The 54,985-nt window shown below is 66.3% G+C and carries 52 protein-coding genes, 2 tRNA genes and 1 riboswitch (2 of these 55 cut by a window edge); of the genes, 36 read left to right on the top strand and 18 right to left on the bottom strand.

Annotated elements, in window-relative coordinates:
- On the top strand, positions 1–873 hold the 3' portion of the coding sequence (locus QHG62_RS12505; protein ID WP_281151138.1) for a helix-turn-helix domain-containing protein. 96 nt of this gene lie to the left of the window's left edge; the window shows 873 of its 969 coding nt (coding positions 97–969); the start codon falls outside the window, past its left edge; it ends in the stop codon at positions 871–873.
- Positions 874–894: 21 nt separating this feature from the next.
- Here the strand turns inward: QHG62_RS12505 and QHG62_RS12500 are convergent, their stop codons facing one another.
- The 4 genes from QHG62_RS12500 to QHG62_RS12485 all read right to left on the bottom strand — a co-directional run bounded on the left by QHG62_RS12500 (position 895) and on the right by QHG62_RS12485 (position 3,094).
- Entirely contained in the window at positions 895–1,320 is a 426-nt protein-coding gene (locus QHG62_RS12500; protein WP_281151137.1) for a universal stress protein, read from the bottom strand.
- A gap of 104 nt (positions 1,321–1,424) precedes the next feature.
- Complete coding sequence (locus QHG62_RS12495; protein ID WP_281151136.1) at positions 1,425–2,246, bottom strand: sulfite exporter TauE/SafE family protein; 822 nt, start codon at positions 2,244–2,246, stop codon at positions 1,425–1,427.
- A 282-nt stretch (positions 2,247–2,528) separates the two neighbouring features.
- Complete coding sequence (locus QHG62_RS12490; protein ID WP_281151135.1) at positions 2,529–2,873, bottom strand: cell division protein ZapA; 345 nt, start codon at positions 2,871–2,873, stop codon at positions 2,529–2,531.
- On the bottom strand, positions 2,870–3,094 hold the full coding sequence (locus tag QHG62_RS12485) for a DUF904 domain-containing protein (RefSeq protein WP_093023459.1): 225 nt from the start codon (positions 3,092–3,094) through the stop codon (positions 2,870–2,872). Before QHG62_RS12485 ends, QHG62_RS12490 begins: the two co-directional genes overlap by 4 nt.
- Before the next feature lie 162 nt (positions 3,095–3,256).
- A riboswitch (cobalamin riboswitch) is annotated at positions 3,257–3,505 on the top strand.
- Positions 3,506–3,598: 93 nt separating this feature from the next.
- On the opposite strand from QHG62_RS12485, the gene QHG62_RS12480 reads away from it, so the two are divergent.
- Genes QHG62_RS12480 through QHG62_RS12430 form a run of 11 tightly spaced genes read left to right on the top strand, consistent with a single transcriptional unit; the run spans position 3,599 to position 13,046 of the window.
- Entirely contained in the window at positions 3,599–5,539 is a 1,941-nt protein-coding gene (locus tag QHG62_RS12480; protein ID WP_281151133.1) for a TonB-dependent receptor domain-containing protein, read from the top strand.
- A gap of 52 nt (positions 5,540–5,591) precedes the next feature.
- Positions 5,592–6,176: a bifunctional adenosylcobinamide kinase/adenosylcobinamide-phosphate guanylyltransferase gene (gene cobU, locus QHG62_RS12475; protein ID WP_281151132.1), complete on the top strand. Its 585-nt coding sequence runs from the start codon at positions 5,592–5,594 to the stop codon at positions 6,174–6,176.
- Positions 6,177–6,178: 2 nt separating this feature from the next.
- Entirely contained in the window at positions 6,179–7,045 is an 867-nt protein-coding gene (locus QHG62_RS12470; protein WP_281151605.1) for an ABC transporter substrate-binding protein, read from the top strand.
- A 16-nt stretch (positions 7,046–7,061) separates the two neighbouring features.
- On the top strand, positions 7,062–8,072 hold the full coding sequence (locus QHG62_RS12465; RefSeq protein ID WP_281151131.1) for a FecCD family ABC transporter permease: 1,011 nt from the start codon (positions 7,062–7,064) through the stop codon (positions 8,070–8,072).
- Positions 8,069–8,851: an ABC transporter ATP-binding protein gene (locus QHG62_RS12460; protein ID WP_281151130.1), complete on the top strand. Its 783-nt coding sequence runs from the start codon at positions 8,069–8,071 to the stop codon at positions 8,849–8,851. The genes QHG62_RS12465 and QHG62_RS12460 overlap by 4 nt, the downstream gene beginning before the upstream one ends.
- Before the next feature lie 20 nt (positions 8,852–8,871).
- Positions 8,872–9,441, top strand: a complete 570-nt coding sequence (gene cobO, locus QHG62_RS12455; protein WP_281151129.1) for a cob(I)yrinic acid a,c-diamide adenosyltransferase — start codon at positions 8,872–8,874, stop codon at positions 9,439–9,441.
- Between the two features lies 1 nt (position 9,442).
- Positions 9,443–10,387 carry an adenosylcobinamide-phosphate synthase CbiB gene (gene cbiB, locus QHG62_RS12450; RefSeq protein WP_281151603.1) on the top strand — a complete coding sequence of 315 codons (945 nt, stop codon included), beginning with the start codon at positions 9,443–9,445 and terminating at the stop codon, positions 10,385–10,387.
- A complete protein-coding gene (locus tag QHG62_RS12445; RefSeq protein WP_281151128.1) occupies positions 10,384–11,406 on the top strand; it encodes an aminotransferase class I/II-fold pyridoxal phosphate-dependent enzyme in 1,023 nt (340 codons plus the stop codon). The genes cbiB and QHG62_RS12445 overlap by 4 nt, the downstream gene beginning before the upstream one ends.
- Before the next feature lie 29 nt (positions 11,407–11,435).
- On the top strand, positions 11,436–11,789 hold the full coding sequence (locus QHG62_RS12440; protein ID WP_281151127.1) for a CidA/LrgA family protein: 354 nt from the start codon (positions 11,436–11,438) through the stop codon (positions 11,787–11,789).
- Positions 11,786–12,517, top strand: coding sequence for an LrgB family protein (locus QHG62_RS12435; RefSeq protein WP_281151126.1), 732 nt, complete (start codon positions 11,786–11,788; stop codon positions 12,515–12,517). Before QHG62_RS12440 ends, QHG62_RS12435 begins: the two co-directional genes overlap by 4 nt.
- 52 nt (positions 12,518–12,569) lie before the next feature.
- Positions 12,570–13,046, top strand: a complete 477-nt coding sequence (locus QHG62_RS12430; RefSeq protein ID WP_281151125.1) for an OsmC family protein — start codon at positions 12,570–12,572, stop codon at positions 13,044–13,046.
- A 24-nt stretch (positions 13,047–13,070) separates the two neighbouring features.
- Here QHG62_RS12430 and QHG62_RS12425 read toward each other — a convergent pair whose 3' ends face one another.
- A complete protein-coding gene (locus QHG62_RS12425; protein WP_281151123.1) occupies positions 13,071–13,985 on the bottom strand; it encodes a LysR family transcriptional regulator in 915 nt (304 codons plus the stop codon).
- A 183-nt stretch (positions 13,986–14,168) separates the two neighbouring features.
- Between QHG62_RS12425 and QHG62_RS12420 the strand changes: the two genes are divergently transcribed.
- The 10 genes from QHG62_RS12420 to QHG62_RS12375 all read left to right on the top strand — a co-directional run bounded on the left by QHG62_RS12420 (position 14,169) and on the right by QHG62_RS12375 (position 27,094).
- On the top strand, positions 14,169–15,050 hold the full coding sequence (locus QHG62_RS12420; protein ID WP_281151122.1) for an alpha/beta hydrolase: 882 nt from the start codon (positions 14,169–14,171) through the stop codon (positions 15,048–15,050).
- 152 nt (positions 15,051–15,202) lie between these two features.
- Complete coding sequence (locus QHG62_RS12415) at positions 15,203–16,453, top strand: efflux RND transporter periplasmic adaptor subunit (RefSeq protein ID WP_281151121.1); 1,251 nt, start codon at positions 15,203–15,205, stop codon at positions 16,451–16,453.
- A 40-nt stretch (positions 16,454–16,493) separates the two neighbouring features.
- Entirely contained in the window at positions 16,494–19,769 is a 3,276-nt protein-coding gene (locus QHG62_RS12410; protein WP_281151120.1) for an efflux RND transporter permease subunit, read from the top strand.
- A gap of 18 nt (positions 19,770–19,787) precedes the next feature.
- Entirely contained in the window at positions 19,788–21,287 is a 1,500-nt protein-coding gene (locus tag QHG62_RS12405) for an efflux transporter outer membrane subunit (protein WP_281151119.1), read from the top strand.
- A gap of 84 nt (positions 21,288–21,371) precedes the next feature.
- Positions 21,372–22,811 carry a cobyric acid synthase gene (locus QHG62_RS12400; protein ID WP_281151118.1) on the top strand — a complete coding sequence of 480 codons (1,440 nt, stop codon included), beginning with the start codon at positions 21,372–21,374 and terminating at the stop codon, positions 22,809–22,811.
- Complete coding sequence (gene cobT, locus QHG62_RS12395; RefSeq protein ID WP_281151117.1) at positions 22,808–23,854, top strand: nicotinate-nucleotide--dimethylbenzimidazole phosphoribosyltransferase; 1,047 nt, start codon at positions 22,808–22,810, stop codon at positions 23,852–23,854. The genes QHG62_RS12400 and cobT overlap by 4 nt, the downstream gene beginning before the upstream one ends.
- Before the next feature lie 6 nt (positions 23,855–23,860).
- Complete coding sequence (locus tag QHG62_RS12390) at positions 23,861–24,655, top strand: adenosylcobinamide-GDP ribazoletransferase (protein ID WP_281151116.1); 795 nt, start codon at positions 23,861–23,863, stop codon at positions 24,653–24,655.
- Entirely contained in the window at positions 24,652–25,203 is a 552-nt protein-coding gene (locus tag QHG62_RS12385; protein WP_281151115.1) for a histidine phosphatase family protein, read from the top strand. The genes QHG62_RS12390 and QHG62_RS12385 overlap by 4 nt, the downstream gene beginning before the upstream one ends.
- Before the next feature lie 42 nt (positions 25,204–25,245).
- Positions 25,246–26,148 (top strand): helix-turn-helix domain-containing protein, encoded by a 903-nt coding sequence (locus QHG62_RS12380; protein ID WP_281151114.1) that lies wholly within the window; start codon positions 25,246–25,248, stop codon positions 26,146–26,148.
- A gap of 49 nt (positions 26,149–26,197) precedes the next feature.
- Positions 26,198–27,094, top strand: coding sequence for an SDR family NAD(P)-dependent oxidoreductase (locus tag QHG62_RS12375; RefSeq protein WP_281151113.1), 897 nt, complete (start codon positions 26,198–26,200; stop codon positions 27,092–27,094).
- An 18-nt stretch (positions 27,095–27,112) separates the two neighbouring features.
- Here QHG62_RS12375 and nth read toward each other — a convergent pair whose 3' ends face one another.
- Positions 27,113–27,760 carry an endonuclease III gene (gene nth, locus QHG62_RS12370; protein ID WP_281151112.1) on the bottom strand — a complete coding sequence of 216 codons (648 nt, stop codon included), beginning with the start codon at positions 27,758–27,760 and terminating at the stop codon, positions 27,113–27,115.
- Between the two features lie 152 nt (positions 27,761–27,912).
- On the opposite strand from nth, the gene QHG62_RS12365 reads away from it, so the two are divergent.
- Positions 27,913–29,100, top strand: coding sequence for a PLP-dependent aminotransferase family protein (locus tag QHG62_RS12365; protein ID WP_281151111.1), 1,188 nt, complete (start codon positions 27,913–27,915; stop codon positions 29,098–29,100).
- Positions 29,101–29,104: 4 nt separating this feature from the next.
- On the opposite strand, the gene QHG62_RS12360 is transcribed toward QHG62_RS12365, so the two are convergent.
- Positions 29,105–29,332: a hypothetical protein gene (locus tag QHG62_RS12360; RefSeq protein ID WP_157614223.1), complete on the bottom strand. Its 228-nt coding sequence runs from the start codon at positions 29,330–29,332 to the stop codon at positions 29,105–29,107.
- A 61-nt stretch (positions 29,333–29,393) separates the two neighbouring features.
- On the opposite strand from QHG62_RS12360, the gene QHG62_RS12355 reads away from it, so the two are divergent.
- Entirely contained in the window at positions 29,394–29,717 is a 324-nt protein-coding gene (locus tag QHG62_RS12355) for a DUF6172 family protein (RefSeq protein ID WP_281151110.1), read from the top strand.
- Between the two features lie 215 nt (positions 29,718–29,932).
- Here the strand turns inward: QHG62_RS12355 and QHG62_RS12350 are convergent, their stop codons facing one another.
- From QHG62_RS12350 to mfd, 3 genes are read right to left on the bottom strand one after another with little or no spacing between them, the layout of a single operon-like run.
- Entirely contained in the window at positions 29,933–31,000 is a 1,068-nt protein-coding gene (locus QHG62_RS12350) for an Ldh family oxidoreductase (RefSeq protein ID WP_281151109.1), read from the bottom strand.
- Positions 30,997–31,707 (bottom strand): phosphoserine phosphatase SerB, encoded by a 711-nt coding sequence (gene serB, locus QHG62_RS12345; protein ID WP_281151108.1) that lies wholly within the window; start codon positions 31,705–31,707, stop codon positions 30,997–30,999. Before serB ends, QHG62_RS12350 begins: the two co-directional genes overlap by 4 nt.
- A complete protein-coding gene (gene mfd / locus QHG62_RS12340; RefSeq protein ID WP_281151107.1) occupies positions 31,704–35,186 on the bottom strand; it encodes a transcription-repair coupling factor in 3,483 nt (1,160 codons plus the stop codon). The genes serB and mfd overlap by 4 nt, the downstream gene beginning before the upstream one ends.
- 117 nt (positions 35,187–35,303) lie before the next feature.
- Here mfd and ispD point away from each other — a divergent pair, with 117 nt between their 5' ends.
- Positions 35,304–36,017 carry a 2-C-methyl-D-erythritol 4-phosphate cytidylyltransferase gene (gene ispD / locus QHG62_RS12335; protein WP_281151106.1) on the top strand — a complete coding sequence of 238 codons (714 nt, stop codon included), beginning with the start codon at positions 35,304–35,306 and terminating at the stop codon, positions 36,015–36,017.
- Positions 36,014–36,502, top strand: a complete 489-nt coding sequence (ispF, locus tag QHG62_RS12330; RefSeq protein WP_281151105.1) for a 2-C-methyl-D-erythritol 2,4-cyclodiphosphate synthase — start codon at positions 36,014–36,016, stop codon at positions 36,500–36,502. Before ispD ends, ispF begins: the two co-directional genes overlap by 4 nt.
- Before the next feature lie 16 nt (positions 36,503–36,518).
- Here the strand turns inward: ispF and QHG62_RS12325 are convergent, their stop codons facing one another.
- Both QHG62_RS12325 and ompR read right to left on the bottom strand, forming a co-directional pair.
- On the bottom strand, positions 36,519–37,928 hold the full coding sequence (locus QHG62_RS12325; protein ID WP_258506717.1) for a sensor histidine kinase: 1,410 nt from the start codon (positions 37,926–37,928) through the stop codon (positions 36,519–36,521).
- 76 nt (positions 37,929–38,004) lie between these two features.
- Complete coding sequence (gene ompR, locus QHG62_RS12320; protein WP_126749638.1) at positions 38,005–38,736, bottom strand: osmolarity response regulator transcription factor OmpR; 732 nt, start codon at positions 38,734–38,736, stop codon at positions 38,005–38,007.
- Positions 38,737–38,908: 172 nt separating this feature from the next.
- Here ompR and QHG62_RS12315 point away from each other — a divergent pair, with 172 nt between their 5' ends.
- On the top strand, positions 38,909–39,265 hold the full coding sequence (locus QHG62_RS12315; RefSeq protein ID WP_281151104.1) for a hypothetical protein: 357 nt from the start codon (positions 38,909–38,911) through the stop codon (positions 39,263–39,265).
- Between the two features lie 52 nt (positions 39,266–39,317).
- A complete protein-coding gene (locus QHG62_RS12310; protein ID WP_281151103.1) occupies positions 39,318–40,025 on the top strand; it encodes an SIMPL domain-containing protein in 708 nt (235 codons plus the stop codon).
- Between the two features lie 30 nt (positions 40,026–40,055).
- Here the strand turns inward: QHG62_RS12310 and QHG62_RS12305 are convergent, their stop codons facing one another.
- A complete protein-coding gene (locus QHG62_RS12305) occupies positions 40,056–40,826 on the bottom strand; it encodes a 3-hydroxybutyrate dehydrogenase (protein ID WP_281151102.1) in 771 nt (256 codons plus the stop codon).
- Positions 40,827–40,852: 26 nt separating this feature from the next.
- On the opposite strand from QHG62_RS12305, the gene QHG62_RS12300 reads away from it, so the two are divergent.
- The 6 genes from QHG62_RS12300 to rimO all read left to right on the top strand — a co-directional run bounded on the left by QHG62_RS12300 (position 40,853) and on the right by rimO (position 46,839).
- Positions 40,853–41,848, top strand: a complete 996-nt coding sequence (locus QHG62_RS12300) for an alpha/beta fold hydrolase (protein ID WP_281151101.1) — start codon at positions 40,853–40,855, stop codon at positions 41,846–41,848.
- A 58-nt stretch (positions 41,849–41,906) separates the two neighbouring features.
- Positions 41,907–44,096 (top strand): RelA/SpoT family protein, encoded by a 2,190-nt coding sequence (locus tag QHG62_RS12295; protein ID WP_281151602.1) that lies wholly within the window; start codon positions 41,907–41,909, stop codon positions 44,094–44,096.
- Between the two features lie 48 nt (positions 44,097–44,144).
- Positions 44,145–44,221: transfer RNA gene (locus QHG62_RS12290), tRNA-Val, on the top strand.
- Positions 44,222–44,390: 169 nt separating this feature from the next.
- On the top strand, positions 44,391–44,759 hold the full coding sequence (locus QHG62_RS12285; RefSeq protein ID WP_281151100.1) for a hypothetical protein: 369 nt from the start codon (positions 44,391–44,393) through the stop codon (positions 44,757–44,759).
- 71 nt (positions 44,760–44,830) lie between these two features.
- The gene (gene phaR / locus QHG62_RS12280; protein WP_281151099.1) at positions 44,831–45,391 is read left to right on the top strand and encodes a polyhydroxyalkanoate synthesis repressor PhaR; all 561 of its coding nucleotides are present in this window, start codon (positions 44,831–44,833) and stop codon (positions 45,389–45,391) included.
- Between the two features lie 41 nt (positions 45,392–45,432).
- Positions 45,433–46,839, top strand: a complete 1,407-nt coding sequence (gene rimO, locus QHG62_RS12275) for a 30S ribosomal protein S12 methylthiotransferase RimO (protein ID WP_281151098.1) — start codon at positions 45,433–45,435, stop codon at positions 46,837–46,839.
- A 325-nt stretch (positions 46,840–47,164) separates the two neighbouring features.
- Here the strand turns inward: rimO and QHG62_RS12270 are convergent, their stop codons facing one another.
- Together QHG62_RS12270 and QHG62_RS12265 are read right to left on the bottom strand one after the other, a co-directional pair.
- On the bottom strand, positions 47,165–47,557 hold the full coding sequence (locus tag QHG62_RS12270) for a YkvA family protein (RefSeq protein ID WP_281151097.1): 393 nt from the start codon (positions 47,555–47,557) through the stop codon (positions 47,165–47,167).
- Positions 47,558–48,102: 545 nt separating this feature from the next.
- Positions 48,103–48,187 (bottom strand) — tRNA-Leu (locus tag QHG62_RS12265).
- Positions 48,188–48,267: 80 nt separating this feature from the next.
- Here QHG62_RS12265 and rnr point away from each other — a divergent pair.
- Together rnr and QHG62_RS12255 are read left to right on the top strand one after the other, a co-directional pair.
- Positions 48,268–50,535 carry a ribonuclease R gene (gene rnr / locus QHG62_RS12260; protein WP_281151600.1) on the top strand — a complete coding sequence of 756 codons (2,268 nt, stop codon included), beginning with the start codon at positions 48,268–48,270 and terminating at the stop codon, positions 50,533–50,535.
- 54 nt (positions 50,536–50,589) lie between these two features.
- Positions 50,590–51,354: an SDR family oxidoreductase gene (locus QHG62_RS12255; RefSeq protein WP_281151096.1), complete on the top strand. Its 765-nt coding sequence runs from the start codon at positions 50,590–50,592 to the stop codon at positions 51,352–51,354.
- A gap of 16 nt (positions 51,355–51,370) precedes the next feature.
- On the opposite strand, the gene QHG62_RS12250 is transcribed toward QHG62_RS12255, so the two are convergent.
- The 3 genes in view from QHG62_RS12250 to QHG62_RS12240 are tightly spaced (at most 51 nt apart) and all read right to left on the bottom strand, a layout consistent with a single transcriptional unit that may run on beyond the window.
- A complete protein-coding gene (locus QHG62_RS12250; RefSeq protein WP_281151095.1) occupies positions 51,371–52,834 on the bottom strand; it encodes an NAD(P)H-hydrate dehydratase in 1,464 nt (487 codons plus the stop codon).
- Positions 52,835–52,885: 51 nt separating this feature from the next.
- On the bottom strand, positions 52,886–54,142 hold the full coding sequence (locus QHG62_RS12245; protein ID WP_281151094.1) for a D-amino acid dehydrogenase: 1,257 nt from the start codon (positions 54,140–54,142) through the stop codon (positions 52,886–52,888).
- A gap of 50 nt (positions 54,143–54,192) precedes the next feature.
- Positions 54,193–54,985, bottom strand: the 3' portion of a protein-coding gene (locus QHG62_RS12240; RefSeq protein WP_281151093.1) for an amidase. It continues 533 nt past the right edge of the window; the window shows 793 of its 1,326 coding nt (coding positions 534–1,326); the start codon falls outside the window, past its right edge; its stop codon occupies positions 54,193–54,195.

The following is a 54,985-nucleotide window of genomic DNA, read 5'->3' as shown; positions in this document are numbered from 1 at the left end:
GATGCGGTGCAAGACGGTGCCGCGGGCGCTTTCGAGGGCAGCATCCGCCAGCACACGCTGCCGAGCCTCGATGTGTCGGTGGTCAAGTCGGGCCCGCAGAGGGTCATGCGCACGCCGGGGCACATTTCGCGGTCGGGCGACGACTATTTCCTGGTCAGCATCCAGGCGCGTGGCCAGGGCGTGGTGCGCCAGGACGGGCGAGACGCCGTGCTGGCGGCGGGCGACTTTGCGCTGTACGACAGCACCCGGCCCTATGAATTGCTGTTCGACAACGCTTTCGAGCAGATCGTGCTCAAGCTGCCCGGCGAGCGCCTGCGCAGCGAACTGCACGACACCCAAGCATTGACGGCCACCACCGTGTCGGGGCGCGAGGGCGCAGGGCACCTGCTTCTGGGAATGATCCGCACACTGCGCGAGGACATCGACACCTTGCAGCCCGCCTCGGCACTTGCGGTGGCCAACGGGGTGCAGAGCATTCTGGTTGCGGGCTTGCAAACGCTGCCCGCGGCGCGCGCGCCGGGCCTCAGCAACCTCACGGCCTACCACTTGGCCCGCGTAAAGCGCCGCATCGACGAACAGTTGGCGGACCCGTCGCTTTCGATGGGGACCCTCGCGGCAGAACTGGGCGTTTCAGCAAGCCACATTCACCGCATTTTCAAGAGCGAGCCGCTCACGCCTTCGCAGTACATCTGGGAGCGCCGGCTCGAAGCGTGCAGCCGCGACCTGCTCGAGCCGCGCCTTGCCGGCCGGCCGGTGGCCGACATTGCCTATGGCCGCGGCTTCAACGATGCGGCGCACTTCAGCCGCGCATTCCGCGAACGCTTCGGCTGCTCGCCGCGCGAGTGGCGGCAGCAACGTATTCAACAGCAATAAAAGAAGGCGGCCTTCGCCGGCTTACTGCACCAGCAGCACCGAGGTGTCGGTTTCGGAAATGACCTTCGTGGCTACCGAGCCCATCAGCGCGCGGCCGAAAATGCCGTGGCCATGGGTGCCGAGCACGATCAGCTGGGCATGCGTGGCCGCTGCCGACTTGAGGATTTCCTCGGCCGCGTGGCCGTGGCGCTTGTCGATGGTGAAGTTGCCCACGTTGTTCTGCGCGAGCAATGCCTTCACCGGGTCGAGCACCTTGGCGCTTTCTTCGGCGTAGTAGTCATCGACCACCTGTTTGCTGAGGTGGCGTGCCACGTGGCCGTGTACGCCGGTGCACACATGCACGATGACCAGCTCATGTCCGTCCACGAACATGGCGCGGTTGGCGAGCAGGTAGTTGAGCGCCTTCTGCGTGTAGGCGCTGCCGTCGACTGCGATGAGGATTTTCATGAGACCGGTTATACGGCCCGCACCATGCGGCCGCAACGAGTCTCACCCGGTGCCCAAGGGGCTTTCGCTCGAATGCCGCGCAGTGTGCGAAGCTGCGCGATGGCTCAGCCCTGCAGGCCCTTCCAGAGCATGTAGGCGGCAAGCAGGTACAGGATGCTCGCGAACACGCGCTTGAGCTTTTTCACCGGCAGGTTGTGCGCTGCCTTGGCACCCAGCGGCGCGGTGAGCACGCTGCACACCGCAATGACCGCGAGAGCGGGCAGCCAGATGTAGCCGAACGAACCGGCCGGAAGCCCTTGCACCGATTGGCCGCTCACCACATAACCCAGCACGTTGGCCACCGCAATCGGAAAGCCGAGTGCGGCGCTGGTGGCCACGGCGTTGTGGATCGAGATATTGCACCAGGTCATGAACGGCACGCTGACGAAGCCGCCGCCCGCACCCACCAGGCCCGAGATGAAGCCGATGGCGCCGCCCGCCGAAAGCTGGCCCGCCGTGCCCGGCATCTGGCGCGTGGGCTTGGGCTTGCGGTCAAGAAACATCTGCGTTGCCGAGAAGCCCACGAACAGCGCGAACACGATGGCCAGCACCGTGCCCTTGAGCAGCGAGAACACGCCCAGGCTGCCAAGCAGGCTGCCGATGACGATGCCGGGCGCCAGGCGCCGCACGATGTCCCAGCGAACCGCGCCGCGCTTGTGATGCGCGCGCACGCTGGACACCGAGGTGAAGATGATCGTTGCCATCGAGGTGGCAATGGCCATCTTCACTGCAAGATCGGAAGCAACCCCGCGGTGCCCCATGATGATCGTGATGAACGGCACCATGAGCATTCCGCCCCCGATGCCGAGCAAGCCCGCCAGAAAACCGGTGCCCAGGCCGAGTGCGGCCAATTCGGCGATCAGGAGGGGGTCGAGCAGGGAGTTCACGCAGCGGAGCCTTGAAAAAAAGCAACGGCCCCGTGCAGCGCATGCCGGGGCCGTATGAAGGGAAAAAGGTGTCTGCAAGTGGGCGCCGAACCCGCATCCTGAACCAGGGTTCAGGTGGGCGAGGGCAGCAAGGCTTCGGGTTCATCTGACGCGAGATGATCACGCCCGCCAAGCGATGTACCAAGCCCGGCTCCGGAGAGCATTGGAACAAGGAAATATTAAGCCCGACGCGCACCGCAGACAGTTCGGATTTTACGCCTCGGACGGGCCGGGCGCTTCTCCTCAGAGTAAATGGTCATCGCCCGCAAGGGCTTGATCGAGTTTCTGAATGAGCTGGGCGGCCTTGGCGTCGTCCTCGCCGGCGCTTGCCTCCGATGCCGTGGCAACGGAAGTGGCTGCAGGCGCCGGCGCTGCCGCGGCGGCAGCCTGCTGCGCCGCCAGGTCGAAGGCCAGGTTGAGCGACGCGAGCACCGCAATGCGGTCGCGCGCCTTTACCTTGCCCGCATCGCGGATCTTGCACATGGCGGCGTCCACGCGGTCGACGGCGTCGCGCAACTGCGCCTCGCCGCCCTCGGGGCAGCCGAGCAGGTAGCTCTGGCCCATGATCTGAACTTCAATCTGCTTCATGCGGGGGAATCTTCGGAAGGTGGTTCGGCCGGCAGCCGCTCGAGCAGTGCGTCGAGGCGGGTGCGCGCCGCGGCAAGCCGCGACTTCAGCGCATCGCGCTCGCGCGTGAGCGCTTCGACCTGCTCCTGCAGCAGCGCATTGGTGCGCTGCACCTCTTCATGACGCACGAGCAGGCGTTCCACACGCTCGGCGATCTGGTCGATGGGGCTGGAAGCGGGCATGGTTGGCGATTGTAGTTTCCCAGGGAGGCGGTCCTCGCGGCGCTGGGCGCAGCGTAGGACCGGAACGGATTCTGCGGCCTGCACCTTGCTCTTTCCAAACTTTCGGGTGCGAGGCGAACAACAGTCTGCGCAACTTTTGGCTTACTGCCCCGGCCAGAGGCCCTAGAATCCCGCCCGTTGGTGCCAGCGTCGTGGTTCACACGCCGCGGTTCAACGGGAAGCAGGAGTGAACGCCCCCCGGGAAACGGGACAAGGCCGAAGCCGCCTGCGCTGCCCCCGCAACGGTCAAGCAGTCGACGCCACGCGCGTCAACCTCATCCATCAAGCCACTGGGCGCCCTGAAACAGGCGCCTGGGAAGGCGGTGAGGCCGCACTGCCAGCCCGGATACCGGCCAACAAGGCGGCTGCCGCATGCGCGATCGATTCGCGCGCATGAAGCAGCCATTGCGCCCAAACGCTGGCGGGGAGGCCGGCGACGGGCATAGACGTTCGTTCGGTCCATTCATGATTTCCTGCGTTTCCGTTTCCCTCGGCCGTGTTTCCACGCGCCGCCGCCTTGCCTGCCTGCCGCTCGCGCTGGCCTCCGCTTTCGGCGGCCTGGCGCTGATCCAGCTGCCTTCGGCGGCGCATGCCCAGCAAGAGGCGCCCACCCTCGGCGAAACCGTGGTCACGGCCAACCGCACGCCGCAGCCGCTTTCAGACCTGGTGGGCGACGTGTCCATCGTCGACCGCCAGACCATCGAGCGCAGCGGCGCTGTGGGCGTGGCCGACGTGCTGGCGCGCCTGCCCGGCATCGAGATCACGCGCAATGGCGGCCTGGGCAGCACCACCAGCCTGTTCATCCGCGGCGCAGACACGCGTTTCACCGCCGTGTACATCGACGGCGTGCGTGTCGATTCGCAATCGACCGGCGGCGCCGGCTGGGAGGGGATTCCGCTTGCGCAGATCGACCGCATCGAAGTGCTGCGCGGCCCCGCCGCGGCGGTGTACGGCTCCGACGCAGTGGGTGGCGTGATCCAGCTCTTCACCCGCCGCGGCGAAGAAGGCGTGGCGCCGTATGCAGGTGTCGGCTTTGGCAGCCATGGCCTTCGCAAGGCAGAAGCGGGCGTGAGCGGAAAATCGGGCGCACTCGACTATTCGCTGGGCGTTGCACATGAAGAGAGCAAGGGCTTCAATGCGCTGCCCATCGAAAAGCGCACGCCTTCCAGGGACGGCCTGACGAACCCCGATCGCGACGGGTACCGCAACGACTCCGGCAACCTGCGGCTCGGCTATCAGTTCACCCCCGGCCAGCGGCTGGAGGCCACGCTGCTCTTCAGCGACACCGAAGCGGGCTACGACTCCCCGGTCAGCACCCGGACCCGGCCGCCGATCCTGTTTTCGAATGACGTTTCGCAAAACACGCTGCGCACGGCCGGGCTTTCGTGGTCCGCCAAGTGGAACGACATCTACAGCACGCGCGTGCAGATTACCGATTCGCAGGCGGCCTACAAGACGCAGCCTTCGTTCTACCGCACCGAAACGCATCTTCGCGGCTACCTGTTCCAGAACGAGTTCCGCTTCGGCTCGCACCTTGTGACCGCGACGCTCGAACGGCGCGAAGATGCGCTCGAGAATGCGCCGACCACCTTCACAGACCTCCTTTCGCGCAAGCGCTCGCAAGATGCGGTTTCGCTGGGCTACGGATTCGTGCAGGGCGCGCACTCGCTGCAGCTGCATGTGCGCCACGACGACGACAGCGAGTTCGGCGGCAAGACCACCGGCAGCGCCGCCTACGGCTACGCCATCACGCCCAAGCTGCGTGCCACCGTCTCGGCCGGCACGGCATTTCGCGCGCCCACGCTGTACCAGCGCTTCAGCGAATACGGCGCTCCCGATCTCAAGCCCGAGTCGAGCCGCAACGTCGAACTGGGCCTGCGGTATGCCGACGGCGACACGCATGCGGGCATCGTCGTGTACCGCAACCGAGTCAACGACCTGATCGTGTTTGACGGCGCCGCCACGGGCTGCGGCTCTGGCTTTGGCTGCTATGCCAGCACTGCGCGTGCGCGTTACCAGGGCATTACCTTGTCGGGCGGCCACCGCATCGGCGACGTGACGCTGCGCGCATCGGTGGACTTCCAGGATCCGCGCGACCTGGAAACCGACAACCTGCTTGCACGCCGTGCGCGCCGCCATGGCACCCTGGGCGCCGACTGGCGCATCGCCGGCTGGACGCTGGGTGCCGAAGTGCAATCGTCGAGCAAGCGCTACGACGATGCGGCCAACACCCGCACGCTGAGCGGCTACACCGTGTTGAACCTGGTCGCCAGCACGCAGATCACGCGCGACATCGGGCTGGTGGCTCGCGTCGACAATGTGGGCGACAAGGACTACACGCTGGCGCGCGGCTATGCCACCGGCGGCCGCAACGCCTATATTGGCCTTAAGTGGACGCCGCGATAGTCGCCGCAGCAATCAGTAGACTTTGCCGCCCGGCAACCTGATGGAAGAAGAAATGCCCACGACCATTGCGCATGAATTCATCCTTGGGGGCCAGAAGAGCGGCAAGTCGCGCCACGCCGAGCAGTGCGCCATCGACTGGATAGCCGAAGCCCCCGCTGCGCGGCGCGCCGTGCTGATAGCCACCGCGCAGCCATTCGATGACGAGATGCGCGAGCGCATCACGCGCCACCAGGCCGACCGCGCCAGGCGCGTCCCGGCCATGCGAACGGTGGAAGAGCCGGTAGAGCTGGCGCGCGCGATTGTTTCGCAGAGCGCGCCCGAAACGCTGGTGGTGGTCGATTGCCTCACGCTCTGGCTCACCAACCTGCTGATGCCGCTGCGCGCCGAGGGCGCAAAGCCGGCCACGCGCACGCCCTCGGCGCACCTCGCCATGCTGCTCATTGCGCTGCGCGAGGCGCGCGGGCCAGTGGTGCTGGTGGGCAACGAAATTGGCTTGGGCGTAATTCCGCTAGGGCGGGAAACGCGTGCGTTTGTCGATACGCTTGGCCGCATGAACCAGGAGGTGGCGGCCGCATGCCACCGTGTCACCCTGATGGCGGCCGGACTGCCGTTGACTTTGAAGGCGCCTGCCGCATGACGATGACGCACCGAATTCGGTTTTTTCTCGCGGCACTCAGCCTTGGCATTCTTTCGCTGGCTGCGCATGCCCTCGAGGTAAAGGACGAGCGCGGCGTCACCGTGAGCCTGCCTCGGCCGCCGCAGCGCATCGTCTCGTTGCTGCCCTCATTGACCGAAGGTGTCTGTGCGCTTGGCGCCTGCTCGCGGCTGGTGGGTGTCGACAACTATTCCAACTCGCCGAGCGCGGTGCGCACCTTGCCGCAACTGGGCGGAGGGATCGATCCCAACGTCGAGGCCATCGTGGCACTGCGGCCTGACGCTGTGCTGCTTGCCAAGTCATCCCGCGTCACCCAGCGGCTCGAAGCGCTGGGCCTCAAGGTGATCGTGCTCGAACCCAAGAGCCATGCCGATGTGCGGCGCGTGCTCGACACGCTCGACCAGGTGCTTGGTACCCGCGAGGCGCCGAATGTGTGGCGCTTGATCGACGCCAGCGTGTCGGCCGCGGCGCAATCGCTGCCGCCTCGCGCGAAGGGCTTGCGTGTGTACTTCGAAGTCAACAGCGCGCCGTTCGCGGCCGGCGAGTCTTCGTTCATCGGCGAAACGCTCACCCGCCTCGGCGCAAAGAACATCGTGCCGGCTTCGCTCGGGCCGTTTCCCAAGCTCAACCCCGAATACGTGGTGCGCGCCAATCCCGATCTCATCATGGTCAGCGTGCGCAGCGCGCAGGGTATGGAGCAGCGGCCGGGCTGGGGCGGTATTCGCGCGGTGCGCGAAGGCCGCATCTGCCGCTTCAGTCCCGACGAGTCCGACGTGCTCGTGCGCCCCGGTCCGCGCATGGACGAGGCCGCAAGGTTGATGGCGCGCTGCCTTGCGGACAAGGCCGGCTGAGCCGCAAGAACGCTTCATGCATACGCACCATCAACGCAGGGTCTGGCTCTTCGGCATTGCCTTGCTTGGCCTGGGCGTTGCGTTCGCGCTGCTCGGCCTGGGTATCGGCAGCACCGGTTTCGAAAGCCTGCTGGCTGCATCGCGCGATCCGGTTGCGCTGCAGATCGTTTGGGACATCCGCCTGCCGCGCACGCTGGGCGCCTGGCTCGCGGGCGCGTTGCTCGGGCTTGCCGGCGCGGTGGCGCAGGGCCTCTTTCGCAATCCGTTGGCCGATCCCTATCTGCTTGGCAGTGCATCGGGCGCTTCGCTTGGCGTGGCGGTGGCTCTCATGCTGTTCGGCGGCTCGGTTGCCAGCATGCAGTGGGTCATGCGCCTGGGGCTTACCGGCGCGGCTTTCGTGGGGGCGGTGCTTGCGGTGATGCTCACGCTGTTGCTCGCGCGCGGCGTGCAGCAGACGCTGCGGCTGTTGCTGGCGGGCGTGATCGTCGGCGTGGTGCTGGGCGCCGCCAAAGACCTGATCACCATCGCTTCGGCGGACGTTCTGCAGGCGATCCAGGGCTTCATTCTCGGCAGCACCGGCTTGGTGGGCTGGAGCGCTTGTGCCGTGATGGCGGCTGTGGGCGCGGTGTGCCTTCTCTTGGGCTGGGCGCTTGCACCGGTGCTGGACGGCCTCTCGCTCGGAGAAGCGACTGCAAGGAGCCTGGGCTTGCCGCTGGGCGGCATGCGCGCCGCGCTGGTGGTGGTGCTCGCGCTGGCCACGGGCGCTGCCGTGGCGCAGACCGGCCTCATCGCATTCGTTGGCCTGGCCTCGCCGCACCTTGTGCGCTCCGTGGTCAAGACCACGCATGCGGGGCTGATTGTGCTGTCTGCGGCCATGGGCGGCTTGCTGCTGATGTCGGCCGACTTGGCGGCACGCTGGCTCATTGCCCCGCAGGAACTGCCGGTGGGCGTGCTCACGGCCGTGCTCGGCGGCAGCTACCTGCTGTGGCTGATGCATAGGCGCAGCGCGCGGGGCGGTGTGGCATGAGCGGCCGCATTCCGGCACTCGAAGCACGCGGCGTGAGCGCCACGCTCGGTGGCACCGAGGTGCTGCACGGCATCGACCTGAAGCTCGGCGCCGCGCGATGGACCAGCATCGTCGGGCCCAATGGCGCGGGCAAGTCGACCTTGCTCAAGGCACTGGCGGGCTTGCTTCCGCACCGCGGCGAGGTTTTCCTGTTCGGCGAGGCGGCTGCAAAAGTGCCGGGCCGCACTCGCGCGCAGCGCCTGTCGTGGCTGGGCCAGAGCGGCGCGGCGGGCGAGGGCAGCGCCGACGACCTGATGGTGTACGACATTGCGATGCTCGGCCGCCTGCCGCACCAACGCTGGCTTGCAACACCGAGCGCCGCCGACCGGGACGCCGTGGAGCGCGCATTGCGCAGCACGCAGGCCTGGGATTGGCGCGAACGTCCGCTGGGGCAGCTCTCCGGCGGCGAACGCCAGCGCGTGCTGATGGCGCGCGCACTCGCGGTCGAGGCCGAACTGCTCTTGATGGACGAGCCGCTCGCCAACCTCGACCCGCCCCATCAGGCCGACTGGATGCAGACCGCGCGCGCTCTGGTGGCAGAAGGACGCACGGTTGTCAGCGTGCTGCACGAACTGCCGATGGCGCTCGCGGCCGATGAGCTGGTCGTGATGAATCATGGCCGCGTGGTGCACCACGGCGGCAGCAGCGACCCGGCCACCCATGCAGCGCTCGAGCAGGTGTTCCACCACCGCATTCGCGTGCACCGCGTGGCGGACCAGTGGATTGCCTTGCCGAATTGAACGACTTTTCCGAACACCACATGCAGATTGAAACTCCCCCCAGCGACAAGCCCTACGACAAACCCGAGGGCGAACGCCGCGGCATCGTCATCGTCAACACCGGTGACGGCAAGGGCAAGAGCACCGCGGCCTTCGGCCTGGCGCTGCGCGCGCACGGACGCGGCAAGGCCGTGAAGATCTACCAGTTCATGAAAGTGCCCTCGGCGCGCTTTGGCGAGCACCGCATGTTCGAGCAGATCGGCATTCCCATCGAGGGGCTGGGCGACGGCTTCAGCTGGAAGAGCCAGGACCTGGAGCGCTCGGGCCAGTTGGCGCGCGACGGCTGGGAAAAGGCCAGGGCGGCCATTCTTTCGGGCGAGTTCTTCCTGGTGGTGCTCGACGAGATCACCTATCCGCTGATCTACGGCTGGCTGCCGCTCGAAGGCGTGCTCGAAACGCTGCGCGAGCGGCCAAAGCACGTGCATGTGGTGCTTACCGGCCGCCGGTGCCCGCCCGAGATCGTCGAGTTGGCCGACACCGTGACCGACATGACCATGGTCAAGCACGCCTTCAAGGCCGGCATTCCCGCACAGCGGGGCATCGAGGACTGATCTGTTGGCAGCCGCGGCCGCCTTGTGGCTCGCGCTGGCCGTCGACCGCTGGCTGGGCGAGCCAGCGGCGCGGTGGCATCCGGTGGTGTGGATGGGGCACTACCTCGGCTGGATCGGTCACCGCCTTGCACCGGCGGCGGCCGATGCAAGGCCGCGCGATCTGCCGCTGTTCCTGAAGGGCGCGCTGGCGTGGTGCGTTGGTGCGCTTGTGGTTGGTGCCGTGGCGCTGGCGGTTCAGGCGGCCGCGGTTCAAAGGCTGCCGGGCTGGGCCACCGCCGTGGTGCTCGCTCTCGCGCTGAAGCCGCTCTTTGCGTGGCGCATGCTGCGCAGTGAAGTGCTTGCCGTCGAGGCGGCGCTCGCCATGTCGCTGGACGCGGGGCGTGCGCAACTCGCCAGGTTGGTGAGCCGCGACGTCTCCATGCTCAGCGAGAGCGAAGTGCGCGAAAGTGCCATTGAATCACTGGCCGAGAACCTCAACGATTCGCTGGTCGCGCCGCTGTTCTGGTTTGTGCTGCTGGGCTTGCCGGGCGCGGCGGTCTACCGCTTCGCGAACACGGCAGATGCCATGTGGGGCTATCGCGGCGAGCGCAATGGCCGCGACTGGACATGGTTCGGCAAATGGGCGGCGCGGGCGGACGACGTGCTCTCGTGGCTGCCGGCCCGGCTCACCGTGCTGCTGCTGGCGATCGCGGCGCGGCGATGGCCCCGTGGGCTGGCGCCGGAGGCGCGCCGCACGCCTTCACCCAACAGCGGATGGCCGATGGCAGCAATGGCATTGCTGCTTGGCGTGCGGCTGGCCAAGCCCGGCGTGTACGCGTTGAATGCGGAAGGGCGGCGCGCCGAAGCGGCCCAGACGCAGCGCGCAGCGCAGCTGGGCGGCAGGGCCGCACTGGCGATGGCAGTGTGTGCATCATTGGCCATCTTTGCCATAGCGGGATGGGCATGACACAGGAACGACGAACGACATCGAGCTATTCGCATCATGGCGGTCCCGACGGGGCCGGCGCGGCGCGGCACGATTTCTCGACCAACGGCAACGCCGTGGGTCCGTGCCCTGCCGTTCTGGCAGCGCTGCGCGCAGCCGATCCGGCGCACTACCCGGACCCGGCCTACACGTCGCTGCGCCGCGCATTGGCAGCCTTGCATGGCGTGGCCGCCGAACGCGTGGTCATTGCCGCAAGCGCGAGCGAATTCATTCATCGGATTACCGCCGCCTGGGCGCAAGGCGGCGGCCTGGAGGTCTGCCTGCCGGTGCACAGCTACGGCGACTACGAGCGCGCGGCATTGGCCTGGGGCCTGCAGGTGTTGCGCACCGCCGAACCCCGGGGAAAGCCGGCGCTGCGCTGGTGCTGCGAGCCGTCGAGCCCATTGGGCCAAGCCGATCTCGTGCCACACGTGGACGCAGACGGTGCCTGCGTGCTCGACATGGCCTACGAGCCGCTGCGCCTGGAAGGCCGCCCGTCGTTCGACGCCGCGCAACGCAATCGCGTCTGGCAGCTGTGGACGCCGAACAAGGCGATGGGCTTGACCGGCATTCGCGCCGCCTATGCCGTTGCACCCGAAAACGATGGGGCCGCGGCGCTGAGTCAACGCATCGAGCAACTGTCACCTTCATGGCCCATCGGCGCGCACGGCGTGGCAATGCTCGAAACCTGGTCCGGCGATGAAGCCCAGGCGTGGCTCACGCAAAGCCTGAGCACCTTGCGAGCTTGGAAGGCGCAGCAACGGGCCCTCTGCGAATCGCTGGGTTGGCAGTGCCTGCCCAGCGACGCCAATTTTTTCTGCGCGCGCACCGATGTGCCGTATCCGAAGCTCGCCGCAGAATTGCGTATTGAAGGCATCAAGCTGCGCGACTGCGCATCCTTTGGCCTGCCGGGCTACGTGCGGCTGGGTGTGTTGCCCCCGCAAAGCCAGCAGGCGCTGGAGGAGGCCTGGACACGGGTGGCAAAAGCCACCGAACATTGAACGGATGCAAGCAGGAATCCAACGCCACCATGCTCTACGCCATCACCACGCTCTTTCTTTGCCAACTGGCCGGCGAGCTGCTCGTGCAGTGGCTGGGCCTGCCGATTCCCGGTCCGCTGATCGGCATGCTGCTGCTCTTCGTCGCGCTGCTGGTGCGTGGCGGCGTGCCCGAGGCGTTGAGCGAGACCTCCGGCCATCTGCTGCGCAACCTCATGCTGCTGTTCATTCCCGCCGTGACCGGCGTCATGCTGCATTTCGAACGGGTGGGGCGCGAGTGGCTGCCGTTTCTTGCGGCCGGCATTTTGGGCGCGGCCTTCACCATGGCGGTGACTGCGCTCACCCTGCGCTGGATGATCCGCATCACCGGCAAGGAGGCGGAATGACCGCTCCTGCGAAGCTCTCGGAGATCTGGGTATTTCTGGCGCAATCGCCGCTGCTCTGGCTGTCGCTCACGCTGCTGGCCTACCTGGGCGCCTTGTGGCTGCACAAGCGCAGCGGCAGCAGGCCGCTGGTCAATCCGGTGCTGGTGTCGGTTGTCGTCATCGTCACGGTGCTGCTCGTCACGCGTACACCGTACGACACCTATTTCGAAGGCGCGAAGTTCGTGCACTTTCTCATCGGCCCGGCCACCGTGGCGCTGGCCGTGCCGCTCTACGGCCAGCTCGCACGGCTGCGCCGCCTGTGGCTGCCGATCGGCGTCGCGCTGCTGGTGGGCTCGGCGGCGGCCATTGTCTCGGCCATCGGCATTGCCTGGGTGCTGGGCGGCTCGCATGAACTGATGATGTCGCTCGCACCCAAGTCGGCCACCATGCCCATCGCGATGGGCGTGGCCGAAAAGATCGGCGGGCTGCCGTCGCTCGCTGCCGTGGCCGCCGCCGTCGCGGGCATTTCGGGCGCCATCATGGCAACCGGCCTGCTGAACCTGCTGCGCATCAAGGAGCCCGCGGTGCGCGGCTTCGCCGTGGGCATGGCGGCGCACGGCATCGGCACCGCGCGCGCCATCCAGGTGAATGAAACGGCTGGCGCCTTTTCTGCATTGGCCCTGGGGCTGAACGGCATTGCCACGGCGCTGCTGGTGCCGTTGCTGGTCAAGCTGCTGGGTGTTTTCTGACCCGGGTTTTCTGACGCAGAATGGCGCTCCCATCGACCTTGGAGCGCACGGCATGGCCCAGTACACGGCAGAGATCCTCTGGCAGCGAGGCGAGCAGGACTTTCTCGGCAACAGCTACAGCAGAAGGCATTCGATGCGCTTCGACGGCGGCGCGGAAGTGCCGGGCTCCTCGTCGCCGCACGTGGTGCCGCTGCCGTTTTCGGATGCGGCGGCGGTCGACCCCGAAGAAGCCTTCGTCGCTTCGCTCTCGAGCTGCCACATGCTGTGGTTCCTCACCATGGCGGTGAAGCGCAAATTCACCGTCGACCGCTATTTCGACGCGGCGAGCGGCATCATGGAAAAGAACGCCGAAGGCAGGCTCGCGATGACGGTGGTCACGCTCCGTCCGGAGGTCACCTTCTCCGGCGCCAACCTGCCTACGCGCGAGCAGATCGAGCACATGCACCACCGGGCGCATGAAGAATGCTTCATTGCCAACTCGGTCAAGACCGAGGTGCGCTGCGAACCGGTGTTCGGCCCGGCCGAGTGAAGCCGGCTAGGCCGCTAAGACGGCTCAGCGCCGCTGCAGCCGCGGGTTCTTCGCAAACAGCTCGGCCGCCCAATCCACGAACGCCCGCACCTTCGCGCTCAGGTGGCGATTGGGCGGGTAGACCACATGAATCGGCAGCGGGTCGCGGTGCCAGTCCGACAGCACCTCGATCAGTTCGCCGCTCTCCAGGAGCGGCTCGGCCATGAAGGTGATGCACTGCGAAATGCCAAAGCCGCCGAGCACCGCCGCCATGTGGGCGTTGCTCTCGTTCACCGACACGCGGTACGGCCCGTTGAGCTCGATGGTCTCGTCGCCTTTCTTGAACTCGTGCGGGTAGATGCGCCGCGTGCTGCCTGAAAAGTAGCTCACTACGTGATGCCGCTTCTCGATGTCGTTGGGGTGCTGCGGAATGCCGTAGCGCTTGATGTAGGCGGGCGATGCCACCGTGACGAAGTGCAGGGTGCCGATGCGCCGCGCCACCAGCGACTGGTCGCTCAGCTCGCCGGCCCGGATCACGCAGTCGACGTTGTCGGTGATGAGGTCGACCGTGCGGTCGCTCACGCCCAGGTCGACCTGGATTTCGGGGTAGCGGTCGCAGAAGGTGGCCAGCGCGGGCAGGATGACCAGCCGCGCCACCGAGGTGCCAACGTCGATGCGCAGCCGCCCCGTGGGGTTGGCCTGCGCATTGGTCATGCTGGCTTCGATGTCGTCGAAGTCGTTCAGGAGGCGCGCCGCGCGTTCGTAATAGGCCGCGCCGTCGGGCGTTACCGTGACGCGCCGCGTGGTGCGGTTGAGCAGCTTCACCCGCAGGCGCGATTCCAGCGCCTGGATCTGCTTGGTGACCGTCCCCTTTGGCAGGGCGAGCGAATCCGCGGCCCGAGTGAAGGTGCCTGCTTCCACCACGCGGACAAAGATCCGCATTGCCTGGATTTGATCCATTGATGACTGTTCCTGGGGACCCGGCCGCTGCCGAGGGGGAGCGGATTCTCACACAAGGTGACAATCCCTATCGTTTCCCGGATTGTTCGCCGTTTGGAAACAGAGTAGGGGCAGGTTGCCTGTTTAACGCCACACTGGCCGCCTTATATTTCGACTATCGCCAATCCTCCTGAGGTTGCCCCCATGTCACCCCGTCCGTCGTCCCGCTCTGCCGAAGCCGCTGCCCTCGCCGCGGCGCAAGGCGTGGAAGCCGATCTTTCGATCGAGCTGCCCGGCCGTGCGCCGGTGGATGCCCGGGTCTACGGGCAACGCCCGCGCGGTGAAACGGTGCCGCTGGTGCTGCATTTCCACGGCGGTACCTTCGTTTGCGGCAACCTGGACAACGGGCGCAACGTGGCCCGGCTGCTGGCAGGGGCCGGTGCGGTGGTGGTATCGGTGGCGTATCCGCTGGCACCCGAATCGCCGTTCCCCGAGCCCATCGAGGTGGGCTATGCGGCGCTCGAGTGGCTCTACAAGCAGCGCGTCAAGCTCGGCGGCAAGGGCGCCCAGGTGTACCTGGCCGGCGAAGAAGCCGGCGGCAACCTGGCCGCCGGGGTGGCGCTGATCGCCCGCGACCGGGCCCATCCGCCGCTGGCCGGGCAGATCCTTCTCTCGCCCATGCTCGACCCGTGCGCCGGCACCGCGTCGCTGCGCAAGGCGACCAACGACGAAGCCGAATGCCGCTGGGCCAAGGGCTGGGAAAAGTACCTGAGCTGCCCCTCGAACGCGACCCATCCCTACGCCGTGCCTAGCGGGTCGCTCCGGCTCGGAGCCCTGGCACCCGCGCTGGTGCTGGTGGGCGCCGACGATGCCATGCGCGACGAGGCGCTGACTTTTGCCGGCCGCCTGCGCGCAGCCGGCATCGACGTGACGAGCAGCGTGCTGCCCGGCGCCGCCAACTGGCCCAAGGCGCTGTACGACCCCGAGCCATCGGGCTGCAAGGCCTGCGAAGCCAGCGTGCAGCAGCACTTCCGCGAATTTTTCAGTGCCACCACGCCGCCCCCGGTAGCACCCAAGCCCAGCTAGGTGGGCCGGTCGCGGCAGCCCAGCCAGACGTCGCGACGACTTTCCCCGGCCCACCGGTAACCCCGGTCAATCTTAGAAATCCGCCTCCTGGCGCCAAAAGCGCCGGGGTGGCCTGTTGCATCCCAAAAAGTCATCGAGAAGGACGAACCATCATGTCGAACAATAAGCAAAAACTGTCTTCCGTCGCCCGCAAGGGCCTGTGGCCCACAGTGACCGGGCTCACCGCACTGCTGGCCGTGGCCGCCGCAGTGCTGGGCATGCACAGCTTCAAGGCGGAGGCCACGGCACCCGCTGCGGCGCAACAGGGCACGCCGGTATCCGTGGCCACCGTGGCCCAGAGCGAAATCAACGCCTGGGACGAGTTCTCGGGCCGGCTCGAAGCCGTGCAGCGCGTCGATGTGCGCTCCCGCGTGGCGGGCGCCGTGCAGGCGGTGCACTTCCGCGAAGGCGCATTGGTGAAGCAGGGCGACCTGCTGATCACCATCGACCCCGCGCCGTACGCCGCCGAGGTGGAGCGTGCCGAAGCCCAGGTGGCGTCGGCGCAGGCCCGCCAGGCCTTCAGCCGCAGCGAGCAGGAGCGCGCCAAGCGCCTGTGGGACCAGCAGGCCATTGCCCAGCGCGAATATGACGAACGTGTGAATGCCAGCCGCGAAGCCGATGCCAACCTGCGTGCCGCGCAAGCGACGCTGCAGTCGGCACGCCTCAACCTGGGCTACACGCAAGTGCGTGCACCCGTGTCGGGCCGCATCGGCAAGCTCGAAGTGACCCAGGGCAACCTGGTGGCCGCCGGCCCCGGCGCGCCGGTGCTGACCACGCTGGTGTCGGTGAGCCCGATCTACGCGAGCTTCGATGCCGATGAGCAGGTGATCACGCGCGCACTCAAAGACCTGCCGAGCGGCGCCAGCGCACGCGGCCAGATCGAGAGCATCCCGGTGCAGATGGGTACCTCGGGCTTCGACGGCACGCCTTTCATCGGCAAGCTGCAGCTGATCGACAACCAGGTCGATGCCCGCAGCGGCACGGTGCGCGTTCGCGCCTCGTTCGACAACAAGGACGGCGCGCTCATTCCGGGCCAGTTTGCCCGCATCCGCATGGGCCAGGCACGCAACGACGCCGCATTGCTGGTGAGCGAACGCGCCATCGGCACCGACCAGAACAAGAAGTTCGTGATGGTCGTGGGCGAAGACAACAAGGCCATGTACCGCGAAGTGACGCTCGGCGCATCCGTCAACGGGCTGCGCGTGGTGAGCAAGGGCCTGAAGGCCGGCGAGCGCGTGGTGGTGAACGGCCTGCAGCACATCCGCCCCGGCGCGCTGGTGGTGCCGCAGAACGTGACGATGGACGCCAAGGCCGACACCAAGCAACAACAACCGGAACGCGTCGCGGAAGCCGCGAAGTCCTGAACTCGGAGGGGAGCGCATTTGCGCTCGCCGGAGAAACAACATGAATCTCTCTAAATTCTTCATCGACCGGCCGATCTTTGCCGGCGTGCTGTCGCTATTGATATTGATAGCCGGCCTGATCGCGCTGCGCGGGTTGCCGATTTCGGAATACCCCGAAGTCGCGCCGCCTTCGGTGGTGGTGCGCGCCCAGTACCCGGGCGCCAATCCCAAGGTGATTGCCGAAACCGTGGCCACGCCGCTCGAAGAGCAGATCAACGGCGTCGAAGGCATGCTCTACATGGGCAGCCAGGCCACCACCGACGGCGTGATGACGCTGACGGTGACCTTCCGCCTCGGCACCGATCCCGACAAGGCCCAGCAGCTGGTGCAGAACCGCGTCTCGCAAGCCGAGCCGCGCCTGCCCGAAGAAGTGCGGCGCCTGGGCATCACGACCGTCAAGAGCGCGCCCGACCTGACGATGGTGGTTCACCTCGTCTCGCCGAACAACCGCTACGACATCAACTACCTGCGCAACTACGCGGTGCTGAACGTGAAGGACCCGCTCGCGCGCATCGAAGGCGTGGGCCAGGTGCAGATCTTCGGCGGCGGCGACTACTCGATGCGCGTGTGGCTCGACCCGCAAAAGGTTGCGCAACGCGGCCTCTCGGCCAGCGACGTGGTGGCTGCCATCCGCGGCCAGAACGTGCAGGCCGCGGCCGGTGTGGTCGGCGCTTCGCCGGGCCTCTCGGGCGTGGACATGCAGCTGTCGATCAATGCGCAAGGGCGCCTTCAGAGCGAGGAAGAGTTCGGCGACATCATCGTGAAGAGCGGCACCGACGGCGCCGTGACCCGGCTGCGCGACATCGGCCGCCTTGAAATGGGTGCTGCCGACTACTCGCTGCGTTCGCTGCTGAACAACGACCCGGCCGTTGGCATGGGCGTGTTCCAGGCGCCTGGTTCCAACGCGCTCGACATCTCGTCCAACGTGCGCAAGACGATGGCCGAGCTCAACAAGAACATGCCCGAGGGCCTGGAATATCGCATTGCGTATGACCCGACGCAGTTCGTGCGCGCATCGATCGAATCGGTGATCCACACGCTGCTCGAAGCCATCCTGCTGGTGGTGCTGGTCGTGATCCTGTTCCTGCAGACCTGGCGCGCCTCCATCATTCCGCTGCTGGCCGTGCCGGTGTCGGTGATCGGTACCTTCGCGGTGCTGCACGTGCTGGGCTTTTCCATCAACGCGCTGAGCTTGTTCGGGCTGGTGCTGGCCATCGGTATCGTTGTGGACGACGCCATCGTGGTGGTGGAAAACGTCGAGCGGAACATCGAGGCCGGGCTGACGCCGCGAGAAGCAACCTACCGCGCGATGCGCGAAGTGTCGGGGCCCATCATCGCGATTGCGCTGGTGCTGGTGGCCGTGTTCGTTCCGCTGGCTTTCATCAGCGGCCTCACGGGCCAGTTCTATCGCCAGTTCGCGGTGACCATCGCGATCTCGACGGTGATCTCTGCCATCAACTCGCTCACGCTGTCGCCCGCACTCGCCGCGTTGCTGCTGCGCGGCCACGACCAGCCCAAGGACGCGCTCACCCGCGGCATGGACAAGGCCTTCGGCTGGCTGTTCCGCGGCTTCAACAAGCTCTTCAGCCGCGGCTCGGAAGCCTATAGCGGCGGCGTCAAGAGCGTGATCTCGCGCAAGACGCTGATGCTGGTGATCTACCTTGCGCTGATCGGCGTGACCTTCGGCCTCTTCAAGGCGGTGCCCAGCGGCTTTGTGCCGGCGCAGGACAAGCAATACCTGATCGGTTTTGCCCAACTTCCCGACGGCGCCACGCTCGACCGCACCGACGAAGTGATCCAGCGCATGGGCGAGATCATGAAGAAGAACCCGAACGTGGAAGACGCCATTGCGTTCCCGGGCCTGTCGATCAACGGCTTCACCAACAGCTCGAACTCGGGCATCGTGTTTGCCACGCTCAAGCCCTTCGACCAGCGCAAGCGCGCCGACCAGAGCGGCGGTGCCGTGGCCGGCCAACTCAACGGTGCCTTTGCCAGCATCCAGGACGCGTTCATCGTGATGTTCCCGCCGCCGCCGGTGGCGGGCCTGGGCACCACGGGCGGCTTCAAGCTGCAGCTGGAAGACCGCGCATCGGTGGGCTACGACCAGATGGACGCCGCGGTGAAGGCCTTCATGGCCAAGGCCTATGCCGCGCCCGAGCTCACGGGCATGTTCACGAGCTGGCAGGTCAACGTGCCGCAGCTGTATGCGGACATCGACCGCACCAAGGCCCGCCAGCTCGGCGTGCCGGTGACGGACATCTTCGACACCATGCAGATCTATCTCGGTAGCCTCTACGCGAACGACTTCAACAAGTTCGGCCGCACGTACAGCGTGCGTGTGCAGGCCGATGCGCCTTACCGCGCCCGTGCCGAAGACGTGGGCATGCTGAAGGTGCGCTCGACCTCGGGCGAGATGGTGCCGCTGTCGGCGCTCATGAAGGTGAATTCGACCTTCGGCCCGGAACGCGCCATGCGCTACAACGGCTACCTTGCCGCCGACATCAACGGCGGCCCGGCCCCCGGCTATTCGTCGGGCCAGGCGCAGGACGCGATCACCAAGATTGCGGCCGAGACGCTGCCCAAGGGCGTGAGCTTCGAGTGGACCGAACTGACCTACCAGGAAATCCTGGCCGGCAACTCGGCCTTCCTGGTGTTCCCGCTGGCCATCCTGCTGGTGTTCCTTGTGCTGGCCGCGCAGTATGAAAGCCTGACGCTGCCCATCGCCATCATCCTGATCGTGCCCATGGGCATCCTGGCCGCGATGACGGGTGTGTGGATATCGGGGGGTGACAACAACGTCTTCACGCAGATCGGGTTGATCGTGCTGGTGGGGCTGAGTGCGAAGAACGCGATCCTGATCGTGGAGTTTGCGCGGGAGCTCGAGTTTGCCGGCCGCACGCCCATCCAGGCTGCGATCGAAGCCAGCCGCCTGCGCCTGCGCCCGATTCTCATGACCTCGCTGGCCTTCGTGATGGGCGTGTTGCCCCTCGTGCTGTCGACCGGCGCTGGTTCTGAAATGCGCAAGGCCATGGGTGTGGCGGTGTTCGCCGGGATGATCGGCGTGACGGCTTTCGGCCTGTTCCTGACGCCGGTGTTCTACGTGCTGATGCGCCGCCTTGCGGGCAACCGCGCACTCAAGCTGCATGGCGACGTGCCGCACGGGGAAGACTTTGCCCATCCGGCTGCACCGGCACCGTCGTCCCACGGTGGTTCGGGCGGTGGCGGGCTGCACCCGCTGCCTGCTGCGCCGCGCCCTTCGCACGGCTCGCACGACTGATCGAGAAGAAAGCTCATCATGAAATTCTCAGTACAACCTTGGGTCAAGCCGCTTCGCACCGCCTTGCTGCCGCTGGTGGCAGCCCTGGCGCTGGCCGGCTGCGCGACCGTGCCCTCCGGCGTGCCGGAAATCCAGACCACCGCCCAGTTCAAGGAGCAGGGCGCCGCCCCGCCCGCGGGCTGGACGCGTGCGGTGCCTTCCGAAGCGCAGGCGCGCGGCGCCTGGTGGCTGGCCTTCAACGACCCGGTGCTCAATGCGCTGGTCGAAAAGGCGGACGTCAACAACAACAACATCCAGGCCGCGGCGGCCCGGCTTGCGGAAGCTCGCGCCCTGGCGCGCAGTGCCCAGGCCGACCGCCTGCCGCAGATCGGCCTGGGTGCCGGTGCCAACCGCGGTGCGGGCCTCGACAAGGCCACGGCCAGCACCCGGCCGGCCACGATGACCAACATCGGCGCCACCTTCTCGTACGAGGTCGACCTGTTCGGCCGGCTCTCGGGTGCGAGCAATGCGGCCAAGCTCGATGCGGCCAGCCGAGAAGCGCTGCTGCAAAGCACGCGCCTTGCAGTGCAGGCCGAGGTGGCGCAGACCTACCTGCAGCTGCGTGCGCTCGACGCCGAGCGTGCCCTGGTGCGCGAGCAGGTCGAGGCCTACCGCGACACGCTGCGCCTGACGCAGCGCCGCCAACAGGCCGGCGACATCGCCGAGCTGGATGTGGCACGCGTGCAGACCGAGGTGTCGTCCACCGAATCGGACGCACTCGCGCTCGACCGGCAGCGTGCACAGGTCGAACATGCGCTCGCGGTGCTGGTGGGCGATTCGGCCTCGAGCTTCGGCCTGCGTACCGATGAGTGGGCCACCGCGCTGCCGTCGGTGCCGCCGGGCGTGCCGGCCACGGTGCTCACGCGCCGCCCGGATGTCTCGGCCGCGCAGAACGCCGTGCTCGCGGCGCAGGCCCGTGTGGGCGTCGCGCAGGCTGCCTGGTTCCCGGACATCTCGCTGACAGGTGCGGCCGGTTATGCATCGCCCGAGATCGGCGACCTGTTCAAGTGGTCGGCCCGCTCGTGGGGCGTGGGTGCGCTGCTCTCGCTGCCGATTTTCGACGGCGGCCGCCGCGAAGCCGGCGTGCAGGGCGCCAACGCGCAGCTCGACGGTGCGCTGGCCAACTACCGCAGCCAGGTGCTGGTGGCGTTCCAGGAGGTGGAAGACCAGCTCTCCGCCATCCGCATCCTGCAGGAACAATCGGCCGTGCAGGCGCAGGCCGTCACTTCGGCCCAGCGCGCGACCAGCCTGTCGGACACGCGCTACCGCAACGGCTACATCAGCCAGCTCGACCTGCTCGACGCCCGCCGCAGCGAACTGCGCAACCGTCGCCAGGCACTGCAGGTGAAGTCGGCGCAGTACCAGGCGGCCGTGGGGCTGATCCGCGCCATCGGCGGCGGGTGGGAAGTGCCTGCGGCCACTGCGCAGGCGCAGCCTGAGCCCGGTGCGCCGGGCGCGGTGCAGGCCGCGGCACGCTGAAACACCAAAGGGGCGCAAGCCCCTTTTTCTTTGGGCAGCCGGGTTTCGAGGAAGCGGCATGCGGCGACAACGGACAATAGCCGCATGACAACCCGATGCGTGATGGTTCTGGGCACGACCAGTGGCGCCGGCAAGAGCTGGCTGGTCACTGCGCTGTGCCGCTGGTATGCGCGGCAGGGCCTGAAGGTGGCGCCTTTCAAGGCGCAGAACATGAGCAACAACGCCCGCGTGGTCGATGGCGGCGAGATCGGCAGCGCGCAATACTTTCAGGCGCTGGCGGCGCGCGCCGTACCGCACGTGCGCATGAACCCGCTGCTGCTCAAGCCCGAGCGCGACACCCACAGCCAGGTGGTGCTGATGGGGCAGGTGAATGAAGAGCTCACGGCCATGCCCTGGCGCGGGCGCAGCGAGCGCGTGTGGCCGCAGATTGCTTCGGCGTTCGACGAATTGCGCGCCGACAACGACGTGGTGGTGATCGAAGGCGCCGGCTCGCCGGCCGAAATCAACCTGATGGCCAGCGACATCGTCAACTTGCGCGTCGCCCGCCATGCGGATGCGCGCTGCCTGCTGGTGACCGACATCGACCGCGGCGGCGCTTTCGCGCATCTCTACGGCACATGGGCATTGATGCCCGAGAGCGACCGCACATTGTTGCGCGGCTTTGTGCTCAACAAGTTTCGTGGCGATGCCTCGCTGCTGGCCCCGGCGCCGCAGCAACTGCAGGCGCTGACCGGCGTACCCACCGTGGCCACGCTGCCCATGTGGTGGCAGCACGGCCTGCCGGAGGAAGACGGCGTGTTCGACGACCGGAGCCGCTCGAGCGGCGTCGTTACGCGCACGGTGGCGGTGGTGGCGTATCCACGCATCAGCAATCTCGACGAGTTCCAGCCGCTCAAGAATGTGCCCGGCGTTCGGCTGGTGTGGGCGCGCACGCCGGCCGACGTGGCCGGTGCCGACTGGATCGTGCTGCCCGGCTCCAAGCACACCAGCGGCGACCTCGCGTGGCTGCGCACGCAGGGGCTGGACCGTGCCATTGCCGCTCATGCGGCCGGCGGCGGCGCCGTGCTCGGCGTTTGCGGCGGCTTGCAGATGCTGGGCGAGGCGCTGGTCGATCCGCATGGCATCGACGGCAATGCGCCCGGCCTCGGGCTGCTGCCTTTGGTGACCGTGTTCGAGCGCGAGAAAACCGTGCGCCATCGAGCTGCCATCTTCGGTGAACTCGGCGGCCAATGGGCTGTGCTTTCGAACGTGCCGGTGGCAGGCTATGAAATACACCATGGCCAGACCGCGATACATCCGCAAATGGCGCAGGACGGCCATGCCGTGATGCCCGAAGGCCTGGCCTGGCAGAACGCGCGCGGCAATGTGCTGGGCCTGTACCTGCACGGTCTGTTCGAAGATGCGGCCGTGTTGCACGCGCTCTTCGGCGCCGCGGCACCCACGCTCGATTCCACTTTCGACGGCCTGGCCGATTTCATCGACACCCACTTCGAGGCCGGCGTACTGCACGGCCTGATCGCATGACCGACAAGAACACCATTCCTTCCGTCTTCGATATTCGCGACGACGCGCTTGCGGCACGGCTGCAGGGCGCGCTCGACAACAAGACCAAGCCGCTCGGCGCGCTTGGCCGCCTCGAGAGCCTGGCCCTGCGCATCGGCCTGATCCTGGGCAGCGAAACGCCCGTGCTCGAAGCGCCGCAGATGCTGGTGTGCGCGGGTGACCATGGCCTGGCGGCGCGCGGCGTCTCCGCGTTTCCGAGCGACGTGACCTGGCAGATGGTCGAGAACTTTCTTGCAGGCGGTGCGGCGGTGAGCGTGCTGGCGCGCCAGCATGGACTCGCGCTGACGGTGGTCGACTGCGGCGTGCGGCGCGACTTTCAGGCGCGCCCGGGGCTGGTGTCGCGCCGCATCGCCGCCGGCACTGCCGATGCGTCGGCTGGGCCTGCGATGACGCCGGAGCAATGCGCGCAGGCCATTGCCAACGGCCGCGAGGTGGTGCGCGCGCTCCCCGGCAATGCCTTGCTGCTCGGCGAGATGGGCATCGGCAACAGCTCGGCGGCGGCCATGCTGCTTTCGCGCCTGGCGGGCCTCGGCATCGATGCCTGCACCGGCGCAGGCACGGGGCTCGACGCCGCCGGGCTGGCGCGCAAGCGCACGGTGCTGCGCGAGGTGCTGGCCTTGCATGCATCAGCCGCCGCGCCGCTGGATGCATTGGCTGCGTTTGGTGGCTTCGAAATCGCGACCCTGGTCGGCGCGGTGCTGCAGGCGGCGGAAGAGCGGCGCGTGATCGTGGTCGATGGATTCATCGCGAGCGCGGCAGTGCTGGTGGCGCAGGCGCTGCAGCCGCACGTGGCCCAGCGTTGCGTGGCCGCGCACAGCTCGGCGGAACCGGGGCATGCGCTGTTGTTGAAGCACCTCGGGTTGGAGCCTTTGCTGAATCTCGATTTGCGCCTTGGCGAAGGTTCGGGCGGCGCGCTGGCTTGGCCGCTGCTCGAATCGGCCTGCCGCATCCTGCGCGAAATGGCGAGCTTCGAGGCAGCGGGCGTGTCGCGCAAGGACAGCTGAAGCGCGATGAACGGCGTTCGCCACTACCTGCTGGCCCTTCAGTTCTTCACGCGCGTGCCGGTGACTGGGCGGCTCGCCGAATGGGTCGGATTCAGCCCGCAGATGCTGCGCGCGAGCGCGGCGCATTTTCCGGGTGTGGGCTGGCTCGTGGGTGTCGTAGGTGCGGCTGCTTTCGTCTTGGCGCTGCAGGGCCTGCCGGGCCCCTCCGGTGCACTGGCTGCGGCGCTGCTGAGCATGGTGGCGACCGTGCTGCTCACCGGTGCCTTTCATGAGGACGGCTTGGCCGACGTGGCCGACGGACTGGGCGGATCGGCGGACCGCAACCGCGCGCTCGAGATCATGAAGGACTCGCGCATCGGTGCCTTCGGGACCATTGCGCTGGTGCTTGCGTTAGGCCTCAAGGCCGCGTTGCTTGCTTCGCTGGCGGGGCAGGGGGTGCAGGCGGTGGCCGGTGCCATCGTCGGCGCGCATGTGCTGTCGCGGCTGGCGCCGCTGTTTTTGATTCGCTGGCTGCCGTATGTGGGCGATGCCGGCGCGAGCAAGGCCAAGCCGCTGGCCGACGCGATCGGCGGCGGCGCCTTGCTGGTCGGCGTGCTCTGGTCGGTGCCTGCCCTTGCACTGGTGCTGGTGATGCAGGGCCCCGCAAGAACGGCGGCCATGGTCGCAGCATGCGCTGGCGTGGCGCTGGTATTGGCGCGCATGTTCCGTCGCCGGTTGCAGGGCTTTACCGGCGACGGGCTCGGCGGGACGCAGCAGGTGTGCGAGCTTGCGATTTATCTTGCTCTGGCGTGGCAGACATGAAGCTGTGGCTCGTCCGTCACGCGCGGACCGACGCCGCGCCGGGCCTTTGCTACGGCGTGACGGATGTCTGCGTGCCTGCGGAGGCAACGCTGGCGGTTGCGCGCGCCGTGCAGGCCTGCATACCCGCGGGCACCGCGGTGGTCCACTCCCCCCTGCGCCGTTGTGCGGAGCTGGCCGACGCCATCGGCATGCTGCGTCCGGACCTTGCCGTGCGGGCGGACGCGCGCCTGGCCGAGATGGACTTCGGCATCTGGGAAGGCCGGCCATGGGCCTCCATTCCCCTTGCAGATTTCGACGCATGGATCGGTAATTTTGCCGACGGTCTTCCGGGCGAGTACGGCGAAAGCACGGCCAGCTTCATGCAGCGCACGGGCGCTGCTTTCGATGAGTGGCGCGCGTCAGGGCAAGACGCGGTGTGGGTCACGCATGCGGGAGTGATGCGCGCGGTGCAACTGCTGCACCGCGGAGTGCGGCGCGTGGAGGCCGCGACGCAATGGCCGGCTGGCCCCATTGACTACGGGGCGTGCCTGCTGATCGAATGCGACTGACGGGCGGCAGCGTCCGCGCCATTCCATTGCCCCATCCGCGCCATGCCCGCACAGCCTTTCCACGAGCGCCTGTACGTTCGACTCGACGAAGACCCGTTGCACGGGCCCGAGGCTGCGATGCCGGCGGGGTCGCTGCGGACCTTTCCGGTTGCGGCGGCATTGCGCTCGCACGTCGCGCACATCCTGCTCTACCGCGAAGCGCTGCCTGACGGGCGCGAAGTGCTCGAGCGCGTGCTGCCCGACGGCGCGGTGCGGCTGGTCTTCAACCTTGGCGATGCGCCCTCTGTGGGTGACGGCGCCGGGCAGCCCGTTGAAGCAATCGGCGCCTCGGCTGCACCGGCGCTGGTTCGGCTGCGCGGCAACGTCGAGGGGCTGTCGGTCACGCTGCGCCCCGGCGCGGCCGCGGCGCTGCTCGGCATGCCCGCCGGCGAGATTGCCGGCACCGCGGTGCACCTCGATCAACTCTGGCGTGGCCAAGGCGCCGAACTGCGCGAACGCATGGCAGCCGCGTGTGACGACGCCTCGCGGGTTGCGGTGCTGTGCGCCATGCTCCGGCAGCGGCTGGCGCAGGCTGACGCGGCCCTTCAACCGGCCACCCCTTTGGCCGCAATAAAGGCGGCGCAGCTGATCGGGGAATCGGGCGGGCGGCAGTCGCTGCGCGATGTGGCGGCAGCGGTCGGAATCGGCGAGCGCCGGTTGCAGCAGCTGTTCCAACAGCAGGTGGGCCTCTCGCCGCGCACGTGGGGCAGGCTCGCGCGGCTGCATGCCTGCCTGCGCGCCTTGCGGCAGCCGCGGCCGCGCATGCCCGGCTGGGCGGAACTGGCGCTCGATGGCGGCTTCTACGACCAGTCGCACCTGGTCAACGAGTTCAAGGCGCTCAGCGGCCTCACGCCGACCGAGTTTCTCGGCCGCACGGTTTCGGTTTCTTCCAATACGGCGACGTGACGCGGCGGTACCTTCGGGCTTCGAACTCGGAGAAAAAGGAAAGAACTCGATGCAAGACGACGAAGCCAAGAAGCCGCTGAAGGGCCGCGTGGCCGTGGTGACCGGCGCCAGCCGGGGCGCCGGCCGCGGCATTGCCCTGGAGCTGGGCGCGGCGGGGGCCACCGTGTACGTCACAGGCCGCAGCACGCGCGCGCGGCCGGCCGAAAGCTATGGACGCATCCTCGCGCTCTCGGAACTCGAAGCCCTCCCGGGCAGCATCGACGATACGGCCGATGAACTCACGCGCATGGGCGGCCACGGCATTGCGGTGCGCTGCGACCACACACAGGAAGACGACGTGGCAAGCCTCTTCGCGCGGGTGCAGCGCGAGCAGGGCCGCCTCGACGTGCTGGTGAACAACGCCTGGGGCGGGCACGAAACCTTCGACGGCGTTTTCGAGGCACCGTTCTGGGAGCATCCGCTTTCCAACTGGGACTCGATGTTCGACCGCGGCGTGCGCAACCACCTGCTCGCGAGCCGGTTCGCGGCGCCGCTCATGGTGGCGCAGAAGAGCGGCCTGATCGCGATCACCAGCTTCTGGGACCGCGACAAGTACATGCGCGGCAACCTGTTCTACGATCTCGCCAAGTCGGCGATGAACCGGTTGGCCTTTGGCATGGCCGAGGAACTCCGCCCGCACGGTGTGGCGTCGCTTGCGCTTTCACCGGGCTGGATGCGAACCGAGTTCGTGCTCGCCGGGCACAAGACCGACGAAGCGCATTGGCGTGAACGCCCGGCGCTCGCAAGAACCGAGTCGCCGCGCTACCTGGGCCGCGCCATTGCCGCGCTGGCGGGCGACGCGCGGGTGATGCAGAAAAGCGGCGGCGTGCACCGCGTGGCTGACCTAGCGCGTGAATACGGCTTTACCGACATCGACGGACGGCAGCCCGAAGCATTCGAGCTCTAGCCTGGGCAAGGGTCGGCATCAGGCCGACTTGGGCCGAGGCGTCTTCGGCTTGTAGTCGCAGTAGGGCGCCACCGCGCATTCCCAGCACTTTGGCGTGCGCGCCACGCAGATGTAGCGCCCATGCAAGATGAGCCAGTGGTGCGCATGCAGCCGAAACTCGAAAGGCACCCGCTTCTCCAGCTTGAGCTCCACTTCGAGCGGCGTCTTGCCCGGCGCAAGCCCGGTGCGGTTGCTGACGCGAAAGATGTGCGTGTCCACGGCAATCGTCGCCTCGCCGAATGCCACGTTGAGCACCACGTTCGCGGTCTTGCGCCCGACGCCCGGCAGCGCCTCGAGCTCGGCGCGCGTGCGCGGCACTTCGCCGCCGTGCTGCTCCACGAGCATGCGGCAAGTCTCGATCAGGTGCTTGGCCTTGCTGCGGTAGAGCCCGATGGTCTTGATGTATTCCTCCAGGCCTTCCACGCCCAGCCTCAGGATGGCTTGTGGCGTGTTCGCCACCGGAAAAAGCTTGCGGGTGGCCTTGTTCACGCCCACGTCCGTCGCCTGCGCGGAAAGCAGCACGGCGGCCAGCAGCTCGAAGGGCGTGGCGTATTCAAGCTCGGTTTCAGGGGTGGGATTGGCCGCCTGCAGGGTGGCGAAGAAGAGGGGAATGTTGTCTTTTTTCATGGGGGCTGGAAGCGCGGCGCTCGTCTGCCGTATGGGGGCGGTGTGGGGGCGGGCAGCGATAGTTGCAATATATCGTTGAAAGCCGATGGCCTTACGCAGCTTTATTGCCCGCGGCTTTCGCCACAATAGCGCCTCAGAAAGTGAGACTTCCCATGCAATTCGCTTCCCGCCTCGACAACGTCGAAACCTCCGCCATCCGCGAACTCTTCAAGCTGCTGGGCAAGCCCGGCATCATCAGCTTTGCGGGCGGATTTCCCGACAGCGCCATGTTCGACGTCGAGGGCCTGAAGGAGGCGAGCCAGAAGGCGCTGACCGAAGAACCCGGCGGCGCGCTGCAATATGGCGCTACGGAGGGCTACGAGCCGCTGCGCACGCAGCTCAGCGCCTTCATGAAGACCAAGGGTGTCGAGGTGGACCCGACCGGCCTGATCGTCACCACCGGCAGCCAGCAGGCGCTCGACCTGCTGGGCAAGACCATGATCTCGCCCGGCGACAAGGTGATTGTCGAAGGTCCGACCTTCCTGGCCACCATCCAGTGTTTTCGGCTGTACGGCGCCCAGCTCATCAGTGCGCCCATCGACGCCAACGGCGTGAAGACCGACGAGCTCGAAAAGCTCATTGCCGAGCACAAGCCCAAGTTCGTCTACCTGATTCCCACCTTCGGCAACCCGAGCGGCGCCATGCTGAGCCTGGAGCGCCGCAAGAAGGTGCTCGAGCTGGCCGTCAAGTACCAGACGCTGATCGTCGAGGACGACCCCTACGGCGACCTGTACTTCGGTGAGGCACCGCCGCCTTCGATCATGGCTTTGAGCAAGGACGTGCCGGGCAGCCGCGAGCTGCTCGCCCATTGCGGCAGCCTCAGCAAGGTGCTGAGCCCGGGCCTTCGCATCGGCTGGATGATCGCCCCCGCCGAGCTGCTGGCCAAGGCCACCATGTGCAAGCAGTTCAGCGATGCGCACACCAGCACCTTCTCGCAGGCCACGGCCGCGCAATACCTCAAGAGCGGCCGCATGCCGGCCACGCTGGCGCATGTGCGCGAGGTGTACGGCCAGCGCGCGCAGGCCATGGGCGCGGCGCTGAAGCGCGAGTTGGGTGATGCGGTGAGCTTTACCCAGCCGCAGGGCGGCTTGTTCTTCTGGGCCCGCCTCACCGGTGCCAACGGCAAGCTGGCCGATGCAACCGAACTGGCCAAGCGCGCCATCGAGCAGCTGGTGGCCTTTGTGCCGGGCGCGCCGTTCTATGCCGAGAAGCCCGATCTGGCGACGCTGCGGTTGAGCTTTGCGACGGCCGACGTGACGAAGATCGAAGAGGGCGTGAAGCGCCTGGGCCAGGCGCTGTAGATCTTCAGGGCGAGCGGTGCAGCCGCGGCGCCGCCAGCAGCGCCAAGTTGTCCTCGATGGCCGCATCCACATTGGGATAGCGGCCTTTCATTTTCGACAGCGTCATGATGGTCTGGAGCGCCTTCAGGTCCTTGACCGAGGGCGCGACCTTGATCTGCGCGATGGCCGCCGATGCGTTGCCGCCGTTGACCAATGCCATTACCTTGCTTGCCCAGTCGTTTGCGCGCGCCATGTCTTTACCTGCTTTCCATTGAACCGCCGACTGTACACAGCGCGGCGCGTTACGATCACCCATGAGAAAAACCTTTCAGCTTCAGGTCGAGGGCAAGCACCCTGACCGCCTCCTCGAAGCCATCAAGCACGAGATTCGCAAGTACATCAAGCGTGAGCGCCGGCGCGTTCTGCCCGAAGGCGCGGACTTTTGGGACTTCGACTGCAAGTTCGGCACCTCGGCGGAAACTGCCGAAGCCGTGCACCTTTCGGCGATCACGGGGCTGATCGACGGCGTCGTCAAGGAGGCCGGCAAGCAGTTCTATGTCGAGATCCTGGCCAAGCCTGGCAAGCGCGCACCGCGCCCCGCTGGGGAGCGTACGGAAGAGCCTCCCGAAGAAGACTGATTTCTGCCTGTCTCGCGTGATCGGGGCCACTTAGTTCAGGGTGCGTGCAAAGGCCACCGGGTACTCCCCTCCGCGAATGTCCCCCGGGGCTGCGCCCCTCCTCCTTTATAGGAGGCCGCAGGCCGGGGGACATTCGCGGAGAAAGGTACCCCGTCGGCGGGTGCGCCGCCCTGAACTGAACAGCGCAACTTCAAGTAAATCGCAGACTGCTTTTCCTACAGCAATGCCTGCGCGAGCTGTAGCCCATAGCGCTGCTCCGCATCCTTCAGCGCACGCGCAATCGACGGGTGCAGTCGCACCCCATTCTTCGATTGGGTTTCACGGCGCTTCAAACCGCCTTCGCCCGGCAGGCGCACCGGTTTCGCCGGATCGACGGGCGCGTTGTTGCGGCATTGGGCCGCCACGTGGTCCATCTGGCGCAAGAAGGCTTCCTTGCCGCCGAACGCGTGCAGATCGTGCAGCGTGATGTGCACCGTCGCACCCCAGCCCTCGGGCGGATCGGCCCGGCCGTGGCCTGCGAGGCCCGCGGTCAGTGTTTCGACCAACAGTGCCATTCCATAACCCTTGTGGCCGTGACTCAGTCCGCCTACCGGCAGCAGCGTGCCGGGCGGCTGGTCGAACAGCACCTGCGGGTTGCTCGTGGGCTTGCCCGCGGCGTCGATCAGCCATTCTTCGGCAAAAGTCTCGCCGGCCGCGCGCTTGCGGTTGCTCATGCCGTTGGTGGTGATGGAAGCCGAAATGTCGACCATCACGCCGCCTTGCGACAGCGGAAAGCCCATGGCCAGCGGATTGGGCGTGAACACCGCCTGCGTGCCGCCGAAGGGCGCGACGCTGGCCGTATTGGGGTCGGAGCAGGCGAGCAGCATCAGCATGTCTTCCTGCAGCGCGCGCAGCATGTAGACGGCGAGGCAGGCGATGTGATGGCTGCGGCGGATCACGAGCGAGGCGGTGCCGAGCTCGCGCGCGCGCGGGAGCAGCATGTCCATGCCCTGGTCCATGAGCCAGGGGCCGGGCAAGCGCTTGCCATCCCACAGCACGGCGGCGGGCCGGTCCGACAGCACCTCGGGGGCACCGTCGCGCGTCATGCCGCCGGATTCAATTTCCTTCACATAGCCGGCCAGCAGGGCGAGCCCGTGCGTGTCGTGGCCCAGCAGGTCGCCTTCGACCAGTGTGCGAGCAACGCTATCGGCCATCGCGGCGGCAAGCCCGGCTTTTTGCAGCAATGCGCTGCCGTAGTCCCTGAGGGCGTCTGCACTGTAGAGCGGAGCTGTGTCGTCGTTCATTTCAAAATCTCCAGCAAGCGGTCGAGGCCGCCTTCGTTGATGGCCACCATGGCCTGTTCGCGCACCTTCGGCTTGGCGTGGTACGCCACGGAGAGGCCGGCTTCGCCCATCATCGGCAGGTCGTTGGCGCCGTCGCCCACGGCAATGGTTTCGGCAAGGGAGATGCCGAGCAGAGATGCGACTTCGCGCAGCGTGCGGCGCTTCTCGGCGCCGTCGCAGATGTCGCCCCAGCTTTGCTGCACCACCTGGCCGGTGAGTCGGCCATCGGCTTCGTCGAGCAGGTTGGAGCGTGCGAAATCGATGCCCAGGCGGTCTTTCACCCGGTTGGCAAAGAACGTGAAGCCGCCCGACACCAGCAGCACCTTGAGCCCGGCCGCCTTGCACGTCGCGACCAGTTCGGCAGCACCTGGGTTGAGCTGCAGACGCTGGTCGTACACCTGCTGCAGCGCCTCGACCGGCACGCCTTTCAAGAGCGCCACGCGGCGCCGGAGGCTTTCCTTGAAGTCCTTGATTTCGCCGCGCATCGTGGCTTCGGTAATGGCGGCCACCTCCGCTTTCTTGCCCACGGCATCGGCAATCTCGTCGATGCACTCGATGTTGATCAGCGTCGAATCCATGTCGAACGCGATCAGCTTGAAGTCGGCGAGCTTCAGCGGCGGCTTCACGCGCTGGATGACGAGGCCGGAAGAGATTTCTGTAGCGCTCATGCGGGGGCGGTTTCCTTGACGATGGGTTGGCCGAGGCTGCGCAGCACGTCGCGCACCATCTGTGCGCGGTCCTTCGGCTCTTTCAGTTCGCGCTCGATGCGCAGCTTTTCGTTGCCGGCAAGCTTGATGTGCTTGTTCTTCTGGATCAGGTGAATGATGGCCATCGAATCGACCGGCGGGTCTTTCTTGAAGGTGATGTGGATCACGCCCGGCGCCGCATCGACCTTGACCACGCCGTACGGCCGCGCCAGCACGCGCAGCCGGTGCGTGTCGATCAGCGTCTGCGCCTGCGGCGGCAGCTTGCCGAAACGGTCGACGATTTCTTCCAGCAGCGTGTCGATCTGCTCGGGTGTCTTGGCGGTGGCCAGCTTCTTGTAGAACGAGAGGCGCAGGTGTACGTCCCCGCAGTAGTCATCGGGCAAGAGGGCGGGCGCGTGCAGGTTGATCTCGGTTGTGACCGAGAGCGGCGCGAGCAGGTCGGGCTCCTGCCCGGCCTTGAGCGCGCGAACGGCTTCGCTCAGCATCTCGTTGTAGAGCTGGAAGCCGATCTCCATCATGTTGCCGCTCTGGTTCTCGCCCAGCACCTCGCCGGTGCCGCGGATCTCCAGGTCGTGCATCGCAAGATAGAAGCCCGAGCCCAGCTCTTCCATCTGCTGGATGGCGTCGAGCCGCTGGGCCGCCTGCTTGGTCAGGCCCTCGGTGTCGGGCACCATGAGGTAGGCATAGGCTTGGTGGTGCGAGCGCCCGACGCGGCCGCGCAGCTGGTGCAGCTGCGCGAGGCCAAACTTGTCGGCGCGGCTCATCACGATGGTGTTGGCGGTCGGCACGTCGATGCCGGTCTCGATGATGGTCGAGCACAAGAGCAGGTTGTAGCGCTGCGCCACGAAGTCGCGCATCACGCGCTCCAGCTCGCGCTCGGGCATCTGGCCGTGGGCCACGGCAATGCGCGCTTCCGGAAGAATCTCCTCGAGCTTCTGACGCCGGTTCTCGATGGTCTCGACCTCGTTGTGCAGAAAGTAGACCTGTCCGCCGCGCTTCAACTCGCGCAGCACGGCCTCGCGGATCACGCCGGTGCCCTCATTGCGCACGAAGGTCTTGATGGCCAGGCGCCGCTGCGGCGCGGTCGCAATCACGCTCAGGTCTCGCAGGCCCTCGAGCGCCATGCCCAGCGTGCGCGGAATCGGCGTGGCGGTGAGGGTGAGCACGTCGACCTCGGCGCGCATCGCCTTCATCGCTTCTTTATGCCGCACGCCGAAGCGGTGCTCCTCGTCGATGATGAGCAGGCCCAGGTTCTTGAACTTGACCGATTGCGAGAGCAGCTTGTGCGTGCCGACCACGATGTCGACCGTGCCTTCGGCCAGGCCCTTGGCCGCCGCGGTGATTTCCTTGGCCGAACGGAAGCGGCTCATTTCCGCCACCTTGACCGGCCACTTGGCGAAGCGGTCGACCAGCGTCTGGTAATGTTGCTCGGCCAGCAGCGTGGTGGGTGCGAGGAACGCCACCTGCTTGCCGCCGGTAATGGCGATGAACGCGGCGCGCAGCGCCACTTCAGTCTTGCCGAAACCCACGTCGCCGCAGACCAGGCGGTCCATCGGCTGCGGCGAGATCATGTCCTGCACCACGGCATGGATCGCGGCCTTCTGGTCGGCTGTTTCCTGAAAGCCGAAGTCGTTGGCGAACACTTCGTAGTCGGCGGCCGAATAGCGGAATGCGTGGCCTTGCCGAGCGGCCCGGCGCGCATAGATGTTGAGCAGCTCGGCGGCGGAGTCGCGCACCTGCTCGGCGGCCTTGCGCTTGGCCTTTTCCCACTGGCCGGAGCCCAGCTTGTGCAGCGGCGCCTCGTCGGCGCTCACGCCGGTGTAGCGGCTGATCTGGTGCAGCTGCGAAACGGGCACGTAGAGCGTGGCCTTGTCGGCGTACTCCAGGTGCAGCATTTCCTGCAGCAGCGGCTTGCCTTCGGCATCCACGCCTTGGCCCAGGTCCATGTGGATCAGGCCGCGGTAGCGGCCGATGCCGTGGGCGGTGTGGACCACCGGGTCGCCCACGTTGAGCTCGGACAGGTCCTTGATCAGCGCCTCGACGTCGCTGACCTGTTCCTGCTTCTTGTTGCGGCGGCGGGTGGTGGGCGCGGTGGCGAAGAGCTCGGTTTCGGTGACGAGGTCGATGCCCTGTTCGCGCCACGCGAAGCCAGAGGCCAGCGCGGCGGTGGCAATGCCGATCTTCTCGTCGGGGGAGGCCTCGAACTCGGCCAGCGAGTCGAAGGCCGGCGGGCTCACGCCGCTGGCACGGAGAAAGTCGAGCAGGCTTTCGCGCCGGCCTTCGCTTTCGGCAATCAGCAGCACCCGGTGCGGCGTTGCCTTGATGTGGGCCTTGAGGCCGACGAGCGGGTCTTCGGCGCCGCGGACCACCGCGAACGGCGGCAGCCTGTCGAACTCCGCATACGGCGTTTCGGCGGCGATGTCGCCTCGGATGGCCAGCTGCGCATGCGGCTTGGCCCGCTGGTAGAACTGCTCGGCATTGAGAAACAGCGCCTCGGGCGGCAGCGCCGGCCGCTCGGGGTCGCCGCGCACCAGGCGATAGCGCTCGTTGGTGTCTTGCCAGAAATGCTGGAACGCGGGTTCGAGGTCGCCGTGCAGCACCACGGTGGCGTCGGGGCCGAAGTAATCGAACACCGTGGCCGTCTCGTCGAAGAACAGCGGCAGGTAGTACTCGATGCCGGCTGTGGCCACGCCGTTGCCCATGTCCTTGTAGATGCGGCTCTTGGTCGGGTCGCCCTCGAGCAGCTCGCGCCAGCGGCTTCGAAAGCGCGCGCGGGCGTCGTCGTCCATCGGAAACTCGCGGCCCGGCAGCAGGCGTACCTCGGGCACGGGGTAGAGGCTGCGCTGGGTGTCGGGGTCGAAGGTGCGGATCGAGTCGATCTCGTCGTCGAACAGGTCGACGCGGTAGGGCACGAGCGAGCCCATGGGAAACAGGTCGATCAGCCCGCCGCGCACCGCGTATTCGCCGGGGCTCACCACCTGCGTCACATGGCTGTAGCCGGCCAGCGTGAGCTGGGCCTTGAGCTTCGATTCCTCGAGCTTCTGCTTGGCCTTGAAGTGAAAGGTGTAGCCCGCCAGGAAGGCGGGCGGCGCCAGCCGGTAGAGCGCGGTGGTGGCGGGCACCAGCACCACGTCGGCCTCTTTCTGGCTGATGCGCCAGAGTGTGGCGAGCCGTTCGCTGATCAGGTCCTGGTGGGGAGAAAAGCTGTCGTAGGGCAGCGTTTCCCAGTCGGGGAACAGGGCGCAGCGCAGGTCCGGCGCAAAGAACGCCATTTCGTCGATCAGGCGCTGGGCGTCGTTTGCGTCAGCCGTGAACACCGCGGTGGCGCGGCCCGCGGCTTTTTCGCGCATGCCCAATTGCGCCAGCAGCAGGGCGTCGGCCGATAGAGGAGGACGCGGCAGCGTGAATCGCTTGCCCGCCGTGAGGTGGGGGAGGTCCATTGAGCGCTTCTGAAAATGCACGACACCCCGCGCCGGCTGGCGAGGGGTGTGAAGCTGTCGATTCTAGAATGGCGGCCCCTTATTCGCTTGACGGCCCTTGGCCGCTGCCGGACCTCCATGTCTTCCTCCCGACTTTTCGTGCTGATTCCTTGCGCCGGTTTCGGCCACCGTGCGGGTGGCGCGCAGCCCAAGCAATACCAGCGGCTCGCGGGGGCGTCGATGGTGGCCCACACGGTGGAGGCATTCCGCGCGCTGGCAGGCCGCTTTGCCGGGCTGGCGGTGGTGGTGTCGCCTGAAGACCGCGACATTCAAGCGGCGTTGCCGCGCTTTCCGTCCACGGGTGAATTCCTGCTGCAGGTGGGCGGCGTCACACGGGCGGCCACGGTGCGCAACGGCCTGGCGGCGCTGCGGCACAAAGGCGCCGGAGCGCATGACTGGGTGCTGGTGCACGACGCGGCGCGCTGCCTGGTCACATCGAGCCAGATCGAGGCGCTGATTGCCGCTTGCGAGCACGACGCCGTCGGCGGGCTGCTTGCGCACCGGCTGGCGGATACGCTGAAGGTTTCTTCCGGCGACAGCCGGGTGTCGCAAACGCTGCCGCGCGCCGACAAGTGGCTGGCGCAGACGCCGCAGATGTTTCGGATTGGCATGCTGCTCGATGCGCTGGAGCGCGCAGGCGACGCGGTAACGGACGAAGCCGGCGCCATCGAGGCGATCGGCCTTTCGCCCTTGCTGGTGCCGGGAAGCGCGCAGAACTTCAAGGTGACCTTCTCAGAAGACTTTGCGCTGGCCGAAGCGGTTCTGCTCGGCCGCAAGAAGGGTGCGGCATGACGGCGCCGTTCAATATTCGCGTCGGCGAAGGCTGGGACGTTCACCAACTCGTGGCTGGGCGCAAGCTGATCCTGGGCGGGGTCGAGGTGCCGCACACCACCGGCCTTCTGGGGCATTCAGATGCCGACGTGCTGCTGCATGCCATTACCGACGCTTTGCTCGGCGCGGCGGGGCTGGGCGACATCGGCCGGTATTTTCCGGACACCGACGCGCAATTTCGCGGGGCGGATTCGGCCGTGCTGCTCGGCGAGGCGGCGCGCCGCGTGCGTGCCGCCGGCTGGGAAATCGGCAACGTCGACAGTACGGTGATCGCGCAGGCGCCCAAGCTGGCACCGCACATTCCGGCGATGTGCCAGCGCATTGCCGAGACGCTGGGGCTTGCGCCCGAGCAGGTCAACGTGAAGGCCAAGACGGCCGAGAAGCTCGGCCCCGTGGGCGAGGGCCGGGCGATGGAAGCTCGCGCCGTGGCGCTGCTTTACCGCTGACTTTCGGCCCCCCGGCTCAGGCCCGGCGGCTGGGCGCTTCCGCCGGCTTGGGCACCGGCATGGCGCGCGGCATGCGGATGTGCGCCGCAAGGCCGCGCCCCGGCGTGCTGGTGAGCGCGAACGTGCCGCCCATGCGCTCGATGTTCTTGGCCACGATCGACAGGCCGAGGCCGGCGCCGGCCGCCGAGGTGCGCGCCACGTCGCCGCGGAAGAAGGGCTTGGTCAGCTGCGAGAGCAGGGCGGGCTCGACGCCCGCGCCGTGGTCGCGCACCTTGATGAGCACCGCATCGTTGTTGGCTTGCGCCTGGATCACCACGTCGGCCACGCCGGTGGAAGGCGTCTTGCCGTAGCGCCGGGCGTTTTCCACCAGGTTGGAAATGACGCGGGTGAGCTCGACCTCGTCGCCCATCACACGCAGGTCGGGCGGCACGTCGACCCGGATGTTCATTTCTTCGTAGTCCTGCACGGCATAGGTGCAGGCATCCACCACGTCGCGCAGCAGCACGGGCTTGGGGTCGACATGGTCGGGGCGAGCGTAGTCGAGGAACTTGTCGATGATGGCGTCGAGCTGGGCAATGTCGGCCGCCATGTGGTCGCGCGCATCCTCGTCGGACACGCTCATCTCGGTTTCGAGCCGCAGGCGCGCCAGCGGGGTGCGCAGGTCGTGCGAGATGCCGGCCAGCATGATGGCGCGGTCCTGTTCGATCTTGGCGAGCTGGTCGGCCATGCGGTTGAAGCCGATGTTCACCGCGCGGATTTCGTTGGTGCGGGCGCGCTCGTCGAGCCGGTGCGCCTCGTATTCGCCTTCGCGCACCTGCATGGTGGCGCGCGAAAGCTGCTTCAGGGGCAGGTTGATCAGCCGGGTGATCAGCGCCGCGCCGGCCAGCGAGAGCGCCATGGCCGTGCTGAGCCACACCAGCCAGGTGCGGCCGCCCACGCGGCTGAAGCGGGTCGGGTCGAGTAGCAGCCAATAGGCGTCGCTCTCGATGGTGAAGCCGATCCACAGGCCCGGCTCGTCATTGACGCGGCTGGCCACCGTGGTGCCTTCGCCGAGCTGGTCGATCAGCTCTTCGGTCACCCGCTGGTCGAGCGCGCCGCTGGTGTAGGGCTGAAACCGGTCGTTGGGCTCGCGCGGAAGAATGCGCACGCCTTCCTGGTCGGCCAGCGTCTTGATGAGCGACACCCGCGTGATCGCGTCCGAGTACACCAGCGCCGCGCGCGTGAGGTTCACGAGCGAGGCGATCTGGTGCGCCGTCTGGATGGCGCGCGGCTCGTATTCGAGCGAGCGGAAAGTCTGCAGCCAGGCGACCGTGCAGCCGATCAGCAGCAGCGCGAGCAGGAAGAATGTGCGCCAGAAAAGGCTGAAGCCGAGCTTCAGGCCCGGTCGCCGGTCACGCTGGCCGGTGCCCTCGAGAGGGCTTGGCATCGTGACCTGGGCGCCGTCCTCCTGGGCTGGGCTGGGTCTGGCGGATTGCAGGCCGATGGCCACCTCTGAACGTCGTTCAGGCCGCGCCGTCCGGCACGAACACGTAGCCCACGCCCCACACCGTCTGGATGTAGCGGGGCGCCGCGGCGTCGGCCTCGACCAGCTTGCGCAGGCGCGAGATCTGCACGTCGAGGCTTCGGTCGAAGGGCTCGAACTCGCGGCCGCGGGCCAACTGGGCCAGCTTTTCGCGCGACAGCGGCTGGCGCGGATGGCGCACCAGCGCCTTCAGCATCGCGAATTCGCCGGTGGTGAGCGAAAGCTCCTCGCCGTCCTTCTTGAGCGTGCGCGAACCGAGATCGAACGCAAAAGGCCCGAAGGTCACGGTTTCGTTCTCGGTGGAAGGAGCGCCCGGCGCCTCGAGCGGCGGACGGCGGCGCAGCACGGCGTGCACGCGGGCCAGCAGTTCACGCGGGTTGAAGGGCTTGCCAAGGTAGTCGTCGGCGCCGACCTCGAGGCCGACGATGCGGTCGACGTCTTCGCCCTTGGCGGTGAGCATGATGATCGGCGTGCGGTCGTTGGCGGCGCGCAGGCGTCGGCAGACCGAAAGGCCGTCTTCGCCGGGCATCATCAGGTCGAGCACGATCAGGTCGACCGTGTCGCGCAGCAGGATGCGGTTGAGCGCCTTGCCGTCCTCGGCCACGATCACTTCGAAACCTTCCTGGGTAAGGTAGCGACGAAGCAGGTCGCGGATGCGGGCGTCGTCATCGACGATCACGATCTTGTCAGTGCGAGCGGGAACTTGAGTCATTTCTACAACGTTGAATTTGTAACAGCGCCGATTCTGAAGGCGTTAGGCCCTCGTTGAGCCAGTTTTACTTATGGTTTGACACTAAGTTACAAAACTTGCGGTCGCTCGCGGTCTAGTCATCCGACGTTAGCCCGGCGGTGGCAAAGTCCACCCCACTGATGACTTTTGTTCAATGAGAACTCTTCTTTCCGCGTTTCCGATCATCGTTGCCTGCGGCTGCAGCCCTGCATTGGCTTTGGCCGGTGACTTTCTCAAGGTGGGGGACGTGCGCCGCAGCGAGGTGCGCGAAGCCGTTGCGGCCCATCGGGCGGCCCAGCGCGACGAGATCCGGCGGGAGGAGGCGGCAGCCGGCCGGCGCCTTACAGCGGCCGAACTCTTCGAGCTGCGGCAGCAGGTTCGAAGGCAGTGGACGCCGCCCGGCACCCCCCCGCGGCCGAATTCGGCAGAATCGCAGCCGGCCGAGCGAATCGCGCCGGCGCCGATGTCGGCCAGCCGCGCGCTGACCTTGCCACGCAGCCAGCGCCGCTGAGGTGGCGCGGCGCGTCTGGCGTCTTGAGTACCAATCCAGGGAGTATCTCGTCTTGAAAAAAATCAAACTGATCGCGGCTTGCGTCGCATTGGCCGCGGCCGGGGCCGCAAGCAGCGCCATGGCCCAGAACATGGCGCCGCCACAGAACGTGCTGCAGCTCACGGCCTCGGGCACGGTCGAGGTCCAGCAGGACCTGCTGAGCATGACGCTCACCACCACGCGCGACGCAACCGACGCCGCCACGGTTCAGTCGCAGCTCAAGGCCGCTGTGGACGCCGCGCTGGCCGAAGCCAAGAAGAATGCACAGCCGGGCCAACTCGATGTGCGCACCGGCAATTTCAGCCTGTCGCCGCGCTACACGCGCGAAGGCAAGATCAACGGCTGGCAGGGCTCCGCTGAAATGGTGCTCGAAGGCCGCGACTTTCCGCGGATTACCCAGACGGCCGGGCGCATCACCACGCTCAACGTTGGCAATGTGGGCTTTGCGCTGAGCCGCGAGCAGCGCGCCAAGAGCGAAACCGAGGCGCAGACGATCGCCATCGACAACTTCAAGCAGAAGGCCACCGAACTGGCCAAGGGCTTCGGCTTCGGTGGCTACACGCTGCGCGAGGTTTCGGTGAACGCGAACGACAACGGCCCGATCCGGCCGCGCGTCATGGCGGCATCCGCCAAGTCTTTTTCGGCCGATGCGCCGGTTCCGGTGGAAGCCGGGAAGACCAGCGTGGTCGTGAACGTGTCCGGGTCGGTGCAGCTCAAATAAGAAGGAGGCGCGGCTGCCGCGCCGCGCTGATTACTGGGCCGTCCAGCCGCCGTCCATTTGCCAGGCCACGCCGCGCACCTGGTCGGCGGCGGGCGAGCACAGGAACACCGCCAGGCCGCCGAGCTGTTCGACCGTGGTGAACTGCAGCGAAGGCTGCTTTTCGCCCAGCAGCTCGTTTTGCGCCTGCTCGGCCGAGATGCCTTCGCGCGCGGCGCGGTCGTCGATCTGCTTTTGCACCAGTTGGGTCAGCACCCAGCCCGGGCAGATTGCATTGCTGGTAATGCCGGTGGTCGCGGTTTCGAGCGCAACCGACTTGGTGAGGCCGACGATGCCGTGCTTGGCCGCCACATAGGCTGACTTCTGCGCCGAGGCAACCAGTCCGTGGGCCGACGCCACGTTGACGATGCGGCCCCAGTTGGCTTCGCGCATGGCCGGAATTGCGAGCCGCGTCGTATGAAACGCGCTGGTCAGGTTGATGGCAATGATGGCGTCCCAACGTTCTGGCGGAAAGTCCTCGACCTTTGCCACGTGCTGGATGCCGGCGTTGTTCACGAGGATGTCGACGCGGCCGAATCTGGCTGCGGCGAACTTCATCATGTCTTCGATCTGGGCGGGCTTGCTCATGTCGGCGCCGTGGTATTCGGCACGCACGCCGAGCGACTCGATCTGCGACTTGGGAGCCTCGGCATCGCCAAAGCCGTTGAGCACGATGTGTGCGCCTTGTTGTGCAAGTGCCTTGGCAATGGCAAAGCCAATGCCGCTGGTGGACCCCGTAACAAGCGCGGTTTTGCCTTTGAGCATGAAGATCAATCTCCGGATGAATTAGGATGCGACGAGACCATTATCCGCACCAGGACGACTTCGTTTCCATGACCGACCCGACGCTTCATTACGTGGCGTGCGATGACGCCCAGGGCGGCCATCGCATGGCCTATTGGCAATGGGGCGACGCGCGCAGCGCGCATGTGGTGATGTGCGTGCACGGGCTGACCCGCCAAGGCCGCGATTTCGACGTGCTGGCCCGGGCCATCGTTGCGCATGCCAACGGCAACGTTCGCGTCGTCTGCCCCGATGTTGCGGGGCGCGGCCGGAGCGACTGGTTGCGAGACCCGGCGCTCTACCAGGTGCCGGTCTACGCGGCCGACGTGCTGGCGCTGGTTGCACAGTTGCAGCGCGAGCAATCGATCGACGCGTTCGACTATCTGGGTACCAGCATGGGCGGGTTGATCGGATTCGTGCTGGCGGGCCACAAGCAATTGCCGCTGGCCCGGCCTGTCCGCCGCTTCGTGGTGAACGACGTCGGCCCGACGATCGAGGCGGGTGCTCTTCAACGCATCGGCGCCTATGTGGGCCAGGGCGGCCGCTACGCCAGCGTGCAGGAGGCAGCTGATGCCATGTGGTCGATATCGACCACCTTCGGCCCGCACACGCCGGCTCAATGGCTTGCCTTGTCGCAGCACATGGTGGTGCCGGCAGCGCAGCGTACGGCCGATGGTTCTGGCAAGCTCGAAAGCGGCAATGACGACGGTGCCGGCCCTTGGGTACTTCACTACGACCCGGCCATTGCCGTGGCGCTGCGCGCCATCACGCCCGAAGCCGCGGCCCAGGGCGGCGCGGTGATGTGGAGCCTTTACGACGCCATCGACGCGCGCACGCTCGTGACGCGTGGTGCCCAGTCGGATTTGCTCGCGCGCGAAACGGCGCTGGCCATGACCGGGCGCGGCCCGCGCGCGGCGTTGGTCGAGTTCGAGGGCGTGGGCCATGCGCCCACTTTCGTCGACCCTGTGCAGGTCTCCGCCGTCACATCCTTCCTGTTCGATTGAGGCCAACGTGAAGCGCGAGTCTTCGAGCCTTCAAACGGCAAACACGCCAGACGCGGTCATGGTCGACTATCCGTTGTCCGCCGCAACCGCCGATCGCACTCCGGTCATGGAGAACATGCTCGCGCGCGCGCGTGCATTTGCCGAGCCGCTGATTGCCGACGAAAAGCTGGACACCGGCGAAAACACGCTGGCACATGCCGATGCGGTGGCGGCCATCGTCGCGAAAATGGGTGGCTCCGAGGCCATGCAGGCTGCGAGCTACCTGGTGTACGCCTGCCAGCACCTCAACCGCCCGCAGGAAGTGATCGCCAAGGTGTTCGGCGACAACTTTGCGGCACTGGCGGTGGAAACCACCAAGCTGGTTCGCGTGCAGGAGCAGGCGCGCTCGGCTTCGCAAGGCCACCATCTGTCCGAAGGCGCAGGGGCGCAGACCGAGAACGTGCGCAAGATGCTGCTCGCGTTTTCGCGCGACCTGCGCGTGGTGATGCTGCGCCTGGCTTCGCGGCTGCAGACCTTGCGGCATGCTGCGGCCAGCAAGCAGCCGGCACCCGAGAGCGTGGCGCGCGAATCGCTGCAGGTGTTTGCGCCGCTGGCCAACCGCCTGGGCATCTGGCAGGTGAAGTGGGAGATCGAAGATCTTTCGTTCCGCTTTCTGGAACCCGAAACCTACAAGCTGATTGCGCGCCTGCTTGACGAGAAACGGGTCGAGCGCGAGGGCCACGTTGAACAACTGCGCTCGCAGCTCGAACGCGAACTGCAGGCCGAGGGCGTGCGCGCCACGGTGCAGGGCCGGCCGAAGAACATCTACAGCATCGTCAAGAAAATGCGCGGCAAGTCGCTCGACTTTGCGCAGGTGTTCGACATCCTCGCGCTGCGCGTGGTGGTGCCCGACGTGAAGGACTGCTACGCGGCGCTGGCCTGGGTGCACTCGCACTTCCTGCCCATCGACGAAGAGTTCGACGACTACATCGCACGCCCCAAGCCCAACGGATACCAGTCGCTGCACACGGTGGTGCGCGAGGTGGTCGAGGGCAAGCCGGGCAAGCCGATCGAGATCCAGATCCGCACGGAAGAAATGCATGACCATGCCGAGCACGGCGTGGCAGCGCACTGGGCCTACAAGGAAGCGGGCCACAAGGGATATGCGGGCGTGTGGGCGAGCGGAGAGTACGACGCGAAGATTGCCGTGCTGCGGCAGCTGCTGGCATGGGAGCGCGACCTTTCGGGCGGCTCGCAGGGCCAAGGGCTCTTCGACGACCGCATTTATGTATTGACGCCGGACGCCGCCATCGTGGAGTTGCCGCAGGGCGCCACGCCGGTCGACTTTGCCTACACCGTGCACACCACGCTCGGCCATCGGTGCCGCGGCGCGCGTGTCGACGGGGCGATGGTGCCGCTGAACACGCCGCTCTCGAACGGGCAGACGGTGGAGATCATCGCGGCGAAGGAGGGCGGTCCTTCGCGGGATTGGCTCAACGCCGAGCTGGGCTACCTTGCAAGCCACCGCGCCCGCGCAAAAGTGCGCGCGTGGTTCAACGCGCAGATCACGCACGAAACCGTGGCGCGCGGGCGCGAGGCCGTCGAGAAGCTGCTGCAGCGCGAAGGCAAGACTTCGACGCGGCTCGAGGACCTGGCTTCGCAACTCGGATTCAAGTCTGCGGATCATCTGTTCGAAGTGGTCGGCAAGGACGAGTTTTCGCTGCGCAACATCGAGATGCTGCTGCGACCGCCCGAGCCTGCGCCCAACCCCGACGACGGCGTGCAGCTCAAGAAGCCGCGCGCGAGCGAAAAATCCGGCAAGGGCGGCGTGCTGGTGGTGGGCGTGTCTTCATTGATGACGCAGCTGGCCAAGTGCTGCAAGCCCGCACCGCCAGATGCCATCAGCGGTTTTGTGACGCGCGGCCATGGCGTGAGCGTCCATCGCACCGACTGCAGCAATTTCAGGATGATGGCTTCGCGCGACGGCGAGCGGGTGATCGATGTCGAATGGGGTGCAGCCAAGGGCGGCGAAGCGCCGATGTATGCAGTCGACGTGGCTGTGGAAGCCTCCGACCGCCAGGGCTTGCTGCGCGACATCTCCGATGTGTTCGCACGAGAGAAGATGAACGTGATCGGCGTGCAGACCCAATCGGTCAAGGGCACGGCGTGGATGACGTTCACTGTGGAAATCGCCGATGCGGCACGGCTCGCGCAGGTGCTTGGCGTGGTTACGGCGGTTGCCGGTGTGCGATCTGCACGTCGGCGCTAAAAAGCGCGTTTTCTCCTGCTACAATAGCTGCTTCTCGGACACATCCTTAGGCGCGTAGCTCAGCTGGTTAGAGCACCACCTTGACATGGTGGGGGTCGTTGGTTCGAGTCCAATCGCGCCTACCAATTTCTGTTTCAACTTCCGGCCAACCACCGGGTCAGGCGAACAGAGCTTTCACCGGGTTCCCCGGTGTTTCAATCGTCCTTGCGGTAAGCAGACAAAGACCATGGCCATGTTGTTGTGCTACCTTGGCCGCTCTGCAAGCCTTTTCCAAATTTCTTGATAAGCGATCTGATGAATACGCGATCAACGATGGTTGATCGGGCTCATGCCGACATGCGCCTTGCCGCATTGCTTCGGCAGGCCCCCATTGAATTTGCACGTGCGGTCTATGGCATCAACGACCACGCAAGCGGCCGGACCGACACCATGGCAGCGCGCGAGATTGCGCGCGCCCTGAGCCAGGGCATACCCGTCACGCAGGAACGCGCCGAGCAGCGCTCCCGCGCTTACTTGCCCACCGCCGGCCACGAGCACTGCCCACGTTGCTGGGTGGTGTATGGCCACAAGAGTCCCTTGCGTTTTCGAGAGGCGACCGCAGAGCGCCCCGAGAGCGCGGCATGCAATGCGTGCGGCGCCGAATACGCGACAACGCCCGATTGAAGGGTGGATGCGCGGTCAGGGTAAACCTTGTCGCGATGCAGCAAAACCGCTACCTAGAATCATCGGATGACATGGGCATCCATGTGAAGGAGTCCGCAGTGCAGAGCAAGAAGTCCGGGGTCAAGCCGGTGCAACGTGTAATCAAGAAGTACCCCAACCGAAGGCTCTACGACACCGAGACATCCACCTACATCACGCTCACCGAGGTGAAGCAGCTGGTCATACAGAATGCCCAGTTCGTGGTGCGCGATGCAAAGACCGGCGACGACCTCACGCGCAGCATCCTGCTGCAGATCATTCTTGAAGAAGAAGCAGGCGGCGCGCCCATGTTCACCGAACAGGTGCTGGCCAACATCATTCGTTTCTACGGGCAGGCCATGCAGGGCTACATGGGCCCCTATCTCGAGAAGAACATCCAGGCCATGACCGAAGTGCAGGCGCAGCTCGCCGACAAGGCCGAAGGCCTCACGCCCGAAATGTGGTCCCGCTTCATGACGATGCAGTCGCCGATGCTCCAGGGGCTGATGGGCAACTACGTCGAACAATCCAAGAATGTGTTCCTGCAAATGCAGGAGCAGATGCAGAAGAACACCGAGCAGGTTCTGGGTGCATTCGGCATCAAACGGCCCTGAAATCCCGGTCCCGGCCGATAGCTGGGACAATAGGGGCATATATGAGCGAAGTTGCCTCCCCCGAACGTACCGCCACGCCGGCTGCCCCCAAGGTCGGCTTTGTGAGCCTGGGCTGCCCCAAGGCCCTTACCGATTCCGAATTGATCCTGACCCAGCTCAGCGCTGAGGGTTACCAGACGGCCAAGACCTTCGAAGGCGCCGACCTGGTGATCGTCAACACCTGCGGCTTCATCGACGATGCGGTGAAGGAGAGCCTGGACACCATCGGCGAGGCCCTGGCGGAAAACGGCCGCGTCATCGTCACAGGGTGCCTTGGCGCCAAGACGGGCGATCAGGGCGGCAACCTGGTGCGGCAAATGCACCCGAGCGTGTTGGCCGTGACCGGTCCGCACGCCACGCAAGAAGTGATGGATGCGGTACATGCCAACCTGCCAAAGCCGCATGACCCGTTCGTCGACCTCGTTCCCAACACCTTCGGCATTGCCGGCCTCAAGCTCACGCCGCGCCACTACGCGTACCTGAAGATCAGCGAAGGCTGCAATCACCGCTGCACCTTCTGCATCATTCCCTCGATGCGGGGCGACCTGGTGTCGCGGCCGGTGGGCGACGTGCTCGGCGAGGCCAAGGCCTTGTTCGAAGGCGGCGTGAAAGAGCTGCTGGTGATCAGCCAGGACACCTCCGCCTACGGCGTGGACGTGAAGTACCGAACCGGATTCTGGGACGGCAAGCCGGTCAAGACCCGCATGCTCGAACTGGTGCGCACGCTCGGCGAAATTGCCGAGCCGTACGGCGCTTGGGTCCGCCTGCACTATGTGTACCCGTACCCAAGCGTGGACGAAATCATTCCGTTGATGGCGAGCGGGCAGGTGCTGCCTTACCTGGACGTGCCGTTGCAGCACAGCCACCCCGATGTGCTCAAGCGCATGAAGCGGCCCGCCAGCGGCGAAAAGAACCTGGAGCGTCTGGCGCGCTGGCGCGAAGTCTGCCCAGAGCTCGTGATCCGCAGCACCTTCATCGCCGGCTTTCCCGGCGAAACGGAGCAAGAGTTCGAGCACCTGCTCGACTTCATTCGCGAGGCCCAGATCGACCGGGCAGGCTGCTTTGCCTACAGCCCAGTCGAAGGTGCCACTGCCAACGACATTCCGGGCATGCTGCCGGCGGCCGAGCGCGAAGCGCGCCGCGCCCGCTTCATGGAAGTGGCTGAAGCCGTGTCGATCGCCAAGCTGCAGCAGCGCATCGGCGCGACGATGCAGGTGCTGGTCGACTCGGCGCCTGGCTTGGGCCGCAAGGGTGGTGTGGGCCGTACTTACGCCGACGCGCCGGAGATCGACGGCACCGTGCGTTTGCTGCCGCCCGAAAAAATCAGCAAGACGCTCAAGGTGGGTGAATTCACCAAGGCCCGCATCGTCGGCGCCGAGGGGCACGACTTGATTGCCTTGCCGATCTAGGCCGCTGCAGCCGTTTTCCAAAAGAAAAGCCCGCGGAAGCGGGCTTTTCTTTTGGCTTGGTTCGAGCGGCCGCTGGCCGGCAGTGCTCAATCATCCGAACGCGAGATGACCAGAAGGCTCATGAACAACGCTCCGAGGAACATGCCGATCAACAAGGTAAATGCAGTAATCACGATGGTTTCCGTTGGTTTGATGGCTGTATTTTCAAACTAAACGTAACCATATGTGCGTTCTTGAGTTACTTTTAGAATCATATTGAGCCAAAAGTGTGACTTTCGCCACACTTTTGGCTCGGTCCGTGGGCTCCTGGTCGCCCGGGTGAGGGTCAGGAGCGGGTGTTGAACCAAGCCCATATAGCAATGGCAACACCAATCCAGATGGCGAAGACAAGCACCGCACCGGCCATGCTTCGAGGCTTCGCGCCTTGTTCTTTCATCCACACATCTGCGCGGGCACGGCATTCCTGGAGAACGTCTCCGGGAATGAGCCGGATGTTCAGCCAGATGAGGCCGGGCAACAGCAAGGCGTCGTCCAGATAGCCAAGTACCGGAATGAAGTCGGGAATGAGATCAATCGGGCTCAGCGCATACGCGACGACAAACGCAGCGAGAGCCTTTGCAAACCACGGTGTGCCCGGATGGCGGTAGGCAAACCACAGCGTCACGGCGTCGCGCTTGATCCGCGACGCCCACTGCCGGATGCTTTTGAGAATGGACATGAACGAAGGGGCGGTTGTCGCGCAAGTATGGCGCGGATGATGGTCGGAAAGATCCGGTTTGCAGATGGTTGGATCGGCAGCAACCTTGGCGTGGTAAGGTGCACAACGGGCTTCAAGGCCTGTCGCAACTCCGCAGATCCATCTTGTGATCGCAGCGAGTTGAACGCCGCGCTCATCAGGTTGGGTTTGCGGTTCACCTTTACTGGCAACGCGGGTTGCCGCGCTTCATGAGACTGTGCGCGATCATTCGTCGATGTACTGCGTCAGAATGGCGAAAAGCCGCTGCTCGGCGAGCAGGTTGCTGCATCACTTCATGAGACGAAGCCCGTTCCACTTGTCCGAATCCGTGTCGTCGAAAACCGTTTCGCAAAAACTCCCGCTTCGGGACTGCGATAGCGTGCGCGAATGCGGCGGATTGCCGTCGGTCTGGCCTGCCTTGGCCGTGACCGGCTTTCGTGAGGGAGAACATCCCTCGATCATGTTCCCAGGGAAAAGAAAAAACCCCTGTAAATCACAGATTCACAGGGGTTTCAGCTTGGTAGGGGTGGTGCCCAGAAGAGGACTCGAACCTCCACGATGTTACTCGCTAGTACCTGAAACTAGTGCGTCTACCAATTCCGCCATCTGGGCCCACATAGCTGCCGAAGCAGTTATGTTTTGAATTTCAGGAAAGAGAGAATCATATCAAAAATAATGGCCACTCCAGCGGTCTGCTGGATGAATTTGAAGGAACTGTTCAGGGACATCGCGACGGACACGGTTTCGTGCAGCGCGATGATGGCGAAGCCGACATCTATCTGCCCCCGAACGAGATGCGTGCAGTGCTGCACAAAGACCGCGTCAAGGCGCGCGTGGTGCGGCAAGACCGGCGCGGCCGTCCCGAGGGGCGGGTGGTCGAAATCGTCGAACGGCCCGAGCAGCCGATCATCGGCCGTCTGTTGCATGAAGGCGGCATCTGGCTCGTCGCCCCCGAAGACAAACGCTACGGACAGGACGTCCTGATTCCCAAGGGCGCGACCGGTCCCGCGAAGGTGGGGCAGGTTGTGGTGGTGCAGCTCACCGAGCCGCCGGCGCTGTTCGGCCAGCCAGTGGGCCGCGTGAAGGAAGTGCTCGGCGAGATCGACGACCCGGGCATGGAGATCGAAATTGCCGTGCGCAAGTACGGCGTGCCGCACGAGTTTTCAGCCGAATGCCTGGCCGAAGCCAAGGCCTTGCCGGAGAAGGTTCGCCCCGCCGACAAGAAGGGCCGCATCGATCTGACCGACGTGCCGCTGGTCACCATTGACGGCGAAGACGCACGCGACTTCGACGACGCGGTGTACTGCGAACCCGCGAAGGTTGGCCGAGGCAAGGGATGGCGCCTGCTGGTGGCCATTGCCGACGTCAGCGCCTATGTGCAGACCGGCTCGGCGATCGACATCGACGCCTACGACCGCGCGACCAGTGTCTACTTTCCGCGCCGCGTTATCCCGATGCTGCCGGAAAAGCTTTCGAACGGCTTGTGCTCGCTGAACCCCGAGGTCGAGCGCCTGTGCATGGTATGCGACATGCTCGTGGCCGCCGACGGCGAGATCTACGCCTACCAGTTCTACCCGGCGGTGATGTTCAGCCACGCGCGCTTCACCTATACCGAGGTGGCGGCCATTCTTGGCAACACGCGCGGACCCGAGGCAGCCAAGCGCAAGGACCGCGTAAAGGACCTGCTGAACCTGGCCGACGTGTACAAGGCGCTGCTCAAGCAGCGCGGCAAGCGCGGCGCAGTCGACTTCGAAACCACCGAGACGCAGATCATTTGCGACGACGCGGGCCGCATCGAGAAGATCGTTCCGCGCACGCGCAACGAGGCGCACCGCCTCATCGAAGAAGCCATGCTCGCGGCCAACGTGTGCAGCGCCGACTTCATCGCAGAAGGCAAGCACCCGGGCCTGTTCCGGGTGCACGAAGGCCCGACGCCCGAGAAGAAGGAAATCTTGCGCGGGTATCTGAAAGCCATGGGCGTGGGGCTGAGCATTACCGACGATCCGCGTCCCGGCGAGTTCCAGGCCATTGCCGAAGCCACCAAGGAGCGGCCTGACGCGCAGCAGATCCACACGATGCTGCTTCGCTCGATGCAGCAGGCGATCTATACGCCCATCAACAGCGGCCACTTCGGCCTGGCGTACGAGGCCTATACGCACTTCACGAGCCCGATCCGGCGCTACCCGGACCTGCTGGTGCACCGCGTGATCAAGGCCATTCTCGGCAAGACGCGCTATCAGCTGCCGATGCTGCCGACTCCTGGCGAGGCGCATGCCAAGCTTGCCAAGCGGTTGGCTTCGCGCGTGAAGGCGCCGACCACCAAGCCGCAGAAGGCCACCGTCGCGCCCACGAAGGAAGTGCTGGCCTGGGAAGCCGCCGGCCTGCATTGCAGCGCCAACGAGCGCCGTGCCGACGAAGCCAGCCGCGACGTCGAAGCCTGGCTCAAGTGCAAATACATGCGCGAGCATCTGGGCGAGGAATACGGCGGCGTGGTCACCGCGGCCACCACCTTCGGCATCTTCGTGACATTGGACGCCATGTATGTCGAGGGGCTGGTGCACATCACGGAACTGGGCGGCGAATACTTCAAGTTCGACGAAATGCGCCAGGAACTGCGCGGCGAGCGCACCGGCATCCGCTATGCCATCGGCACCCGCGTGCGGGTGCAGGTGAGCAGGGTCGACCTGGACGGGCGCAAGATCGATTTCCGCCTGGTGCGCGAGGGTGAAGAACTCACGTCGCGGGCCATGAAGGACAAGGGCGTGGGCTCGGCCGGCGTGCCGGTCAAGGCATCAGCCAAGCGCAGTTCGCGCCACAAGGCCGAGGCGGCCCCCGAACAGCGCGGCGACCGCGCAGTCACTGCCGCGGCAGGACCTCAATCTGCGATGCAAGCCTTCAAGTCGGCGGTGAAGAAGGCTGCCAACAAGATGAAGGGGCGCAAGCCACCGCGCCGCACATGATGCATCGCATCCATATACAAGCAAGACAGACAAGCTGAGAAGGAGACACTGAGCATGAGCGTGGAAAACAACAAGGGCCGCATCGCCATCGTCACAGGCGCGGGCACAGGCATCGGACGCGCCGCGGCGCTCGCATTGCTGGCCGACGGCTGGAGCGTGGGGCTGGCGGGGCGCCGCCCCGAGCCACTGGAGCAGGTGGCGGAAGAGTCGGGCGCCGGCGCACGCGCGTTTGCAGTGCCCACCGACGTGGCCAACGCCGAATCGGTGCAGGCGCTGTTCGCCGCCGTGGTCGAACGCTTCGGCCGTGTCGACCTGCTGTTCAACAATGCCGGCGTGGGCAACCCGCCGGGCCCGTTCGAAGACTGGACGCCGGAGCAATGGCGCGGAGTGGTCGACATCAACCTGAACGGCATGTTCTTCTGCATCCAGCAGGCGTTCCGCACAATGAAGGCGCAAACCCCGCGAGGCGGCCGCATCATCAACAACGGTTCCATCTCGGCCACGGCGCCCCGGCCGAATTCGCCCGCCTACACGGCGACCAAGCATGCGGTCGAGGGCCTTACCAAGACCGCATCGCTCGACGGGCGCAAGTACGACATCGCGGTCGGCCAGATCGACGTGGGCAACGCCATGACCGAACTGGCTGCGCGCATGGCCAAGGGCGTGCCGCAAGCCAACGGAGAGCTTGCGATCGAGCCGCTGATGGACGTCAAGATCGTCGGCCAGTCGGTGCTCTACATGGCAAACCTGCCGCTGGAAGCCAACGTGCTGTTCCACACCGTGATGGCGACGAAGATGCCCTTCGTCGGACGCGGCTAGGGCCTCCAGGACCTCGTCAACCGGGTGCCTGGCGCGCCAACGCGCCGGCCGTCAGGGGCGGCGCATCGGCCGGCCAGGTGTCGGCGATGTGGCCGTGGCGCCAGACGGCGTGGTGCGCGGCCTCGAAGGGCGGTTGCCCCGAGGCCAGCGCGGCGCCAATCATCCCGGCCAGCACGTCGCCCGTGCCGGCGGTTGCAAGCGCTGCGTTCCCGGTCGGGTTCAGCACAGGCGGCCTCCCGCTGCTGCCTGCAATGACCGTTCCCGAGCCTTTGAGTACGGCAATGGCGCCGTAGCGTGAGGCCAGCTTGCGGGCAGCTGCCAGCCTGTCCGCCTGAATGTCCGCGGCCGTGCAGTTCAACAAGCGTGCGGCTTCGAGAGGATGCGGGGTGATGACGGTGGGTTTTCCACGCCGCGTGCGTGATGCCAGTTGCGCCTGAAGGGCGCTGTCGCCGGCAATGGCGTTCAATGCATCGGCATCGAGCACCAGTGCGGCCGCCGTCGCCAATACGCGTGGCAGCACCGCGCGTACGGCTGTACCTCCACCGCATCCGCAAACCGCAGTCATGCCGGAAAGATCCAGCGTATCGGCATCGCGCAGCATCAGTTCGGGCTGTGCCACGTCGACCGGGGCCGCGCTCGGGTCGAGCAGCCCGGCAAACACGCGTCCGGCACCGGCATGCAATGCGGCCGATGCGGCCAGCAGCGCTGCGCCGGCCATGCCGGAGGCACCGCCGATCACGGCGACATCGCCGTAGCTGCCTTTGTGCGACGCGTGGCTGCGCGGTGCTGCCGTGGGCATGCCCGCAAGGCATGCGGCGGGCGCTTCGGCGATGCCGCTGCCGCAACCCAGGTCATCGAACCACACCGTGCCTGCCGAATCCCGGCCTTGTGCCGTGAAAAGGCCTGGTTTGAGGCTCAGAAAGGTGATGCAGAAACGAGTCGATGCGGCATCCGAGCAACCAGGAATGCTTGTAACCCCGGTGTCGGCATTCAACCCCGAAGGCACATCGACACTGAGCACCGGTTGGGCTGTCGAATGCATCTGGCGAAGCCATTCGGCCATGGGGTTCTCGATCGGCCGGGCGGCGCCGATGCCGAGCAGCGCATCGATGGCCAGTCCATAGGTGGCGGGCGGGGTCGGCGCGAAGATCACGCCGGCATCCCTGGCTCGGCGAAGCGACACCTTCGCATCCGCCGGCAGCCGATTTTCATCGCCGGTGAAAGTGACGATCGGCAAAAACCCCCGGTGCTGCAGCTGCGCGGCCGCTTCGAAACCGTCGCCGCCGTTGTTGCCGGGCCCGCATGCTATCCAGATCGTGCGCGCATGCGGCGCGATTGCCATGGCCAGCCGGGCTACAGCCAGGCCGGCGCGCTGCATCAGCGTATGGGCAGGGAGGGCGGCTGCCGCCGCTTGCTCGATGCGACGCGTTGCCGCGATGTCGAAAAGATTGGCGACCGTGCCGGACGTGATTCGCTGCATCGAACCATTTTGCCGCCCTTGAGCAGCCAGCTACCGAGGGAACTGCGGAATCTAGCGAAGGTAGAGCCGCTCGACGCCCAGCCCTTCCAGGTCGACGCCCGCATCGCGGCCCCTGATCAGGTCGGCCACCACACGCGCACTGCCGCACGACAGCGCCCAGCCGCTCGACCCGTGGCCCAGGTTGAGCCAGACGCCCGGCACGCCACTGGCGCCCAGCACCGGGGGGCCGTCGGGCAGCATCGGCCGTGCGCCCTTCCATTGCTGAACGCCCGACTGCAGCGTGACTGCGCCAGGGAACCAGTCGTGCAGCACCTTGTAGAGTGTTTGCACGGCGGACGGGTTCATGGTGGCCAGCGAGCCGCCGATTTCCGCGCTGCCGGCCACGCGCACGCGCTGGCCCAGCCGCGAAATTGCGACTTTGTAGCGTTCATCCATTACCGCGCTGCGCGGCGCGTTGAGCGATTCGCGAATGGGCGCGCTGACGGAATGGCCGTAGATGGGGGCGAGCGGAATCCGAAGACCGAGCGGCCGCAGCAGCGACGCCGAGGCAAGTCCGGCGCACACCACTACCGCATCGAAACGCAGCGGCGGGGAACCGCTCGCAAGCGAGAGGGAGGTGGGCTCGGCGCGGCTCAGCGGCGCAATGTCGCAATTGAAATGAAACTCGGCGCCGAGCGCCTCGGCCTCCCACTTGAGCAGCAGCGCAAACTGGCGGCAGTTGGCCACCTCGTCTTCGGGCAGGTAGATGGCGCCTGCAAGTGCGGTGTCGGTGCTGAGCGCAGGTTCGATGCGCCGGGCCTCGTCGGCATCGACTTCGCGAAAGACGCTGCCCGCCGCCCGCAGGACGTCGAGGCCGGGCTGCACCAGCTTTTTCTCGCGCTTGGAGCGCAGCAACACAAGGTAGCCGTCGCTGCGCTCATAGCTGAGTTCGCGCGCTTCAGTCACCTCATGCAGGCGAGTGCGGCTGTAGAAAGCCAGGCGCTGCATGCGGGCACGGTTGGCCAGGTAGGTTTCGAGCTTGCAGGCCTTCTGCCAGCGCGACATCCAGCCAATGTCGCGCGAACTCAGCGGCCAGCGCAGCTTGACGGCACCGTGAGACGAGAGCAGCGAACGCAGAACCTTGGCACGCATGCCCGGGGCGGCCCAAGGCGTTACATAACCCGGTGCGACCACGCCCGCATTGGCAAAACTGGCTTCCTCGGCCGCTGCACCGCGGCGCTCGAATACAGACACTTCATGGCCGTCCGAAGCCAGTTCCCAGGCGGTGGTGACGCCGATGATCCCGGCGCCCACGATCGCGATTTTCATTGAATGCTTGAGTAAGAAGAGATGGCTGACGCCGGTCGATAGGCGTGCAGCTATTGTCTTCGCAGTGCGTGTTCCGTTTGTAAGGCAATCGCGAGAACGGCATCGTCGTGCAGTGCGGCGTGCCACAGCATCAGGCCTGCCGGCAACTCGCCGGCGGCATGGCAGGGCAACGAAATGGCGCAGCCGTCGAGCATGTTGATGATCGACGGGTTGCGCAGCAGCAGCGCGTTGACGCGGAAGAACTCTTCGTCGCGCTCGGCGCCAGGCGCCACGCTCTCGATGGGAGGCGCGGTGATCGGAACCGTTGGCGACAGCACGGCGTCGTACGGCGCGAGCGCTGCTTCGACGCGGGCGATCCATGCGCGCCGGGCATTCACGAGGTCGATGTATTCGTGCGCCTTCATGCCGGCGCCCCTGAGGATGCGCTGTGCAACGCGCGGGTCGTAGCCGGCGCCGCTGCGCTCCAGCAGCAGCCGGTGCCAGGCGTACGACTCTGCCGCGGAGAAGCCGCCGGTGGCATTGATGGCCTGCAGCTCTGCCAATTCCGGCAGCGCGATTTCCTCGATATGGGCGCCGCCGGCGCGCAGCGTTCGGAGCGCGTCGTCAAAGGCACGGGCCACGGCAGGCTCGATGTCGTCGAAGAATACGTTCTTCACGACGGCCAGCCGGTATGCCCCTAGAGCGGCCGCACCTGCGGTGACCCGGCGCGCCGCAAGGACTTCATGCGCCGTGATGGCATCCCGCACCGACCGGGTCATGGCGCACACGGTGTCCAAGGTCGTCGACAGCGGCAGGGCACCGTCGGCCGGAACGAGGCGGGCGGTGCTCTTGAAGCCCACGATG

It is taken from the genome of Variovorax paradoxus (genome assembly GCF_029919115.1).
GTDB lineage: Bacteria > Pseudomonadota > Gammaproteobacteria > Burkholderiales > Burkholderiaceae_C > Variovorax > Variovorax paradoxus_O.
This window is presented reverse-complemented; position numbering and strand designations above follow the sequence as displayed.

Excerpts from the sequence above, each read along its gene's own strand:
- QHG62_RS12500 (WP_281151137.1), bottom strand. The coding sequence starts at position 1,320 with ATGAAAATCCTCATCGCAGTCGACGGCAGCGCCTACACGCAGAAGGCG.
- QHG62_RS12490 (WP_281151135.1), bottom strand. The coding sequence starts at position 2,873 with ATGAAGCAGATTGAAGTTCAGATCATGGGCCAGAGCTACCTGCTCGGC.
- QHG62_RS12485 (WP_093023459.1), bottom strand. The coding sequence starts at position 3,094 with ATGCCCGCTTCCAGCCCCATCGACCAGATCGCCGAGCGTGTGGAACGC.
- QHG62_RS12480 (WP_281151133.1), top strand. The coding sequence starts at position 3,599 with ATGATTTCCTGCGTTTCCGTTTCCCTCGGCCGTGTTTCCACGCGCCGC.
- cobU (WP_281151132.1), top strand. The coding sequence starts at position 5,592 with ATGCCCACGACCATTGCGCATGAATTCATCCTTGGGGGCCAGAAGAGC.
- QHG62_RS12470 (WP_281151605.1), top strand. The coding sequence starts at position 6,179 with ATGACGCACCGAATTCGGTTTTTTCTCGCGGCACTCAGCCTTGGCATT.
- QHG62_RS12465 (WP_281151131.1), top strand. The coding sequence starts at position 7,062 with ATGCATACGCACCATCAACGCAGGGTCTGGCTCTTCGGCATTGCCTTG.
- QHG62_RS12460 (WP_281151130.1), top strand. The coding sequence starts at position 8,069 with ATGAGCGGCCGCATTCCGGCACTCGAAGCACGCGGCGTGAGCGCCACG.
- cobO (WP_281151129.1), top strand. The coding sequence starts at position 8,872 with ATGCAGATTGAAACTCCCCCCAGCGACAAGCCCTACGACAAACCCGAG.
- QHG62_RS12445 (WP_281151128.1), top strand. The coding sequence starts at position 10,384 with ATGACACAGGAACGACGAACGACATCGAGCTATTCGCATCATGGCGGT.
- QHG62_RS12440 (WP_281151127.1), top strand. The coding sequence starts at position 11,436 with ATGCTCTACGCCATCACCACGCTCTTTCTTTGCCAACTGGCCGGCGAG.
- QHG62_RS12435 (WP_281151126.1), top strand. The coding sequence starts at position 11,786 with ATGACCGCTCCTGCGAAGCTCTCGGAGATCTGGGTATTTCTGGCGCAA.
- QHG62_RS12430 (WP_281151125.1), top strand. The coding sequence starts at position 12,570 with ATGGCCCAGTACACGGCAGAGATCCTCTGGCAGCGAGGCGAGCAGGAC.
- QHG62_RS12425 (WP_281151123.1), bottom strand. The coding sequence starts at position 13,985 with ATGGATCAAATCCAGGCAATGCGGATCTTTGTCCGCGTGGTGGAAGCA.
- QHG62_RS12420 (WP_281151122.1), top strand. The coding sequence starts at position 14,169 with ATGTCACCCCGTCCGTCGTCCCGCTCTGCCGAAGCCGCTGCCCTCGCC.
- QHG62_RS12415 (WP_281151121.1), top strand. The coding sequence starts at position 15,203 with ATGTCGAACAATAAGCAAAAACTGTCTTCCGTCGCCCGCAAGGGCCTG.
- QHG62_RS12410 (WP_281151120.1), top strand. The coding sequence starts at position 16,494 with ATGAATCTCTCTAAATTCTTCATCGACCGGCCGATCTTTGCCGGCGTG.
- QHG62_RS12405 (WP_281151119.1), top strand. The coding sequence starts at position 19,788 with ATGAAATTCTCAGTACAACCTTGGGTCAAGCCGCTTCGCACCGCCTTG.
- QHG62_RS12400 (WP_281151118.1), top strand. The coding sequence starts at position 21,372 with ATGACAACCCGATGCGTGATGGTTCTGGGCACGACCAGTGGCGCCGGC.
- cobT (WP_281151117.1), top strand. The coding sequence starts at position 22,808 with ATGACCGACAAGAACACCATTCCTTCCGTCTTCGATATTCGCGACGAC.
- QHG62_RS12390 (WP_281151116.1), top strand. The coding sequence starts at position 23,861 with ATGAACGGCGTTCGCCACTACCTGCTGGCCCTTCAGTTCTTCACGCGC.
- QHG62_RS12385 (WP_281151115.1), top strand. The coding sequence starts at position 24,652 with ATGAAGCTGTGGCTCGTCCGTCACGCGCGGACCGACGCCGCGCCGGGC.
- QHG62_RS12380 (WP_281151114.1), top strand. The coding sequence starts at position 25,246 with ATGCCCGCACAGCCTTTCCACGAGCGCCTGTACGTTCGACTCGACGAA.
- QHG62_RS12375 (WP_281151113.1), top strand. The coding sequence starts at position 26,198 with ATGCAAGACGACGAAGCCAAGAAGCCGCTGAAGGGCCGCGTGGCCGTG.
- nth (WP_281151112.1), bottom strand. The coding sequence starts at position 27,760 with ATGAAAAAAGACAACATTCCCCTCTTCTTCGCCACCCTGCAGGCGGCC.
- QHG62_RS12365 (WP_281151111.1), top strand. The coding sequence starts at position 27,913 with ATGCAATTCGCTTCCCGCCTCGACAACGTCGAAACCTCCGCCATCCGC.
- QHG62_RS12360 (WP_157614223.1), bottom strand. The coding sequence starts at position 29,332 with ATGGCGCGCGCAAACGACTGGGCAAGCAAGGTAATGGCATTGGTCAAC.
- QHG62_RS12355 (WP_281151110.1), top strand. The coding sequence starts at position 29,394 with ATGAGAAAAACCTTTCAGCTTCAGGTCGAGGGCAAGCACCCTGACCGC.
- QHG62_RS12350 (WP_281151109.1), bottom strand. The coding sequence starts at position 31,000 with ATGAACGACGACACAGCTCCGCTCTACAGTGCAGACGCCCTCAGGGAC.
- serB (WP_281151108.1), bottom strand. The coding sequence starts at position 31,707 with ATGAGCGCTACAGAAATCTCTTCCGGCCTCGTCATCCAGCGCGTGAAG.
- mfd (WP_281151107.1), bottom strand. The coding sequence starts at position 35,186 with ATGGACCTCCCCCACCTCACGGCGGGCAAGCGATTCACGCTGCCGCGT.
- ispD (WP_281151106.1), top strand. The coding sequence starts at position 35,304 with ATGTCTTCCTCCCGACTTTTCGTGCTGATTCCTTGCGCCGGTTTCGGC.
- ispF (WP_281151105.1), top strand. The coding sequence starts at position 36,014 with ATGACGGCGCCGTTCAATATTCGCGTCGGCGAAGGCTGGGACGTTCAC.
- QHG62_RS12325 (WP_258506717.1), bottom strand. The coding sequence starts at position 37,928 with ATGCCAAGCCCTCTCGAGGGCACCGGCCAGCGTGACCGGCGACCGGGC.
- ompR (WP_126749638.1), bottom strand. The coding sequence starts at position 38,736 with ATGACTCAAGTTCCCGCTCGCACTGACAAGATCGTGATCGTCGATGAC.
- QHG62_RS12315 (WP_281151104.1), top strand. The coding sequence starts at position 38,909 with ATGAGAACTCTTCTTTCCGCGTTTCCGATCATCGTTGCCTGCGGCTGC.
- QHG62_RS12305 (WP_281151102.1), bottom strand. The coding sequence starts at position 40,826 with ATGCTCAAAGGCAAAACCGCGCTTGTTACGGGGTCCACCAGCGGCATT.
- QHG62_RS12300 (WP_281151101.1), top strand. The coding sequence starts at position 40,853 with ATGCGACGAGACCATTATCCGCACCAGGACGACTTCGTTTCCATGACC.
- QHG62_RS12295 (WP_281151602.1), top strand. The coding sequence starts at position 41,907 with ATGGTCGACTATCCGTTGTCCGCCGCAACCGCCGATCGCACTCCGGTC.
- QHG62_RS12285 (WP_281151100.1), top strand. The coding sequence starts at position 44,391 with ATGAATACGCGATCAACGATGGTTGATCGGGCTCATGCCGACATGCGC.
- phaR (WP_281151099.1), top strand. The coding sequence starts at position 44,831 with ATGGGCATCCATGTGAAGGAGTCCGCAGTGCAGAGCAAGAAGTCCGGG.
- rimO (WP_281151098.1), top strand. The coding sequence starts at position 45,433 with ATGAGCGAAGTTGCCTCCCCCGAACGTACCGCCACGCCGGCTGCCCCC.
- QHG62_RS12270 (WP_281151097.1), bottom strand. The coding sequence starts at position 47,557 with ATGTCCATTCTCAAAAGCATCCGGCAGTGGGCGTCGCGGATCAAGCGC.
- QHG62_RS12255 (WP_281151096.1), top strand. The coding sequence starts at position 50,590 with ATGAGCGTGGAAAACAACAAGGGCCGCATCGCCATCGTCACAGGCGCG.
- QHG62_RS12250 (WP_281151095.1), bottom strand. The coding sequence starts at position 52,834 with ATGCAGCGAATCACGTCCGGCACGGTCGCCAATCTTTTCGACATCGCG.
- QHG62_RS12245 (WP_281151094.1), bottom strand. The coding sequence starts at position 54,142 with ATGAAAATCGCGATCGTGGGCGCCGGGATCATCGGCGTCACCACCGCC.